Annotated in this window: 40 protein-coding genes, 1 tRNA gene and 1 pseudogene (1 of these 42 cut by a window edge); 23 read left to right on the top strand and 19 right to left on the bottom strand. The window is 43.9% G+C overall.

What is annotated here, in order from left to right:
- From BACFIN_RS06305 to BACFIN_RS06340, 8 genes are all read right to left on the bottom strand, one after another.
- Window positions 1-351 carry the start of a glucoamylase family protein gene (locus BACFIN_RS06305; RefSeq protein WP_007755610.1) on the bottom strand. 1053 nt of this gene lie to the left of the window's left edge, so the window shows 351 of its 1404 coding nt (coding positions 1-351); its start codon is at window positions 349-351; its stop codon lies beyond the left edge, outside the window.
- Window positions 352-369: 18 nt separating this feature from the next.
- Window positions 370-2679, bottom strand: coding sequence for a beta-glucosidase BglX (gene bglX, locus BACFIN_RS06310; RefSeq protein WP_007755608.1), 2310 nt, complete (start codon window positions 2677-2679; stop codon window positions 370-372).
- A 14-nt stretch (window positions 2680-2693) separates the two neighbouring features.
- Complete coding sequence (locus tag BACFIN_RS06315) at window positions 2694-4226, bottom strand: RagB/SusD family nutrient uptake outer membrane protein (protein WP_007755605.1); 1533 nt, start codon at window positions 4224-4226, stop codon at window positions 2694-2696.
- Window positions 4227-4238: 12 nt separating this feature from the next.
- Window positions 4239-7304, bottom strand: a complete 3066-nt coding sequence (locus tag BACFIN_RS06320) for a SusC/RagA family TonB-linked outer membrane protein (protein ID WP_007755602.1) — start codon at window positions 7302-7304, stop codon at window positions 4239-4241.
- A gap of 159 nt (window positions 7305-7463) precedes the next feature.
- Window positions 7464-7545 (bottom strand) — tRNA-Leu (locus BACFIN_RS06325).
- 72 nt (window positions 7546-7617) lie between these two features.
- A complete protein-coding gene (locus tag BACFIN_RS06330; RefSeq protein WP_007755599.1) occupies window positions 7618-8679 on the bottom strand; it encodes a S41 family peptidase in 1062 nt (353 codons plus the stop codon).
- A 46-nt stretch (window positions 8680-8725) separates the two neighbouring features.
- Entirely contained in the window at window positions 8726-9589 is an 864-nt protein-coding gene (locus BACFIN_RS06335) for a DUF3316 domain-containing protein (protein WP_007755596.1), read from the bottom strand.
- A complete protein-coding gene (locus BACFIN_RS06340; RefSeq protein ID WP_007755593.1) occupies window positions 9589-12234 on the bottom strand; it encodes a DNA gyrase/topoisomerase IV subunit A in 2646 nt (881 codons plus the stop codon). Before BACFIN_RS06340 ends, BACFIN_RS06335 begins: the two co-directional genes overlap by 1 nt.
- A 341-nt stretch (window positions 12235-12575) precedes the next feature.
- Between BACFIN_RS06340 and BACFIN_RS06345 the strand changes: the two genes are divergently transcribed.
- From BACFIN_RS06345 to BACFIN_RS06355, 3 genes are all read left to right on the top strand, one after another.
- The gene (locus BACFIN_RS06345) at window positions 12576-13082 is read left to right on the top strand and encodes an HU family DNA-binding protein (RefSeq protein ID WP_004314067.1); all 507 of its coding nucleotides are present in this window, start codon (window positions 12576-12578) and stop codon (window positions 13080-13082) included.
- Window positions 13083-13185: 103 nt separating this feature from the next.
- Window positions 13186-14727, top strand: a complete 1542-nt coding sequence (locus tag BACFIN_RS06350) for a glycine--tRNA ligase (protein WP_007755582.1) — start codon at window positions 13186-13188, stop codon at window positions 14725-14727.
- An 11-nt stretch (window positions 14728-14738) separates the two neighbouring features.
- Complete coding sequence (locus tag BACFIN_RS06355) at window positions 14739-15314, top strand: FKBP-type peptidyl-prolyl cis-trans isomerase (protein ID WP_007755579.1); 576 nt, start codon at window positions 14739-14741, stop codon at window positions 15312-15314.
- A gap of 36 nt (window positions 15315-15350) precedes the next feature.
- Here the strand turns inward: BACFIN_RS06355 and BACFIN_RS06360 are convergent, their stop codons facing one another.
- On the bottom strand, window positions 15351-16388 hold the full coding sequence (locus BACFIN_RS06360; RefSeq protein ID WP_032839797.1) for a LacI family DNA-binding transcriptional regulator: 1038 nt from the start codon (window positions 16386-16388) through the stop codon (window positions 15351-15353).
- 178 nt (window positions 16389-16566) lie between these two features.
- Here BACFIN_RS06360 and BACFIN_RS06365 point away from each other — a divergent pair, with 178 nt between their 5' ends.
- Genes BACFIN_RS06365 through BACFIN_RS06380 form a run of 4 tightly spaced genes read left to right on the top strand, consistent with a single transcriptional unit; the run spans window position 16567 to window position 20788 of the window.
- Window positions 16567-17499, top strand: a complete 933-nt coding sequence (locus BACFIN_RS06365; protein ID WP_007755573.1) for an aldo/keto reductase — start codon at window positions 16567-16569, stop codon at window positions 17497-17499.
- 15 nt (window positions 17500-17514) lie between these two features.
- Window positions 17515-18438: an amidohydrolase family protein gene (locus BACFIN_RS06370; protein WP_007755571.1), complete on the top strand. Its 924-nt coding sequence runs from the start codon at window positions 17515-17517 to the stop codon at window positions 18436-18438.
- A 38-nt stretch (window positions 18439-18476) separates the two neighbouring features.
- On the top strand, window positions 18477-19745 hold the full coding sequence (gene fucP, locus BACFIN_RS06375) for an L-fucose:H+ symporter permease (protein ID WP_007755568.1): 1269 nt from the start codon (window positions 18477-18479) through the stop codon (window positions 19743-19745).
- Between the two features lie 26 nt (window positions 19746-19771).
- A complete protein-coding gene (locus tag BACFIN_RS06380) occupies window positions 19772-20788 on the top strand; it encodes a zinc-binding alcohol dehydrogenase family protein (RefSeq protein ID WP_007755567.1) in 1017 nt (338 codons plus the stop codon).
- Between the two features lie 168 nt (window positions 20789-20956).
- On the opposite strand, the gene BACFIN_RS06385 is transcribed toward BACFIN_RS06380, so the two are convergent.
- The gene (locus BACFIN_RS06385; RefSeq protein WP_007755566.1) at window positions 20957-21850 is read right to left on the bottom strand and encodes a hypothetical protein; all 894 of its coding nucleotides are present in this window, start codon (window positions 21848-21850) and stop codon (window positions 20957-20959) included.
- Between the two features lie 232 nt (window positions 21851-22082).
- On the opposite strand from BACFIN_RS06385, the gene BACFIN_RS06390 reads away from it, so the two are divergent.
- From BACFIN_RS06390 to phnW, 3 genes are read left to right on the top strand one after another with little or no spacing between them, the layout of a single operon-like run.
- On the top strand, window positions 22083-23450 hold the full coding sequence (locus tag BACFIN_RS06390; protein ID WP_007755564.1) for a DUF5690 family protein: 1368 nt from the start codon (window positions 22083-22085) through the stop codon (window positions 23448-23450).
- A 44-nt stretch (window positions 23451-23494) separates the two neighbouring features.
- Window positions 23495-24286, top strand: a complete 792-nt coding sequence (gene phnX / locus BACFIN_RS06395) for a phosphonoacetaldehyde hydrolase (RefSeq protein WP_032839795.1) — start codon at window positions 23495-23497, stop codon at window positions 24284-24286.
- A gap of 52 nt (window positions 24287-24338) precedes the next feature.
- Window positions 24339-25421, top strand: coding sequence for a 2-aminoethylphosphonate--pyruvate transaminase (phnW, locus tag BACFIN_RS06400; RefSeq protein ID WP_007755557.1), 1083 nt, complete (start codon window positions 24339-24341; stop codon window positions 25419-25421).
- A 1-nt stretch (window position 25422) separates the two neighbouring features.
- Here the strand turns inward: phnW and BACFIN_RS06405 are convergent, their stop codons facing one another.
- The 6 genes from BACFIN_RS06405 to BACFIN_RS06430 all read right to left on the bottom strand — a co-directional run bounded on the left by BACFIN_RS06405 (window position 25423) and on the right by BACFIN_RS06430 (window position 33966).
- Window positions 25423-26274, bottom strand: a complete 852-nt coding sequence (locus BACFIN_RS06405) for a hypothetical protein (protein WP_007755555.1) — start codon at window positions 26272-26274, stop codon at window positions 25423-25425.
- Between the two features lie 39 nt (window positions 26275-26313).
- Entirely contained in the window at window positions 26314-27606 is a 1293-nt protein-coding gene (locus tag BACFIN_RS06410) for an MFS transporter (protein ID WP_007755553.1), read from the bottom strand.
- Between the two features lie 15 nt (window positions 27607-27621).
- Window positions 27622-28953: a SpoIID/LytB domain-containing protein gene (locus tag BACFIN_RS06415; protein ID WP_007755552.1), complete on the bottom strand. Its 1332-nt coding sequence runs from the start codon at window positions 28951-28953 to the stop codon at window positions 27622-27624.
- A complete protein-coding gene (locus BACFIN_RS06420; RefSeq protein WP_007755550.1) occupies window positions 28950-31415 on the bottom strand; it encodes a DUF4922 domain-containing protein in 2466 nt (821 codons plus the stop codon). Before BACFIN_RS06420 ends, BACFIN_RS06415 begins: the two co-directional genes overlap by 4 nt.
- 113 nt (window positions 31416-31528) lie before the next feature.
- On the bottom strand, window positions 31529-32794 hold the full coding sequence (locus BACFIN_RS06425; RefSeq protein WP_007755547.1) for a hypothetical protein: 1266 nt from the start codon (window positions 32792-32794) through the stop codon (window positions 31529-31531).
- A 164-nt stretch (window positions 32795-32958) separates the two neighbouring features.
- Window positions 32959-33966, bottom strand: coding sequence for an aspartate-semialdehyde dehydrogenase (locus BACFIN_RS06430; protein ID WP_007755540.1), 1008 nt, complete (start codon window positions 33964-33966; stop codon window positions 32959-32961).
- A gap of 200 nt (window positions 33967-34166) precedes the next feature.
- Here BACFIN_RS06430 and BACFIN_RS06435 point away from each other — a divergent pair, with 200 nt between their 5' ends.
- Genes BACFIN_RS06435 through BACFIN_RS06445 form a run of 3 tightly spaced genes read left to right on the top strand, consistent with a single transcriptional unit; the run spans window position 34167 to window position 37683 of the window.
- Window positions 34167-36302 carry a cation:proton antiporter domain-containing protein gene (locus BACFIN_RS06435; RefSeq protein ID WP_007755538.1) on the top strand — a complete coding sequence of 712 codons (2136 nt, stop codon included), beginning with the start codon at window positions 34167-34169 and terminating at the stop codon, window positions 36300-36302.
- Window positions 36284-37018 (top strand): tRNA threonylcarbamoyladenosine dehydratase, encoded by a 735-nt coding sequence (locus BACFIN_RS06440; protein ID WP_007755536.1) that lies wholly within the window; start codon window positions 36284-36286, stop codon window positions 37016-37018. The genes BACFIN_RS06435 and BACFIN_RS06440 overlap by 19 nt, the downstream gene beginning before the upstream one ends.
- An 8-nt stretch (window positions 37019-37026) precedes the next feature.
- Window positions 37027-37683, top strand: coding sequence for an ABC transporter ATP-binding protein (locus BACFIN_RS06445; RefSeq protein WP_007755534.1), 657 nt, complete (start codon window positions 37027-37029; stop codon window positions 37681-37683).
- Between the two features lie 183 nt (window positions 37684-37866).
- On the opposite strand, the gene BACFIN_RS06450 is transcribed toward BACFIN_RS06445, so the two are convergent.
- Together BACFIN_RS06450 and BACFIN_RS06455 are read right to left on the bottom strand one after the other, a co-directional pair.
- Window positions 37867-38781, bottom strand: coding sequence for a ComEA family DNA-binding protein (locus BACFIN_RS06450; protein WP_007755524.1), 915 nt, complete (start codon window positions 38779-38781; stop codon window positions 37867-37869).
- Window positions 38781-40151 carry a sodium-dependent transporter gene (locus BACFIN_RS06455; protein WP_007755522.1) on the bottom strand — a complete coding sequence of 457 codons (1371 nt, stop codon included), beginning with the start codon at window positions 40149-40151 and terminating at the stop codon, window positions 38781-38783. Before BACFIN_RS06455 ends, BACFIN_RS06450 begins: the two co-directional genes overlap by 1 nt.
- 103 nt (window positions 40152-40254) lie before the next feature.
- Between BACFIN_RS06455 and BACFIN_RS06460 the strand changes: the two genes are divergently transcribed.
- Window positions 40255-40647, top strand: a complete 393-nt coding sequence (locus BACFIN_RS06460) for a VanZ family protein (protein ID WP_007755519.1) — start codon at window positions 40255-40257, stop codon at window positions 40645-40647.
- A 6-nt stretch (window positions 40648-40653) separates the two neighbouring features.
- Here the strand turns inward: BACFIN_RS06460 and BACFIN_RS06465 are convergent, their stop codons facing one another.
- The gene (locus BACFIN_RS06465) at window positions 40654-41952 is read right to left on the bottom strand and encodes a UDP-N-acetylmuramoyl-tripeptide--D-alanyl-D-alanine ligase (RefSeq protein WP_007755512.1); all 1299 of its coding nucleotides are present in this window, start codon (window positions 41950-41952) and stop codon (window positions 40654-40656) included.
- 92 nt (window positions 41953-42044) lie between these two features.
- On the opposite strand from BACFIN_RS06465, the gene folP reads away from it, so the two are divergent.
- From folP to BACFIN_RS06505, 9 genes and pseudogenes are all read left to right on the top strand, one after another.
- Entirely contained in the window at window positions 42045-42908 is an 864-nt protein-coding gene (gene folP / locus BACFIN_RS06470) for a dihydropteroate synthase (protein WP_007755510.1), read from the top strand.
- Window positions 42898-43662 carry a diadenylate cyclase CdaA gene (gene cdaA / locus BACFIN_RS06475; RefSeq protein ID WP_007755507.1) on the top strand — a complete coding sequence of 255 codons (765 nt, stop codon included), beginning with the start codon at window positions 42898-42900 and terminating at the stop codon, window positions 43660-43662. The genes folP and cdaA overlap by 11 nt, the downstream gene beginning before the upstream one ends.
- A 137-nt stretch (window positions 43663-43799) precedes the next feature.
- Window positions 43800-46139, top strand: a complete 2340-nt coding sequence (locus BACFIN_RS06480) for a beta-galactosidase (RefSeq protein ID WP_007755505.1) — start codon at window positions 43800-43802, stop codon at window positions 46137-46139.
- 10 nt (window positions 46140-46149) lie between these two features.
- Window positions 46150-47121, top strand: coding sequence for a glycoside hydrolase family 43 protein (locus BACFIN_RS06485; RefSeq protein WP_007755502.1), 972 nt, complete (start codon window positions 46150-46152; stop codon window positions 47119-47121).
- Between the two features lie 39 nt (window positions 47122-47160).
- Window positions 47161-49626, top strand: a complete 2466-nt coding sequence (locus tag BACFIN_RS06490) for an alpha-L-arabinofuranosidase C-terminal domain-containing protein (RefSeq protein ID WP_007755500.1) — start codon at window positions 47161-47163, stop codon at window positions 49624-49626.
- Window positions 49627-49662: 36 nt separating this feature from the next.
- Window positions 49663-51612, top strand: a complete 1950-nt coding sequence (locus tag BACFIN_RS06495; protein WP_032839793.1) for a glycoside hydrolase family 97 protein — start codon at window positions 49663-49665, stop codon at window positions 51610-51612.
- Between the two features lie 1188 nt (window positions 51613-52800).
- A pseudogene (locus tag BACFIN_RS20890) lies at window positions 52801-54805 on the top strand (DUF2264 domain-containing protein).
- 295 nt (window positions 54806-55100) lie between these two features.
- A complete protein-coding gene (locus BACFIN_RS06500; RefSeq protein WP_022276528.1) occupies window positions 55101-56141 on the top strand; it encodes a glycoside hydrolase family 43 protein in 1041 nt (346 codons plus the stop codon).
- Window positions 56142-56155: 14 nt separating this feature from the next.
- Complete coding sequence (locus tag BACFIN_RS06505) at window positions 56156-57460, top strand: alpha-l-rhamnosidase (protein WP_007755471.1); 1305 nt, start codon at window positions 56156-56158, stop codon at window positions 57458-57460.
- Window positions 57461-57671: the final 211 nt, after the last annotated feature.

The raw sequence follows: 57671 nt of genomic DNA, 5'->3' as shown, positions 1-57671 counted from the left end.
TTCGCGGGTGACGTAACCGCGGTCGATTCCCGCAAGGATAGCCATGATGCCGAAGCCACTGCCGCCGGAAGTGACTACGTTGGCATCGTTTTCTGGATAAACGCCGTCCACATGATAACGTTCGGGAGCTAAGCCGCTATTCGGCTCGGCACCTTCCCAGAAATAGAGGAAAGTCCGTCGTTGGACGGTATCCATCAGGGCGTCGTCCGATAACGAGTCGGTGGCTGCGGAAAGGTTGTTGCTTTTGCTTTTCCCTTTACAGCTCTGGAAAGTCAGGGCAACGGCGGATAGAAATAGTAACATGAGCGGAAGTGCACTCATTTCTATTATTCTTTTATATTTATCGTTCATAATCAAGGTGATAAAAGTTTAGTTTAACGTGAACTTCGCGGTTTTCACATCACGGCTGTTCGTACCGATCATCACTTCAAAGTCGCCCGGTTCGGCAACCAGTTGCAAGTCATAATTATAGTATCGAAGCATTTCCGGAGCAATCTTGAAACGGACAATCTTCATTTCACCTGGTTGCAGGAATATCTTTTGGAAACCTTTCAGCTCTTTCACAGGGCGGGTACTGCTGCCTACGAGATCACGGATGTAGAGCTGTACCACTTCTGTGCCGGGCCATGTGCCGGTATTGGTAACTTCTACTGCTGCGGTCAGTGAGCCGGTCATGTCCATTGATGAATGACTCAGATCAATGTCGCTGTAAGAGAAGGTGGTGTAGGACAGTCCGTAGCCGAATGGGTAAAGCGGATCATTGTCCACATCCAGATAATTACTGCGGAACTTCTCAAACCATTTGCCTTCTTTCAACGGGCGTCCGGTATTCTTATGTGCGTAATAAAGAGGAATCTGTCCGACATTCTTCGGGAAAGTCATAGTGAGTTTACCACCCGGATTGACATAACCGAAGAGTGCGTCGCCAATGGCGTATGCAGCTTCACTGCCTCCGAACCACACGTTCAGAATAGCGGGTACATGTTCCTGTTCCCAAGTCAACGTAAGCGGACGGCCGGTGAATAATACCAGTACCACAGGCTTTCCTGTCTTTAACAGTTCCTTCAATAAGTTCTGTTGTACATCGGGGATATTCAGATCCGTACGGCTGCTGCTCTCGCCACTCATTTCCGAAGACTCTCCTAAAGCGGCAATGATTATGTCCGAATGGCGTGCTACATTGAGCGCCTCGTCCAACAGCTGTTGGTCTGTGCGGCCATCACGGTTCAGCGAACGGCCGAACATCGTTGCCCGTTCTTCGTATGCGGCGTCACTGATCAGGTTGCTCCCTTTGGCGTACATGATATTCGCTTTTCCTGCTGTCATCTCTTTCAGACCTTCCACCAATGAAGGAGAGCGGTCGAGTACGGCAGCCACACTCCATGTGCCGGGCATATTCGTCCGGCTGTTGGCGAGCGGACCGATTACGGCAATATTGCCTTTGGGGTTGAAAGGCAATAGCGGATTTCCGTTAGGGTTCCTGTCGGGGCTGTCGTTCTTTAATAAGACAAAGCTTTCTGCTGCAATCCTGCGGGCGGCTTCACGGTGGGCTTTGGTAAATATGTCACGTGCCGGACGTTTCGGGTCACAATATTTATAAGGATTATCAAATAATCCAAGTTTATATTTGGCTTCCAGAATACGGCGGCAGGCTGTATTCAGTGTCTCCATCGAAACTTTACCTTCTTGAACGGATTTTTTCAGTGTTCCCACAAAGCCCTCGCTTACCATATCCATATCGACTCCGGCATTGATGGCACGTGCCGATACTGTCTGAAGGTCACCGATTCCGTGGTCGATCATTTCGGAAATCCCCGTGTAGTCGGTTACAACAAAACCGTTGAAGCCCCATTGCCCGCGCAAAATATCGGTCATCAGCCATTTATTGGCGGTGGCAGGTATTCCGTCTACTTCGTTAAATGACGCCATCACACTGCCTACACCTGCTTCGACGGCAGCTTCGTAAGGCAACATATAGTCGTTGAACATTCGCTGGCGGCTCATGTCTACGGTGTTATAATCACGACCGGCTTCTCCTGCGCCATATAAGGCAAAGTGTTTCACGCAAGCCATGATTTCATCGTTCCGTTGCATATTCTTTCCTTGATAACCGCGTACCATCGCTTCGGCAATCATGGCTCCCAGAAACGGGTCTTCACCGCTACCTTCGGATACACGTCCCCAACGAGGGTCGCGTGAGACGTCCACCATCGGACTAAACGTCCATGAAATGCCGTCGGCACTGGCTTCTACAGCTGCAATACGGGCGGATTCTTCAATAGCGGACATATCCCAAGTGCAGGATAGGCCGAGCGGGATGGGAAACATGGTTTCATAACCATGAATAACGTCCATGCCGAACAACAATGGGATACCCAAGCGGGAACCTTCCACTGCCTGTTTCTGTACATCGCGTATTTTCTCTACTCCTTTTAGGTTGAACAGTCCTCCCACTTCGCCTTTTTTGATTTTGGCGGCAATATCACTGCTTTTGGCTTGACCGGTGGTAATCTCTCCGGTGACGGGAAGATTCAACTGCCCAATTTTTTCTTCCAAAGTCATTTTGTTCATCAGTACGTCGATGAAGCGATCCATATCCTGTGGAGACTTTTGTGCCGATACAGTCAGAAGACCTGTGGCAAACAATAGGATGAGTAAACTTAACTTTTTGTATATCATGTTATTATATTTATTTATAGATAATCCGGATTTTGTACCAATACTCCTTTTGATTTATCAATTTCCGTCTGCGGAAGTGGAAGCAAGGCGTTCTTATCCTGGTAATTTAATTTTCCTGCCGCGTGCAACACATCTTTGGCAATCCCCCAACGGACAAGGTCATAGAAACGGTCGAATTCCATTCCCAGTTCCACACGGCGTTCGTGACGGATGGCCTCGCGCAACTCTCCTTGATCGGTAGTTGTCACTTTGGGCAGTATATTGGCATTAGAACCTCTGGCACGTGCACGAACTTGCTCCAGGTAGTCGATAGCTTCTCCCGGAATTCCTTTTTCGTTGGCTGATTCGGCTCCCATCAATAATACATCCGCATAACGGATCAGACGAATGTTTACCCAAAAGCCCTTATTGCTATATTCTTTACGCAAAGCCGGGTCAGTGTATGCTTTCTTGTTGAAGTAGGCGCCTATCGCCGGAGAAACAGGAGATTCGCCGTAAGGCTCGTTCGTATTCTCCGGAGTGATGGGGTCGCTGTCCGAATGGCGGAAATAAAGCAGAGTGGCATTCTTACGCGGATCGCCCGGTTCGTATGCCTCCGCCATATGTTCGGTTGCCATGTTCCATCCCCAGCCTAAATCCCACTGATCGGCTCCACGAACACCTTGTACTTCGCAGAACTGGCTACCGATAATATCGCTTTGCGGTAGGGCCGCAGTAGCGGTACATTGCAGTTCGAATATGGAGCCGCTGTTATTTTCACCTTCGTCTGTGAATATCTTATTGTACGGGGTGTTCAGGTTATAAAGGCCTTTCTTGATTACGTCGGTGGAGGCGGTGTACATATTGTCCCAATCGTTACGCATCATATAGGTACGCGCGTGTAAAGAACGTGCAGCTCCCCAAGTCAGCCGTCCTGTATAATCGGAACTCCATGTTTCAGGCAATGACTCTTCCGCTGTTTTCAGGTCGCGGTCTATTTGCTCGTATATCTTATCAGCGGTCGTTTTCGGAATATTGGCCTCCGAAGCGTCGTTGATTTTATAAGTCACCAAAGGCACTTCACCGAAGGCTCTTACTAGATTGAAGTAATAATAAGCACGGAAGAAGGAGGCTTCTCCTTTATTGATGATGTCTTCGCTTTCCGTCTGTCCCGTTGTTTCCTTTTCGGCGATAGCGTTGAGAATGTCATTACATTGATAGATGATGGCGTAATTTTTGCCCCAATAAGCACCTAGCTGACCATTGGAAGGAGTGTAGATGAAGTCGTCGTACATTTCGGCCACATCGGAACCGTCGCTGGCAAGACTTCCTTTCTCCGCATCTTCGGAGCGGAAACTGTGGATGGCGAAGGCGGGTGTACCGGAGGTTACGTCGAAGCTACGCATCATGGTGTATACATTATAGATCTTACCGTTCACTAGTGCGTTCGGATTGTCATCTTCTGTGAACTGTCCTTGCGGACTACGGTCCAGAAAGTCGCTGCAACTGCTCAGAAGCAGTGTGGTAGCGGCAATAAAGGTTGAAAATATATATTTATCCAGTTTCATACAATTATCGTTTTAAAAGGTTAAGTTGATTCCGAAGGTGTAGACTGCCGGTACGGGATAACTGCCGTTGTCCACTCCGAATGCGGTGGCGGTACCACCCAGCTCGGGAGTATAGCCGGTGTTATGTTTCCATGTCTTCAGGTTCTGAATGTTGACATAGACTTTCAGGGCTTGCAGACGTATCTTTGCGAGCAGGCTCTTGTCGAAAGAGTATGCCAACTGTACGTTACGGATACGGAAGAACTTGCCGTCTTCGATGTAGTATTCAGAATTCAACGTATTGATGGAATGTTTGGAGTTCAATAACGGTTGGCTGTTGGATGTTCCTTCTCCGTGCCAGCGGTCCATGCGTTGTGCCAGATAGTTGAACTGGGCAAAGTTATAGTTGTCCCATGTACGGAAGATCTGGTTTCCGCCTTGTCCCATCATATCGATACCAAAAGACCAGTTCTTGTAATCCACGCCGAGCGAGAAACCGTAAGTGACATTCGGTGTCGGATCACCTATCATGGTACGGTCTGCGGGAGTGATCTTTCCGTCGTTATTGACGTCGGCGAATTTCAAGTCACCGGGAGTAACTGTAGCAAGTGTATTCTCAGGAGACGATTTGATATCGGCTTCCGATTGATAGACTCCCGCTACCTTATAGCCATAGAAGTATCCGATAGGATAACCTGCCATTGTGTAACTTTGCTGTTTATCTCCGGCAATGATGGAATAACCGTCCTGAACAAGGCTTTTTACTTTATTCTTGATTGTAGTAAGGTTGGCGCTGACGGAATATCCCCATTCACCGATCTGGTCGCGCCAGGTGATTGCCATTTCCACACCTTTATTCTGAATCCGTCCCAAGTTACCGATACCGGGCATTGTTCCGGAGATTCCGGGAACTTCAGCAAGCAAATCTTTAGTGTTCTTCATATAATATACACCTTCGAAATGCAAGCGGTTGCGAAGCATATTCGTTTCAAATCCGGCTTCCCATGCCTCTACTTTTTCCCAGCGGAGGGTAGGATTAGGCAAATAGGCAAGTTGATATCCCGGATAAATGATGGACGGCTTACCGAATACGGCCGAATAGGCATTGGTCAATAGCGGTTCAGCAGGATAGGCCTTGTCCAGATTCTGATTTCCCAATGTTCCGTAAGAGGCCTTAATCTTCAACATATCCAGCCACTTGATGTCCTTCATGAATTCTTCTTCGGTCATCAGCCAACCGCCACCTAGCGAGAAGAAATTCTGCCACTCATTGCCTGTATAAGAGAATGCGGAAGAACCGTCCCGACGGAATGACCCGTTGAACAGATATTTCCCTTTATAGTTGTAGATGACCCGTGCAAGCATAGACACGGTACTGCGTTCCCATTGGGTACTTCCATTGGTTGCCGTAGCGGCATCTCCGATACTGACGAACCATTTATCCGGATCGTCCGGAATCACAAGGCCTACTCCTTGTTTGCGCGCTCCGTCCAGGCGGCTTAGTGAGTTATAATAAGTGGTAAAGCCGGCAGTGGCTGTCAGGTTATGATTGCCGTTGTCGAAACTGTTGGTATAGGTCAGCACATAGTCACTCTGTACTTTCGTCTCGTTTTCCTTGAACTGGCTGACTTCTGTTTTACCTGTTCCCAAAGTGGAAACATCTCCTTTGACGGTAGAGTCGTATACTTTTATGATAGGAGTATAGGTACGTCCGTTGTTGGAAGCGTAGTCCATAGAGAACGTCGCTTTGAAGGTAAAATGTTTCAGGAAGTCCACTTCGCCATAGACATTACCCGATGCGCGATAGTTTTCGGCTTTCGTTGTGTTCGCTTTTAAATCGACATCTACCATAGGGTTGTTGATCTGTGCTTTCTGAAAATTGGGCAAAGCGCTGTATAATCCATACTCGTCGTTATATACCGGAGCGATAGGAGTGGAGCGGAGAGCACCTAACACCTGTTTCGAGTCGGCAGGTAGAAGGCGTGCGCCGTTGAATTGGAAACCTACTTTCAGGAAGTCGGTGATTTTATAATCATTGCTGGCATTGATGGTCACCTTGCTGAATTTCTCATGTTCGATGTTGCCTTGTTCGTAAGAGTAGCCGACACCCAGATAGAAACTATGTTTGGGAGAAGCTCCTGTGATACTGATATTATTGTTCGTGATAAAGGCAGTCTGGAAGATTTCATCCTGCCAATCGGTGTTGGCGTCCCAGCCGGTGTAATCGAACGGGTCATCTTTCTGGTTGGCAAGCTGTTCGCTATACAGCTCTTTGAATTGCGGGCCATTGACTAATTTTACTTTGTCCACCACTTTCTTGAAGCCGAAAGAAGTATTTATATTGACCAAGGTCTGTCCTTCTTTTGCTTTCTTGGTGGTGATGATGATAACACCGTTTGCACCACGAACACCAAAGATGGCTAGGGACGACGGGTCTTTCAGAATCTCCATCGACTCGATATCTTCCGGATTAAGGAAGTTGATATTATCATTGAATAAACCGTCGACAATGTACAGCGGTTTATATCCATTGATGGAGTTTGTACCACGGATACGGATTTCCGGATCGGCTCCGGCTCGTCCTGAGTTTACAATCTGCACACCTGCCACTTTTCCCTGTAAGGAAGAAAGTGGGTTCATAGCCGGTTTATTGGCTATTTCTTCTCCTTTGACGTTGGTGATGGAACCTGTCAGATCTCTTTTCTTTGCACTACCGTATCCGATAACGACTGTTTCGGCTAGTACTTGCGAGTCTTCTTTTAGGGTGACGTTAATTATGCTTTGTGTTCCTACTTTGATACTCTGTGTAGTCATTCCCACGTATGAAAACACCAATACATCCTCCGGAGTGACGGAGATTGAATATTTACCGTCCATATCCGTAATGGTTCCGGTAGAAGTCCCTTGTACGAGTACCGATGCACCGATCAACGGCTCATTGGCGGCATCTGTTACCGTTCCTGTCACCGTCTTTGTTTGTGCAAAGGCAGAGATAGAACCTAGTAACAGGCAAGTGAGCATAATGAAGCCCTTTAGCCTGATGGCTTTTGTCTGAAGATGTTGTGAAAGTCTAGTCCTCATTGCATTAAATTTTTCCATTTGTTACTATTTAGGTTGAAGTATCTATTCTGTCGCCTGTCGGCGAAAGTAACAAAGGAAACAAACCAAACTCAAAAAAGATTATGAAAAAGGGAAGAATACTTGTTTTTAACAAAAAAGCCCTCAAGAAAAGTTCTTGAAGGCTGCTGTCTTTTAATGTGCGGATGATAGGACTCGAACCTACACGCCTCACGGCACCAGATCCTAAGTCTGGCGCGGCTACCAATTACGCCACATCCGCATGTGTAGCTTTTTGTTTAGCGGTGCAAAGATAGGAAGATTTTCTGATTTAACAAATAATTCGGTAATAAAGTTATTCACTTAATATTTCAAATGCCCTTTCAATCAGTGCATCCTTCTTTTGTGATTCTGCATCTCCATGCTCTATTCCCTCTTCCAGAATCTTATCCATATTTACGTATACATCTGGCTCTATTCCATTTTCCAGAGGCTTTTTATACTTGTTAAAGTGAGGACTGGCTGAGAAGCGAACACTCCAACCATTGGGTAATTCTGAAGAGAAAGGTAGCCCGGAACCTCCTCCGGTTTGGTCACCTACCTGAAATATTCTTTGCTCTTCGTTATCGTTGTTTAGACTGTGCATGGCATTCACAAAATCGTTTGTGGCACTGTAGCAACGACGATTGGTAAGTAAAACCACTTTTTTCTGCCAACGGATGCTATTAGAGGGTTCCAGGTAGATCGGCTCCATTTCAGAAAAGTCATTATGTCCCGGACCGGTTTTGTGCTGGATATATCCGGTCAATGTCTTTTCGTTGGTGAAACGGGCGGCAATACGGGTGGAATTAGTCAGGTTTCCTCCTCCGTTGTCGCGTACATCAATGATTAATCCGTTGCAGAGTTTCAAATAATCGAGTACATGGTCTAAATTACCGTCTCCAACTCCGGCACTAAAACTTTCGTAGCGGATATAACCTATATTATTATCGAATATTTTATATTTCAAACCAGCAGATGTACGATAACCGGAACTGGCACTTCCCAAATAGTAATTGTATAAGATATCCTCTCTATAGTTCCAAGGATATCCTTGATACCAGGCATCGTAATATGAGATACGACTGGAGGAGGAGAGGTTGACGTGCCCGTCTTTCAACTCATATAGCATTTGACTTAGTATATCAAACAGGTCGTCATCCGAAATTCCGGGTTTCACCAGTTTTCCATACTTGTCGTGAACAGCGTCCCAATCAATGCCTTTCTCTTCCAGAAAACAATACCGTTCATCAATAATCTTCCATAGTTGCTCGAAGTTTCCTACAGGATCATTGGCATATTCCTCTTCCCTGATACATCCGGTCACTACCGGAAGACAACAGAGCAGCCAAAGCATTTGTCTAATATTATTTCTCATTCTTAATCTTGTATTAACTCTCAACTCTCAATTTTCAACTCTCAACTTAATAAGCTCTTACCGATGACGGTAGAACACTGGCTCCTTTTTTGTTTCGGATGCGGTATAATTCTTTCACAAAGCCTACCATAAACACATGTGAGTAGGTGTGCGTCTTGATATTGTTTACATTGGACTGCTGCAAATCCGCCAGATAGCTGAAACGCATTTTAGTATATCCTATAGGAAAGTCGACGGAAAGCATTTGCCGTAGCGAAGGCTGGTTATGTAAAGAAGTGAATTTGATGACTCCTCCGGCATTTCCCAGTGAGAAAATCTCATAATAAGATTGTCCGTAATGGGGGGAAAACATGACTCCCATTACCGGCAAATTCACTTGATAGCGCAATACTACCGGATAACGTTTGATTTTCAGATGCCAGATAGCCATTCCCGATGCATCCAGATTGATATATGCTCGTGCCGAAGCCGGGTTGTTTGTGTTCCGAAGATTGTAGACAAAACCTCCGTTGGCGTCTAGCAATCCTCCTGCCAACAGTTTGAAGTTCTCTGTCAGACGGAACTGATAATGGAGCCCGTAGTTCCAGTTAACCAATCCGGAAAATGTATTGTTGTTGTCGGCTCGGTTGTGCGTATAGCCTATATCCGCCTGAAAGAAATTCTGTACAGACACATTCCCGTCAAAAAGCTTGGTCATACGGATTGTTTCGCGGGAAACACGGAAATCGATTCCTTTGTATTCCTGAGGCGAAAGATAAGTATCAAACACGTTCGTGAATCCGACACCGTACATCGTAGCACGTGTTACATAACGATGAATCAGCAGACTGTCTGCCTGCGCTTGTAATCTTGTGCAAAGGGCGAACAGGATGCATCCTGCCAGCCCTAGATATAGTATTTTTTTCTTCATCAGAATAACTTCATCTGCCCCGTGATCTCATCAATAATATCGCTCTCGCTTTTGTCGCTATCCGGATCCAAGTTTTCCGGTTCTTCTTCCGGCTCCTCCTGAGTTTCTTGTACAGGCTCGGGGAAGCGGGTAGGTTCCAGCTCGTTAATAGTTTCCACTGCGTAGGTGGTGATACGTTTGCCTTTCGCTTTGAAACCTTTGACTGCGATAAATTCTTCGGCTTCAATCTCCAGCGGATCACGGAAGCTATCGTGTCCTCCGAATATAACTTCCAGGCGCGGATAGTACTCGTCCGTCAGCAGAATAAGGCGATTGTTCTTATTCTCTCCCAGATAGTTCTGCTTGCGGTTGGAACCTTCAAAGCAGAAACGTTTCAAATATGGATAATTCTGTTGGTCTGCATCATATAGTGCGGCGGTCCATACCTTGTTGGGATCGAACTTCTCGACAATACTTACATTATCTTCGTAATGGTTGCTCAGGTCGAAGTTGCTGGTATAGAAGTCACCGTTGTTCAAGACAACCAATATGGTATCCTCGCTTTGGAATTCTCCGAGATATTCTCCCCTTCCGTCGTAGTTGAGGCGGAGTATATCTCGATCAAACCAGACTTTACGTCCTCCGAGAGTAGAACCGCCTCTCTGTTTCAAGGCGATCTTATGCACCGGAAGCCGGGTGAGGATAATGCCTCGTGCCTGTCTTCCTTTGATACCTACTTCGCTAAAGTCCTGTTCAAAGATAATACGGCGGACACGCGGGTTCGGTTTCAGTGTCACCTTGATGATTTCGGCCTCCCCGTTCGGATTGGCACTGAAATAAGTGATACGTGAGTCCGGAGTTCCTTGAGTGACATCGTATTCACGGTCGCGGACAACGGAGGTTACAGCGAAGCGTTTGACATACGTTGTCCCTTCTTTTCCGTCACGGTAGGCCACGTTGTAAATCGTGCGCTTGTCGTTCTTCTTGAATACATTGACATAGAGCACGTTTTTACCGACAAACTTCTTATCGGCGACGGGAGTAACAATATATTTACCGTCGCGGAAGAAGATGATAACGTCGTCAATATCCGAACAGCATGCCACGAATTCATCTTTCTTCAAACTTGTTCCGATGAATCCTTCTTCACGGTTGATATAAAGTTTTTCGTTCGCTTCCACTACTTTGGCAGCTTCGATGGTGTCGAAGTTCCGGAGTTCCGTGCGGCGCGGGAAATTCTTGCCGTATTTGTTCTTCAGCATTTGATACCAGTTGACGGTATAATCTACGATGTGAGCCAGATGGTTATCAATCTCGGCAATTTCCTCTTTCATCTTGGCGATCAGTTCATCCGCCTTGTCTGAATTGAATTTCAGGATACGTCCCATTTTGATTTCCATCAGCTTGAGGATATCCTCTTTGGTCACTTCACGGATAAACTGCGGATAGTAAGGTGTCAGACGCTTGTCGATATGTTCGCAGGCTGCATCCATGTCTTTGGACTGCTCGAACTCTTTGTCTTTATAGATACGCTCTTCGATGAATATTTTTTCGAGTGAGGCGAAATGCAATGCTTCCAGTATTTCGCCTTTCTTGATTTCCAGTTCCTGCTTCAGTAAATCCAACGTGTTGTCTGCCGACTTTTTCAGTACTTTACTGATGGTTAGGAAATGTGGCTTGCTGTCATCAATGACACAACAGTTGGGGGAAATGCTTACTTCGCAATCAGTGAATGCATACAGTGCATCGATAGTCCTGTCCGAAGAAGTGCCGGGCGCAAGATGTACCAGTATCTCTACGTTGGCAGCCGTGTTGTCGTCTACCTTACGGATTTTGATCTTTCCTTTATCAACAGCTTTCAAGATAGAGTCGATCACTGTCGAAGTCGTCTTTCCGTATGGAATTTCTGTGATAGCAAGTGTTTTATTATCAATCTTAGTGATCTTGGCACGTACTTTCACCGCTCCGCCGCGTTCTCCGTCGTTGTATTTGGCTACGTCGATAGAACCTCCTGTCTGGAAATCAGGATACAATTGGAATTCCTCTCCACGCAGATAACTGATGGAGGCATCGCAAAGTTCGTTGAAGTTATGCGGTAGAATTTTGGAAGAAAGTCCCACGGCGATACCTTCCACACCTTGTGCCAGCAATAACGGGAATTTCACGGGAAGAGTGACCGGTTCTTTGTTTCGTCCGTCGTAAGAAAGTTTCCATTCAGTTGTTTTAGGATTGAAGACAACGTCCAGCGCAAACTTGGACAAGCGTGCTTCTATATAACGGGGAGCAGCGGCGCCGTCTCCGGTAAGGATATTACCCCAGTTACCCTGACAATCAATCAACAGGTCTTTCTGTCCCAACTGTACCAGGGCATCTCCGATAGAAGCATCACCGTGAGGGTGGAACTGCATGGTGTGTCCCACAATGTTAGCCACTTTGTTATATCGTCCGTCGTCCAGACGTTTCATGGAATGTAGGATACGGCGTTGTACCGGCTTCAAACCATCGTTGATATGAGGCACGGCACGTTCCAAAATAACGTACGAAGCATAGTCCAGAAACCAATTCTGGTACATGCCTGTGAGCTGATGTTTTACGCTTTCGTCCCGTGCGTCCGCCGGTTTGTAATCTGAATGTCCTTCCGGTATCTCGTTGATTTCGTCACTCATAAATTCGTATATACTATAATATTTTAACGCATACGCAGGCAAAAATACAAAAATAAAAGAGATTTCGGAAAAGAAAGGGGGATATTCCGAATGTTAAAAGGGTATAAATTGACTTATTCTTTTTCTTTAGTTATTGTAGGGATGGTACAAATATATAAGAAAACTTTGATTTCCTATAATAAAGACTTAATTTTGTTGCAGCCAACACTTATCTGACACCCGGGTCTCATGAGCACTGACACCCGGGTGTTGGTATGTTTGACACCCGGGTCTCAATGGTGTTGACACCCGGGTGTCAAATAGAACGCGAGTATAAACGAAAAAAGAAAGGAGTATAAACGATGGCAGTGCCTTATGTAGTGAGAAAGAAAGCCGATTTAACATCGGGAGAAAGAAAAGAATTATGGTATGGTGTACCCAAAAAACTGATAGATCCGATTCGGAATAGAGAATTTGCCGAGTACATGGAAAAACGGAGTGGATTTCATCGCGGGCAGATAGATGGTATATTGACGGAAATGGTTGATGCTATCCGTAGTCTGTTGTCTATCGGACAGCCGGTTACTATCGAAGGACTTGGCACATTCCATACATCACTGACCAGTCCGGGATTTGAACGTCCCGAACAGGTAACTCCGGGAAAGGTGTCCGTTTCACGTGTCTATTTCGTGGCTTGTCCTGAATTTAGCCGGGAAGTGAAAAAAATGAAATGCATGCGTATTCCTTTTAATCTGTATATGCCTGAAGAGATGCTGACCAAAGAAATGAAGAAAGCGGACCGGGAGCAGGAGCGGGAAGAATATGACCGTATGGTGGCACCGGAAATCGAGGAAGAAGTTCAGGAATAAGATAAATTAATACCCTCTCTGTCTTATTTATAAGATAAATCCCTATCTTTGTGGCACTTTTTACGAAAAAAGCAAATTCAAATTAATAGATATAGAAAAGAAAATGGCACAAGAAGACGTTTTTAAGAAGCTTGTATCGCATTGTAAAGAGTACGGTTTCGTATTTCCTTCGAGCGATATCTACGACGGACTAGGCGCTGTGTATGACTACGGTCAGATGGGCGTTGAATTGAAGAACAACATTAAGAAATATTGGTGGGACAGCATGGTGCTGTTGCACGAAAACATTGTCGGTATCGACTCTGCCATCTTTATGCACCCTACTATCTGGAAGGCTTCCGGACACGTAGACGCATTCAATGACCCTTTGATTGACAATAAAGACTCTAAGAAACGTTATCGTGCCGATGTACTGATTGAAGATCAGTTGGCAAAGTATGACGATAAAATCAATAAAGAAGTAGCGAAAGCTGCCAAGAAGTTCGGTGAAGCGTTTGATGAGGCTCAGTTCCGTTCTACTAACGGACGTGTACTGGAACATCAGGCTAAGCGAGATGCACTTCATACTCGCTTTTCAAAAGCTTTGAATGATAACAATTTGGAAGAACTCCGCCAGATTATCATTGATGAAGAAATCGTATGCCCGATCTCCGGTACTAAGAACTGGACAGAAGTTCGTCAGTTCAATCTGATGTTCTCTACCGAAATGGGTTCTACGGCCGATGGCTCTATGAAAATTTATCTGCGTCCGGAAACTGCACAGGGTATTTTCGTAAACTACCTGAATGTACAGAAAACAGGTCGTATGAAAGTTCCTTTCGGTATTGCACAGATTGGTAAGGCTTTCCGTAACGAAATCGTTGCCCGTCAGTTCATCTTCCGTATGCGTGAGTTCGAACAGATGGAAATGCAGTTCTTCGTAAAACCGGGAACAGAGCTTGACTGGTTCAAGAAATGGAAAGAAATCCGTTTGAAATGGCATAAAGCTCTTGGCTTCGGTGATGCAAGCTATCGTTATCACGATCACGATAAACTAGCTCACTACGCAAATGCCGCTACTGATATCGAATTCCTGATGCCGTTCGGATTCAAAGAAGTGGAAGGTATCCACTCTCGTACTAACTTCGACTTGTCTCAACATGAGAAGTTCTCCGGCAAGAGCATCAAATATTTCGATCCGGAACTGAACGAGTCTTATACTCCGTATGTAATCGAAACTTCTATCGGTGTTGACCGTATGTTCCTTAGCATCATGAGCGCATCTTATTGCGAAGAGCAATTGGAAAATGGTGAAAGCCGTGTGGTTCTGAAATTGCCTGCTGCTCTGGCTCCGGTGAAACTGGCGGTTATGCCGTTGGTAAAGAAAGATGGTCTGCCTGAAAAAGCTCGTGAGATTATTGATAACTTGAAATTCCATTTCCATTGTCAGTATGATGAAAAAGATAGCATCGGTAAGCGTTATCGCCGTCAGGATGCTATTGGTACTCCGTACTGTGTGACGGTCGATCATCAGACATTAGAAGATAACTGTGTGACATTGCGTAACCGTGATACCATGCAGCAGGAGCGTGTCGCTATCTCTGAACTGAATAATATCATCGCAGACAGAGTAAGCATCACTTCTCTATTGAAAACTTTACAATAAACCTTTGACGAATGAGTAAAAAGATCTATTTATTCTCCTTAGTATTGTTGGCTTTGACGTTTACCGCTTGTAGCGAAACGGAAGAGACCGGACGTTATGACAATTGGCGTGCGCGTAGTGAGGCTTTTATTGATTCAATAGCCAATGTGTATGCTGGACAACAAAATGGCAGCATAACAGTCACGGATGAAAAAGAGAGACTTTATCCTTTTACGGATTTGACGAATGGGCAGACAATATATGCCAAGAAAAGAATTTCCAGAGACGGCGTGAAGGATGACGATAAACCTGTATATACTTCTAAGGTAAGTGCATATTATCGTATGTCTTATTTTAATGGTGACGTTGTTCAACAGAATTTTGCAGGAACAGAGCCTGACGAGTTTGATGTGCCTTCGGAATTCTTATTGAATGAAGTGATCTCAGGCTGGGGGTATACGCTAACTGAAATGGCAGAAGGAGAATTTTGGACTTTGTATATTCCTTACCAGAGTGGATATGGTTCCGGTACAGGTAGCGATGGTTCTTTACAGGCTTATTCGGCACTAGTCTATGATGTAAAATTGGATAAGATTGTAGAACGATAATCTTCTCAAGAATAAGGAAAATAAATAAGGTGTTGGTCATAAGGGATACAACACCTTATTTGATTTTATACTACTTTCTCTCACCTGTAAATGAGTCGGAATGACCACTTGCTTGACAGCCTTATCCCCTTTAATCTGCTCAATCAACAACCGGCAGGCAGTTTCTCCCATTTTATAAGTTTGATGAGACACAGCCGATAATTTAGGCTCTACGTAATTGGCGTGTTGTTCGTCCGTATATCCGATGATGGCAATGTCGTCCGGTATACGCAGTCCATGTTTTTTGATAACTTCCATAGCGGCAAAAGCTAAGGTATCATTCATGGCAAGTATGGCATCAGGAGGCTGAGGAAGCGACAGCAAGGTCTCTGTGGCAATTTTACCCTCCTCGTAATCAATCTTCCGGCAGACGACCAACTCTTTCTCGATGGGAATCCGGTTGTCACGTAGAGCTTCCAGATAACCATGCTTTCTTTTCTTTACGATGTCCAGATGATTCGCTCCACCTATAAACGCTACCCGTTTGCTTCCATTATCCAGAAAATGTTGTGTTGCCATTTGAGCGGATTGCACACCGTCCGCAACAACCGAAGAAAACTGTTCCGTCAGACAAACACGATCAAATAGAATAAGCGGCATATTGATATCTTTTAGTGTTGCAAAATGGGAATAGTCCGTAGTCTCCTGTGATAAGCAGGCGATGATACCTTCCACACGCATATTTACCAGGTTCTCAACGTTCCGTTTCTCATGCTCGTATGACTCATGCGATGTAGTGATAATCACAAAATATCCGTTGGCGATAGCCATATTTTCTATACCGTTCAAGATAGAGGCGAAGAAATGAGTTACGATATCCGGAACAATCACTCCGATGATACGCGGGGCATTTTTCCGTAAACTCATGGCAAAAGGATTGGGACGGTAATTCATTTCTTTTGCCAGTTCCTTAGCCTTGGCGCAGAGCTCACGGCTGATTTCCGGGCTGTCTTTCAGGGCTCTGGATACAGTGGGAATCGATACTCCCAATGCTTGAGCGAGATCTTTGAGTGAAGTATGTTTCCGGTATTTCATTTGAAGGTCTTTTACTTTGATTCTTTTACAAAGAAAGTACATTCCCGGATAAATACGCATATCTGAAACAATATTTTTTACGTAAACCATTACGTTGCTTTTTAGTGGCTTTACCGCTATACGGAAATCATTCCTGACCTATTTTTGTCGCATACAAAACTATTTAAAACCAAGAAGTATGCAATACCATGAAATCGGAAAGACAGGGATGAAAGTGTCATCCCTTAGTTTCGGAGCCTCTTCCTTAGGAGGAGTTTTCCATGATTTAAAAGAACAAGAAGGCATTCAAGCGGTATTTACCGCCGTTGAATCGGGAATGAATTTTATAGATGTCTCTCCTTATTACGGACATTATAAAGCGGAGACCGTGCTAGGAAAAGCGTTGAAAGAGCTTCCGCGCGACCGTTATTATCTTTCTACCAAAGTAGGGCGTTATGGAAAAGATGGAGTGAACACATGGGATTACTCAGCCAAACGGGTAACTGAGAGTGTTTACGAGAGTATGGAACGCTTGCATATAGAGTTTATCGATTTGATAAATGTACACGATATTGAATTTGCCGATTTGAATCAGATTGTTAATGAAACATTGCCTGCCTTAGTAGCACTGCGTGAGAAAGGGGTGGTAGGCCATGTCGGAATCACAGATTTACAGTTGGAGAATCTGAAATGGGTAATCGACCACTCGCCAATCGGCACAGTCGAGTCCATTCTCAATTTTTGCCATTATTGTCTGTGCGATGATAAGTTAGTGGATTTTCTGGACTATTTTGAATCCAAAGGAATCGGTGTGATTAATGCTTCTCCGCTTTCGATGGGACTGTTGAGCGAACGTGGTGTTCCTGCCTGGCATCCGGCTCCCCAATCGTTGGTAGAAGCCTGCCGTAAAGCAGTGGAACACTGCAAAGCCAAGAACTGTCCGATTGAAAAACTGGCTATGCAGTTCTCTGTCAGCAATCCCCGTATTGCCACCACCCTGTTCAGTACAACCAACCCGGAGAATGTGAAAAAGAATATCGCTTTCATTGAAGAACCGATTGATTGGGAGCTCGTTCGGGAAGTTCAGGAGATTATCGGAGAACAGAAACGTGTAAGCTGGGCAAACTCATAAAACGAACTTGTTGGTATGGACTACACAATCATTGATGCACATGCTCATTTATGGCTACGGCAAGATACGGTCGTAGACGGACTGCCTATTCGTACGTTGGAAAACGGACGTTCGGAATTTATGGGAGAGATTCGCCAGATGGTTCCTCCTTTTATGATAGACGGGGTGAATAGTGCGGAAGTCTTTCTTTCGAATATGGACTATGCACAAGTATCTGCCGCTGTTATCACTCAAGAATTTATTGATGGTATTCAGAATGATTATTTGTCGGAAGTCGTTTCCCGTTATCCCGGTCGTTTCTTTATTTGCGGTATGTGCGAATTTCGTAAACCGGGATTTCTGGAACAGGCAAAAGAGCTGATCGCAAAAGGTTTTAAAGCCATCAAGATTCCTGCCCATCGTCTTTTGCTGAAAGAAGGAAGGGTGATGCTGAACAGCGAAGAGATGATGGAAATGTTCCATTATATGGAAGATGAGGACATTCTGCTTTCTATTGATCTAGCCGACGGAGCCACACAGGTTCCTGAAATGGAGGAGATTGTTCAGGAATGTCCGGATTTGCGGATAGCTATCGGGCACTTCGGAATGGTGACTCGCCCCGACTGGAAAGAGCAAATCCGTCTGGCGCGTCATTCCAATGTGATGATTGAATCCGGTGGAATTACCTGGCTTTTCAATGACGAGTTCTATCCTTTTAAAGGAGCGATAAAAGCCATCCGTGAAGCGGCAGAGCTGGTGGGCATGGAAAAACTGATGTGGGGCTCGGATTATCCGCGTACCATCACAGCGATCACCTACAAAATGTCTTATGATTTTGTGGTGAAGTCTTCCGAATTGACGGAAGAGGATAAAAGACTCTTTTTAGGAGAGAATGCCCGGAATTTCTATGGATTTACAGATCTCCCCGTGCTTCCTTACATCAAGAATATGTCCGAATGATTGAGAAAACAACCTTATCGTAAAACTATATTCATGCCATGAAAAAGAATACATATACAATACCTTTAGCTTTGGTTTTCTGCCTTTTCTTCTTGTGGGCGATAAGCAGCAATCTGCTTCCTACAATGATCCGGCAATTGATGAAGACCTGCGAGCTGAATACCTTTGAGGCTTCTTTTACAGAGACAGCCTATTGGCTTGCCTACTTCATTTTTCCTATTCCGATAGCTATGTTCATGAAACGATACAGCTATAAAGCAGGAATTATATTCGGACTTATCCTGGCCGCTATCGGGGGGCTGCTCTTTTTCCCTGCTGCCATACTGAAAGAATATTGGGCTTACCTTTGCATCTTTTTTATCATTGCCACCGGAATGTGCTTTCTGGAGACGGCTGCCAATCCGTATGTAACAGTGCTGGGTGCCTCTGAAACGGCTCCCCGCCGATTAAATCTGGCGCAGTCCTTCAACGGGCTCGGAGCTTTCATTGCCGCCATGTTCCTAAGCAAACTTATCCTTAGTGGGAATCATTACACACGGGAAACGCTTCCTGTAGATTATCCGGGTGGTTGGCAAGCCTATATCCAACTGGAAACGGATGCCATGAAACTTCCTTACCTGATATTGGCGTTACTACTCATTGCCATAGCCGTTGTATTTGTCTTTTCAAAGTTGCCGAAGATTGGAGATGAAACTGCTTCTTCAGATGCAGTGACGGCTGATGGCAAGAAAGAAAAACTGATAGACTTCGGAGTATTAAAACACTCGCATCTTCGTTGGGGAGTGATTGCGCAATTCTTCTATAATGGAGGGCAGACAGCCATCAACAGCCTTTTCCTGGTCTATTGCTGCACCTATGCGGGATTGCCGGAAGATACCGCTACCACTTTCTTCGGACTCTATATGTTGGCTTTTCTTTTGGGACGTTGGATTGGTACAGGCTTGATGGTGAAATTCCGTCCTCAAGATATGCTGTTGATCTATGCCCTGATGAATATCCTCCTGTGTGGAGTGGTGATGATATGGGGAGGAATGATCGGACTATATGCGATGCTGGCTATCTCGTTCTTTATGTCTATCATGTATCCTACTCAATTCTCATTGGCTTTAAAAGGACTTGGAAATCAGACGAAGAGCGGCTCGGCCTTTCTTGTAATGGCGATCGTTGGTAATGCCTGTCTCCCGCAGTTGACGGCTTATTTCATGCATATTAACGAGAACATCTATTATATCGCGTATGGCGTGCCGATGATTTGTTTTGTTTTCTGTGCCTATTACGGATGGAAAGGTTATAAAGTAATCGATTAATAAATTTATTATCAAATACATATCAAATGAAAGCAGTTCAAATTATCAATCCCTCCGAAATGAAGGTGGTTGAACTGGAAAAACCGGTCGTTGGAGCCGGTGAAGTATTAGTAAGAATCAAGTATGTTGGTTTTTGTGGTTCCGACTTGAACACATTCCTGGGCAAAAATCCGATGGTGAAATTACCTGTGATACCGGGACACGAAGTAGGAGCAGTCATTGAGGAAATCGGTCCGGATGTTCCGGCAGGTTTTGAGAAAGGCATGAATGTGACCTTGAATCCATATACCAACTGTGGAAAATGTGCTTCTTGTCGCAATGGTCGTGTTAATGCCTGCGAACATAATGAAACATTAGGTGTGCAACGCAATGGAGTGATGTGCGAATATGCTGTATTGCCTTGGACAAAGATTATTCCAGCTGGCAATATTTCTTCTCGTGACTGTGCGTTGATTGAGCCGATGAGTGTCGGATTTCATGCCGTATCTCGTGCACAGGTGATCGACAACGAGTTTGTGATGGTGATTGGCTGTGGTATGATTGGCATCGGTGCCATTGTGCGTGCTGCTTTGAGAGGTGCAACGGTAATCGCTGTCGACTTGGACGATGAAAAGCTGGAACTGGCGAAAAAGGTAGGTGCCTCTTATGTGATTAACTCCAAGACAGAAAATGTGCACGAACGGATGCAGGAGATTACGGAAGGACTGGGTGCTGATGTCGTGATTGAAGCTGTTGGTAGTCCCGTGACTTATGTAATGGCAGTGGATGAAGTCGGTTTCACAGGACGGGTGATTTGTATCGGCTACGCTAAAAGTGAAGTTGCTTTCCAAACGAAACTCTTTGTTCAGAAAGAACTGGATATTCGTGGTTCTAGAAATGCCTTGCCGACAGACTTCCGTGCAGTCATCAATTATATGAAAGAAGGAAATTGTCCGGTAGAAGAGTTGATCTCGAAAGTTGCCAAACCTGAAGGAGCTTTAGAAGCTATGCAAGAATGGGCGGCTAACCCGGGGAAGGTATTCCGTATCTTGGTGGAATTCTGATTGTGGGTATATTGGTAAAGTTTGAAGTATAATTAGAAACTGTCTGATTATAAGATTTGTTTCTGTTCTATATCTATGTGTAACCGTTGTTTTTTAATCTGTTTCAAATATTATTCTAATTGTTACATTATTCGTGCCCTTTGTTTTAACAACTGCTGATTACCAATGTTATAGCTTACTCAGTTCCAATATTTTCTTTTCCAATGTCAGGTCGTCGGTAGTCATTTGGGGAGTGGGGATGTTACACATACGTATAACGTCTCCTTCACGACAGGTATAGCTGTAATAGAGACGCTCGATTTCACTCAGCTCATCGTAGGATTTCAGGTTCCCTTTTTGTTGAAGAAACTTGGAACGTTCGGCATTGTCGGTCTGTTTAACCAATAATATACGGCGGGCGATAGGGTTGTAATTATAATCAAAGCATTGGTAAATGCCGCGTAGGAAAGGCGGACGGTCAAACATCGGCAGTTTGAGGCAAATATTGAACATGGAAAGTTGCGGGGCATGACTCTCATTGAAAACAAGATAGAGATGACTCATGCCATTCATCAGTCCGAATCCCCAATGAGTGGTGCCATGAGCATTCGTGTGTCCCACTTCGATGTAGTTGCCATTCTCGGCCGGAGCGATGAAGTAAGGCTCGATTTTCAGGTCATTGGTGTTGGAGGAGAGACTGTAGCTGGTATATATGCCACTGAAATTTGTGATATGATTCACACTTTGCCTGGCGTTGTGTTCCAGTTCGGAAAGAAAAGGATTCATACTGTCCGGCTTTTCTTTTACTACCACCTCCATAGCGAAGAGTGCCTGTTTCATTTGCGGAAGTAGTCCGAAGAGTTTCTTTTTCGAAAGATTATTGACCCACATTAAAGCGTTGTCCAATGCTTCGTTGTCATCCATCCCTTTTTCCACATTTTTGAAGTATGCCGGGAATACTGTGGAATACATGGCGGACAATACGCTCGGGGTGAGTTGTGCTTGTTCGGCCATTTCTTTCATCTTGATACCCTTTCCACGTAGGAAAGTAATGCGGTCGTAGATTTCTTTCAGCTCATTCATATTTTTTATTGAGGAGTTCATTAGCTTGTTACAAAAATAGCTTTCTCTCTTGAATTCAACTCTCTATACGGTGACTTTTATTGTAAAAAGGTTGTTTTGTAGCCTCTTTCCAGTGTGTTACATTACAATTACATGAATATTTCTGAATTATTTCGTACTTATTATTCCTGTTTTATTCATTTTTTACCTCGTTGGGTGGCTCTACTTTTGCGATGTCAAAACGAAGAAGAATATGAATTTATCACTGAATAAACTGATAGGACAAAGACCGGACATACAATACGGTAAAACGGAAAGACATACTCCTGACTGGCTTTTCATTCTCTGGATGGGTGGTACGGCACTATTGTCTTACTCGTTGGTTTACGCTTTGCGTAAGCCCTTTACTGCTGCTGAGTTTGAAGGGTTGACGGTGGCTGGTATGGATTATAAGATTGTGGTGAGCATTATCCAACTCATCGGTTATGTATGCGCCAAGTTGTTTGGCATTAAATATATTTCCGAATTGCAGCCGCAGAATCGGTTGAAGTTCATTATCGGATCTGCTGCCTTGTCTGAAGCCTCCCTGTTGGCGTTCGGTCTGTTACCATTGCCCTATAATATAGTGGCACTTTTCTTTAACGGGCTTTCTTTGGGTTGCATGTGGGGAGTGATATTCAGCTTTCTCGAAGGTCGTCGTACTACCGATATTCTGGCAAGTATTATGGGAGTGAGTATGGCGCTGAGTTCGGGAGTGGCAAAGAGTCTCGGACTTTATGCGCTGAATCAACTTCATGTCAGTGAGTTTTGGATGCCTGCACTCGTAGGGGGATTGGCCTTTCCGTTGCTTTGCTTTATGGGATGGATGATGACCAAGTTTCCTCGTCCTACGGCAGCGGATATTGCAGCCCGTTCCGTTCGTGTCACTCTCAACGGACAGCAACGTTGGGCGCTCTTCAAACAATATATGCCCTTACTGCTTTTGCTTTTTGTCGCCAATCTGTTGCTTACTGTACAACGTGATATTAAAGAGGATTTCATTGTCTGTATCATTGATGTGGATACAATTTCTTCCTGGCTGTTTGCCCAACTTGATACCATCGCTACATTGGTATTATTGTCCACGTTTGCCGTACTCGCTTTCTCCGGCAATCATTTGAAAGTACTTTATACATTGTTGGGACTTTCTACCGCAAGTATGGGGGGCTTGGCTCTGCTAGGTAGCGGAGAGGTACAGTTGTCTACTACTTTGTGGCTCTTTTTGCAGACGCTCTGTATAGACATTGCTTACCTTAGTTTCCAAACCATTTTCTTTGAAAGGTTCATTGCTTGTTTCAAAGTGAAGGGGAATGTGGGATTCTTCATTATCACTATAGATTTTGTCGGTTATGTGGGTACGTTAGCATTACTGCTGTTTAAGGAGTTGAAAGCCTCGCATATAGACTGGGCGGTGTTCTATAATGAGATGAGTGTATTTGTAGGCATAACCTGTTGCATCGCTTTTGCCGCTGCGGCCGTCTATGTGATGAAGGCTAAGAAAATCCCTGATACGGGTAGCGCAAGAAAGGTAAATGACATGAATAGTTACAACGAATTATTAACTTCAAATCCAACGATATGATTGACATCAATTACACTAGAATGAGTAATATCAATAACTGCAATATGAAAAAAATAGAATGCGTGATTATGGATTGGGCGGGTACTTCCGTCGATTATGGATGTTTTGCACCGGTAGCGGCTTTCGTGGATAGTTTCAAGCAGATGGGACTGACTGTTACGGCTGCCGAGACACGTGCCCACATGGGGGTGACTAAGATTGAAGAGATACGTGCTTTGTTTTCCATTGAACGGGTAGGAAAGGACTTTCGTGAGAAGTACGGACGTGATTATACCGAAGAGGATGTGCAGGAATGCTATAAACGTTTCCAAAAGGTATTGTTCGATACTTTGGAAGATTATACAGAGCCTATTCCCGGTGTGGTGGAGGTGATTGCCAAACTACGTGCTCAGGGAATCAAAATCGGTTCTACTACCGGATATACTCAAAAGATGATGGATGTGGTAATTCCTGCCGCAGAAAAGAAAGGTTACAGGATTGATAATTGTGTCACTTCGGACAATCTGCCCGGTGGTCGTCCGAAGCCTTATATGATTTATCGCAATATGTGTGATCTGGACGTTGCCTCCCGTTTCTCTGTGCTGAAATATGGTGATACGATTGCAGACATACGTGAAGGTGTGAATGCCGGTGTGTGGAGTGTAGGTGTAATAATGGGAAGTAACGAATTGGGACTGACTGAAGAAGAAACCCGCACTCTTCCGATGGGGGAACTGAAATGCCGCATGGCTAAGGTGCGGGACCGTATGTATGCCGCTGGTGCTGATTATGTGGTGGACACGATTGCCGAACTGCCGATGTTGATAGAGGATATCAATGAACGTATGGCATTATAAAAGAAAGAATAATAAAAATAACAAACCGATAAATGAATAAATTTAAGATAATATGAGACCTTATTTACTTTTGACTCCCGGTCCTCTTACTACAACCGACACTGTGAAACAAGCGATGATGAGCGACTGGTGTACTTGGGATGAAGATTACAATCTTGGTATTGTAGAAGTTATCCGTAAAGAATTGGTGGAGATTGCTACTAGCGCTCCTGACGAGTATACGGCTGTGCTGATGCAAGGTAGCGGAAGTTTTTGTGTGGAAGCCACACTTGGCTCTGTAGTTCGTCCTGAGGATAAACTGTTAGTAGCAGCCAATGGTGCTTACGGTAAGCGTATGGGCATTATTTCCGAATATTACCATATTGATTGTCACGTGATGAGGTTTGAAGAAATAGAACCGGTGAATGCCAATAAAATAGATACTTATTTGAATGAACATCAGGAGGTGACGCATGTGTCTGTAGTACATTGTGAGACTACGACCGGTGTGCTCAATCCTTTGGAGGAGATTGCCGCCGTGGTGAAGCGTCACGGTAAGATATTGATAGTGGACGCTATGAGTAGCTTTGGAGGAGTACCCATCGATATGGCAAAGTTAGGTATCGATTTCTTGATCAGTAGTGCCAACAAGTGTATTCAAGGTGTACCGGGATTTGGCTTTATCATTGCCCGTCGTTCTTTGATGGAGAAATGTAAGGGAATTGCCCGTTCTCTTTCGCTCGATCTTTATGAGCAATGGGAAACAATGGAGAAAGGACATGGAAAATGGCGTTTTACCTCGCCTACTCACGTGGTACGTGCCTTCATGCAGGCTTTGACTGAATTGAAAGCCGAAGGTGGTGTAGAAGCTCGTCATGCCCGCTACTGTGAGAACCATCGCGTATTGGTGGAAGGTATGCGCGCTTTAGGCTATAAGACTCTGCTGCCCGATGAACAGCAGTCGCCTGTTATCACCTCTTTCTATTATCCTTCGGCTGACTTTAACTTTAAAGATTTCTATCTGAAACTGAAAGCTAAAGGGTTTGTCATCTATCCGGGAAAGATATCACAGGCAGATACTTTCCGTATCGGCAATATCGGTGACGTTCATCCGACTGACTTTATGAAGCTGATAGAAACGATCAAGGAAAGCTAATCTACGGCTGATGTAACGGATCGGAATGATATTGGATGAGTCCTTCCATCGGGCTTTGCAAAATCTTTCCGATTCTAATACCTGTCTCTTGTGCTGCCTCTTGAAGTATCTCTTTGTAACAATGAGCTACTGATCCTATGAAATGTGCCGGATACTGCGTGTAATCATATTGCATTACATTTCTTCGGAGAAAAGCAATGAAGCTGCCTAGCACTAATTGTCGTATTCCAGGTTCTTCCAGATGTTGTGCTATAAAAGGTGACAGGCTTGCCAGAAAACGATTCGGGAAGGGCTGACGGTAAACCCGGTCAATGATTTCGGGAACTGTCAGGTCGAATTGTTTTAGAAATACTTCTTTGATGGCGGGAGAGAGTTGATTCTTCAAGATGTCACCGACTAGTAACTTGCCTAGAACAGCTCCGCTTCCTTCGTCACCCAGGATAAAGCCTAAAGGAGAAATGTGGTTGACAATCTCTTTACCGTCATAGAAACAGGAGTTGGAACCTGTTCCCAGTATACAGGTAATGCCTGCTTCACGACCGCATAGTCCACGAGCGGCAGCCAGCATATCCGAGTAGGCTTTGATATTTCCGACAACAGGTAAACTGTCGGCTATTGCCCGCCGGAGGGTGGGAGCTTTCTCGGGTGTACAGCCTGCACCGTAAAAGTAAACAGAGTCGATTGTTCCTTCCGGCAATTGCGGCAGGAGGGAATGTGTCAGTTCTTGCTGAATTTCTTCTTCTGATTGGAAGAAGGGATTGAGTCCTTTCGTTCCAATCCTTTTGATGGGTGTATTATCGAGGATGACACACCAGTCGGTCTTGGTAGAACCGCTGTCTGCGATAAGCATCATAGTTTACTGTATATTTTCAGTTTAATATCTTAAATATAATCACGTGAATTTATTGCTTTTTCCGAAAGAATCATCCAATCGGTTGCGAATCATTAATGAAGCAATAATACCGGGTATCGTACAAATACAAACCCAGATAAAGAAATTGGTGTATCCGAGATGTTCTTGTATCCACCCTGCCGGCATACCGGGAAGCATCATTCCAAGTGCCATAAATCCGGTTCCGATAGCATAATGAGCTGTCTTGTGCCCGCCTTCGGCAATATAAATCAGATAAAGCATATAGGCTGTGAAACCGAAACCATAACCCAGTTGTTCGATAGCTACGCAGGTGGAAATCAATATCGGGTTGTTAGGAGTGGCTGCAGCCATCCATACATATAATATGTCGGGAAGGTTGATGGCTAATGCCATAGGTAATATCCATTTCTTGAATCCGTCACGTGAAACGAGAAAGCCGCTGATAATTCCACCAAGTAACAAGGCTATGACACCAATAGTTCCGTATATCATTCCAACTGTTGCCGTGGATAGTTCCAATCCGCCTTTATCGGCATGGTCGAGTAGGAAGGGGGAAGCAATCTTGGCTAGCTGTGATTCTCCCAATCGGTAGGTGAGTAAGAAAAAGAACATGAGACCCAAGTGTTTCTTTTTGAAGAAAGTGACAAAAGTCAGAAGAAAGTCTTCTAATAGCTTACCTGCTGTGAGTCCGGGACGTTTGACATCGGAATCGGGATGGGGGAGGATAAAGCGATGGTACAAAGTAAGAGCCAGGAATAATCCGGCCAGGAGGTAGAAAGTGATGCTCCATGCCAGAGGTATATTGCCTTGAGAGGTTTCCAACCATCCTGCAAGCATGACGAGAATACCTTGCCCGAAAATATTGGCGAGTCGGTAGAATGTGTTTCGGATGCCTACAAAGAAAGATTGTTCCTTGTTGTTGAGGCCGAGCATATAAAAACCGTCTGCTGCGATGTCATGGGTAGCCGAACTGAATGCCAATAACCAAAAGAAAGCAAGGGTGAATTGTACGTAATGTGCCGTTGGGATAAAAAAGGCGATGCCTGCAAATCCGGCGGCGATGAACCCTTGCATGGCGATAATCCAGGAACGTTTCGTTTTCACCAGATCGACGAATGGACTCCATAACGGTTTGATAGTCCAGGGAAGATAAAGCCAGGAAGTGTATAAGGCTATTTCCGTATTGGATAATCCCAAACGCTTGTACATGATAACAGCAATCGTCATTACCGCTACGTATGGCAGCCCTTCTGCGAAGTAGAGGGTGGGTATCCAGCTCCAGGGATTTCTTTTTGTAGTGGGTGTTGTCATGGCATTCGTTCGATTTTATTTATATTGTTTTTCAAGCGTACTACCGGGGTAATAGTGAGATAGTATTTCTTCATACTTATAACCTTGTTCTCCCATCACGGCGGCACCGATTTGGCAAAGTCCTACTCCATGCCCCCATCCGGCTCCGGTAAGGATGAATCGTGAAGGGAGTTCATCTCCGTACTCCTTGTCTATGACAAAAGCGGAGCTGTAAAGATGGGACGTTGATAGAGTGCGGCGTATCTCCAACTCTTTTCCAATGATGAGTGTCCGTAAGGTTCCTACAATCTTTAGTCGGACAAGACGTCCGGATGTTCCCCGTTCTACAGGAATTAAATCAATGATTTGTCCGAAATCAATCCCTGAACGTTGATGAATCAGTTCTGAAAGCTCTTGTTGCGAATAACTGACTTTCCAACGATAGAAGTCTGCAGTTTCCTGATCGTAATTGTTTAAGATTTGGCTTAGAATTTTCTTATCCTGCGTGTTACAGAAAGCAACAGGCGAGGTGCGTATCCATTTATCAGCTTCCGCCTCTATGGTCAAATCGGGAAGTTGTTTTTCAGTCTTGCTATCCCGTTGTCTGATTAGATAAGGATGCTTTACGTTTTCCCAACAATTTTGGAACTCTTCAAAAGCTCCGCCACAACATTTAGAGAAACGGGCATCACAAATCGCTCCTTTATACATCAGCACTTCCCCCCGCGTGGCGGAGACTGCTTCGATGGCTTGCGGTGTTGAGGCTCGTGTAATTCCCTGATAACGCTGGCAATGATCATCGGCACATACATCGAAATTTCTATGTGCTTCATGGTCATACCATTTTATAAGTTGAGAGTTGAGAATGGAGAGTTGAGAGTGGGCTGCGCTGTCCGGCTGCAGAGTAACTCTCAACTCTCCATTCTCAACTCTCAACTTATTAACTAGCCAGCTTCGGGAGATGACGGCGTGAGCCTTTAGTAGTTCTAAAGAAGCTGTTGCGCTCATTTCGGATGAAATTACACTGGTAAGATATTCTTCAATGGAAATCACATTGATGGCGGTTAGTTGTTCTCCTTCGATGATAATCTTTAATTCCCCTTTGAATTTCTGGACTTCTTTGCGTTCCCAATGGAAGTTGATTCCGATGGTCACATCTTTCAGTTCAAAGAAAGCATGTGCATTTTGTGGAGGAATGAAGGATAATTCGTCGTACTCTTTCCCTTGCCAATGAATCTTCCCATCCTGATAAATAACTTTCTGTGTCCCGGAAATTTCCGTTCTGACAGAAGAACTAAATTTCACTGGGAAAGAGAATTCAATCTCTTTCCCAGAAAGAATGCCAACTGCTATTTGAGGCTCTGTCATAAGGCGGCTTTAATGCGTTCTATTATTTCTTGTAGCTTTTCTTTAGATATCGATACTTCCCGATAGATATCATATACTTTTTCAGGAGTCAGTTTCTCCATATCCTCTTCACGTACTATAGGGAATATGCCGTTCATTTCAGCAATAGCAGGACTGATGAGAATTTGTTCGTCTCCTTTTGCGTAATAGCAGTCGGGACGATGTTTGCTGCGTAAGAAGATAATACAATTGTAAGGGTGTTCGGCCACTGACTCAAATTGATCGTCGTAGTTCTTTCCAAAATCCTCTTTGGTGCGTTCCAAACCATACCAGGCAAGAATATTCATCATTGGTTCTTTTCCGTTATTATTGGCAGCTAAGATGTCGTAAATCAGATGAAAGGTTTTCGACATTGTTTTCTTATTTTTCGCCTGAATCCTGATGAAACTGTACGGGAAATTTTCATAACTAATTTGCACCTTGTCGTTATCTATTAAATCTATGTGATCGTAATATGATCCCTGCATACTTTCCTCTTTACTGCAAGCTTGAAAATGGGCATGATCGGGAGCGGAAGCTCCACATTCCGGTCCATTATACATAAGAAAGTATTCTCTCATTATGTCGGTGAATTCTATCATATCTTTAAAACGCCCGACTATGGATTGCGACTTGTGTTCCTTATCTACAATTGTAAAGTGGTGTTTAAATATGGGATAGGGATTAACCAGTATCTGATAATTCCTATAACTGATGAACTCTTGTTCCTGCGGTCGGTTTGTTTGGCAGAGGAAGCAAGGCCGTGAGTGAATGGAGGCAATATCTGTCTGTGCGGTAGCTGAAAGAATACGTTTCGGATTAAGGAATAGGTTCGCACCTAAACCGTCATTACCAAACCATTTGGATATTTCTTTTGTTCGTGACCGATACTGTTCCAATGCTTGGTAATTCTCTTTGGCTAGTTTCCAAGAAAGAGTTTGCTTTTGGAATAACTGTTCGATTTTTTGCTGAATATTCTCTAATGTCGTTTCTTGTTGCAGGATGCGCTGTTCCAATTCCCACGTACGAAGCCGGTCTTTATATAGATTATTCTGGTTGATTTTCTCAACAGGCAGTGCAGCATCCGAGTTGCCTTCCCAACGGCGGCAAAGGTAAATCACGTCGTATATTCTGCCTATCTGATAATCGTGTGAAATTTTCAATCCAAGGGCATAATCTTCTCCATAGCTTGTGTTCGGGACTTTGATTTCCCGAAGAATGGGCGTGTAGAATGCACGGGGAGCTCCCAGGCCGTTGATACGTAATGCATTATTTCGTCCGTTGTCGGGCGTCCATTCCTTATGATCGATGATGCCGGGGGCAATTTCCTGCATATCAAAGTTAGTCATTATATAAGTGCCGATTACCATTGCACATTTCTGTTTATAGAAAGTATCAATGATGATTTGCAGGCTATGTTCGTCTTTATACACGTCATCGCTATCAAGCTGGACGGCAAACTTTCCGCATTTCTCGTGATGGATACCTATGTTCCAACATCCGCCTATACCGAGGTCATCTCTTTCGGGAATGACGTGAATCAGCCGCTTGTCCGAACTAAGTTCATGGAGAACTTCACTGGTCCCGTCTGTCGAATGATTGTCGATGACAATGACATTGAACGGAAAGGTCGTTTGCTGGTTCAGTGCCGAGCGTACGGCATCTTTGACTGTGCGAATACGGTTGCGTACGGGTATAATGACAGAAGCTTCATATTCAAAAGTGTGGGAAGAAAAGTCTACGGGACGGAAGATAGGATAAAGATATCCGCCAATTTCCTTCAAATGGTTGGTGCATGCCTGTTCCATTTCAATCTGTACCTGACGGTTTTTAGGGTCTACATAATCGAACTGCTTCTCACCGCTTTCCCGCTTGTCACTTTCTACTTCGGTATATAGATATTCGTTGATATGTACCAGTTTGCTCTTTTGGGATATTTTGAGTCTCAAATCATACAAGCCTGCATATTGATATTCCTCTTCCGTATTTTCTATAACTTCCTTGAATACGTTGGCATTGAACAGTAAAACCGAGCCGAAATTGAAGTCGTCACGCAGGCTGCCGAATTGGTAATCAATGACCGGAGCAGGTTTTTGCACACTGTCCATCTGTTGGTAATGGTCTGCATATACCATGCCAGCTTGGGTCATTCCCATTATTTGAACCATTCTTTCAAGAGCGAACATGCCTATTTTTAGTGCAGTGTGTTTGGTATAGAGCAAGGTATATGTTTTATCAGAATGTTCTGCAATAGCTCGCATCGCTTGTGTAGACTGCATTTTCTCTACAGAGATGAGTTCGCATCCGGGAATACAGACATTGGTAATTGGCGATGCCAATAAATAAATTTTGTCTACCAGCGTCGATGCACGTAACTCTTTAACTGTTTGCACAGTTTCTTCCAACTGGCTGAAAGGAAGAAAACAGTTGATTGTTGTTTTCATTATTTTACTTCTTGTTGTGTAGTATGAGTTGTGTAAGATGTTTCTTATATATTTATCATAAACTTGTTTACTTTGCTACAAATGTAGGGAATTTATCATAGATATATATACTCTTACATATTTTTTATTCCAGGAGTTCCGCCGGTCGTATGTTTAGAGGAACGCCAATTCTTGTTGAGTGAAGGTAGTTCTGGTGATTTCTTTTCGAGTGAAATGCCGATAGTTTTGGATTTGTCGGTATCGTGCATTTCGTCCCAGAAACGGCAAGTGTCAAATGTATGTCCTTTCCCAGTTTTTGGGGTGCTGGACAGTGCGAGATAGCCTCCTTCATTATCAAGTGCCGGGAATTTGGATATTTCTATTAGGTTCTCTCTATTGACATTGTGTTTTTGAATAATCTTGTCGAGATATTTAGAAAAGCAAAGATATCCTTTGGATGCAATGATCAGGGGTTGGGATGGAGATTCATTTTGTAACGTAGTGGTACTGTACACTTTGCCGTCTTCATGCATCTTATATAGAAAAAGCTGTGGCAACACAATAGTCTGTTCAGTCGGATTATAGAGCTCTATGTATTCGGCGCCGTCTGTGGCATTATCATACATTATCTCATTAAAGAGGAGCATACCTCTCACATCTTCCGGTAGCTCGGTAATATCTGGCTCTTCGGAATCCGGTTTGTCGGGAGTATTGTCGGGGTCGGTCGTTGTCTCTACACCGTTGGATAATCGTACATGATGGAATGTGAAGGCTTTACAGCGGGTTTTGGTGTAGACACAATAAATTCCCGAACAAACGGAACTCTGTATGCCGGTATCTTTCACTTGCTTTTCCAATGTATATCCGTCTTCGGATTCCAATCGTGTCCAAAAAGTCCAATACCCATTGTTATCGCATTCTACTTTTATGTATAATTGGGGGGAGTTATTACCCTTCATCACTTCCCGACCCGAAGCCAACAGCTTGGGCTGGTCTCCATTCTGACGATAAAGTGTCACATTGTCTTTTGCTCCTCCTATTTGTATAAAATACCCGTTTAGGCTACCGGAGAGGATGTTGGAAGAAGAGGTCAGATAAAAACGTGCATAGTTATTGGCGGATGGATTGAATGTAAGGTGAACTCCAAACTCCCAGCGGGTATTCTTTACTGACGTGGACGGTATGGTGACATAGGCTGTTCCACTATCTTCTGCCGGATCATTCAGATGGACTCCTTCTTTAGAATTGATAGTGAATTTATCTGTTTCTCCTTCCCAAGAAAGTTCGGAAGTGGCCGTATCTTCTCCTTCTGAATCTTCTTCATCATCGGCAGGAAGTGAACAATTGTAGAATATAGAAATGAACAGACCTAAAAGTGTAAACACTTTGTAAATTCTCATACGGTTTAATTCTTAGATGATAATTAATGTTTGAACCGTATTTGTTTGTGTATAACGCAGAGGCAATTGCGGCTTAAATTCTATTTTGTGAATGCAAAGGTATATAAAAAGTCCGGTTTCAAGGACGAAACCGGACTTTTCTTTCTTAAATCACCTTTTATGATTTAGAGATTCTTTACTTTAATCAGATATTCTGCGATCTGCACTGCGTTCAGTGCTGCACCTTTCTTGATTTGGTCACCTACAATCCAGAAAGTCAATCCGTTTTCATTCGTCAGGTCTTTGCGGATGCGTCCCACATAAACCGGATCTTTCCCAGCCAGGAATAGCGGCATCGGGTACTCTTTTTCCGCAGGATTATCCTGAAGCACCAGTCCGTCTCCCTTAGCGAATGCTTCGCGGGCTTCTTCGATAGAAATAGGGCGTTCGGTTTCTACCCAGATACTTTCAGAGTGAGCACGTAGTGCAGGAACACGTACGCAAGTCGCGCTGACTTTAATATCTGAATGCATGATTTTACGTGTTTCGTTATACATCTTCATCTCTTCTTTCGTATAACCGTTTTCTGTGAACACGTCGATCTGCGGTATGAGGTTGAAAGCCAATTGATATACAAACTTTTCTACTGTAACAGGTTCATTTGCCAATACTTGGCGATATTGCTCGTACAATTCGTCCATAGCGGCAGCACCGGCACCGCTGGCTGCCTGATAGGTAGATACGTGCACGGTTTTTATATGAGAAAGCTGTTCGATGGCTTTCAGTGCAACTACCATCTGGATAGTCGTACAATTCGGGTTGGCAATAACGCCACGCGGACGTTCCAATGCGTCTTCGGCATTTACCTCAGGCACTACCAAAGGTACATCCGCATCCATACGGAAAGCGCTGGAGTTGTCGATCATCACAGCACCATACTTGGTGATTGTTTTTTCGAACTCTTTGGATGTTCCTGCACCGGCAGAGGTGAAAGCAATGTCTATCCCTTTAAAGTCATCGTTGTGTTGTAAGAGTTTCACCTCGATCTGTTTGCCGCGGAAAGTATAAGTTGTTCCGGCACTACGTTTAGAACCGAACAAAACTAACTCGTCCAACGGGAAGTTTCTCTCATCGAGCACGCGCAGGAATTCCTGTCCCACGGCTCCGCTTACGCCAACAATAGCTACTTTCATCTTTTTCTTTTGTTAAATGTGAATACTGTATTTCCCTTTCTATACTATCTAATAGGAAAGATTAGACTGCAAAATTATAACAATTTGCCATATAAACCGCATTTTTGTCGAAAAAATATTATTTGAATCTATCTACTTATGAATTGGAGGTATGCGAACTTTTTTGTTCCTTTGTAGTTGAATTCCTAAAACCACAGTCTATGAACCTGTTTGATCTCAATTTAACGTTGCCAATTTCTGATCCGACTTGGGTGTTTTTTTTGGTACTGATTATTATTCTTTTTGCTCCGATGATTCTCGGACGGCTTCATATACCTCATATTATAGGCATGATTCTGGCGGGAGTACTGATTGGAGAGCATGGCTTTCATGTGCTCGACCGTGATAGCAGTTTTGAACTGTTCGGTAAAGTCGGGCTTTATTATATTATGTTTCTCGCCGGTCTTGAGATGGATATGGAGGATTTTAAGAAGAACCGGACGAAAAGCTTTGTGTTTGGCTGGCTCACCTTTCTGATTCCTATGGGATTGGGTATATGGAGCAGTATGAGTCTGTTGGGCTATGGTTTTCTCACTGCCGTACTGTTGGCAAGTATGTACGCTTCCCATACGTTGATTGCTTATCCTATTATCAGTCGTTACGGATTGTCACGTCTGCGCAGTGTCAATATAACTATTGGCGGTACTGCTGTTACCGTTACCCTTGCTTTGATTATTCTAGCTGTTGTAGGTGGAATGTTTAAGGGAACTGTGGATGGTTGGTTTTGGGCGTTTCTGGTTGCTAAAGTCGCTTTTCTCGGATTTTTGATTGTTTTCTTCTTCCCCCGTATCGGTCGCTGGTTCTTCCGAAAGTATGACGATAGCGTGATGCAGTTTGTGTTTGTGTTGGCAATGGTCTTTCTGGGTGGTGGATTAATGGAATTTGTCGGAATGGAGGGTATCTTGGGAGCCTTTCTTGCCGGATTGGTCTTAAATCGGCTGATTCCTCACGTTTCTCCGTTGATGAACCGTTTGGAGTTTGTAGGAAATGCGTTGTTTATACCTTATTTCCTGATTGGTGTCGGAATGATTATTGATGTAAGAAGTCTGTTCACCGGTGGGGAAGCGTTGAAGGTGGCAATTGTAATGACAGTGGTAGCTACTTTCAGCAAGTGGCTGGCAGCATGGGCTACGCAGAAGATTTATCGGATGCAGCCGAATGAACGGAGTATGATATTCGGTCTGAGTAATGCACAGGCAGCAGCCACATTGGCGGCAGTATTGATCGGACACGAAATCATTATGGAGAATGGAGAACGTTTGCTGAATGATGATGTGCTGAACGGTACCGTAGTGATGATTCTCTTTACTTGTGTCATCAGTTCTTTGGTGACGGAGCGTTCTGCCCGCCGTTTTGCTTTAGACGAAAATGTGCAGTCGGAAAAAGAAGGGGTGAAAAATAATAATGAACAGATATTGATTCCGGTTGCCAACCCGGATACGATTGAAGACCTCATCAATTTGGCATTGGTCATAAAGGATGCCAAACAGAAAAATGGGTTGATAGCATTGAATGTAATCAATGATAATAATAGCTCGGAAAAGAAAGAATTACAGGGAAAACGTAATCTGGAAAAAGCTGCGATGATTGCTGCGGCTGCCGATGTTCCTGTCACTATGGTCAGTCGTTATGATCTGAATATTGCTTCGGGAATTATACATACGATAAAAGAGTATGAGGCTACGGATGTGGTGATCGGTTTGCACCGGAAAGCTAATATCGTGGATTCTTTTTTCGGGCATTTGGCGGAAAGTCTGCTGAAAGGTACGCATCGCGAGGTGATGATCGCAAAATTCCTGATGCCGGTGAATACCTTACGCCGGATTAATATTGCCGTTCCTCCAAAGGCGGAATATGAGACCGGCTTTGCAAAGTGGGTGGAGCATTTCTGCCGTATGGGAAGCATTCTAGGATGTCGTGTACATTTCTTCTCGAATGAACGGACATTGATGAGGCTTCAGCAACTTGTGAAAAAGAAATATGTAGGTACTCCGACCGAGTTTTCTACATTAGATGAGTGGGATGATCTTTTGCTATTAACGGGACAGGTTAACTATGACCATTTGTTGGTTGTTATTTCCGCCCGTCGGGGATCTATCTCTTATGATCCTTCTTTTGATCGTTTGCCGTCACAGTTGGGCAAATATTTTGCAAATAATAGTTTGATTATTTTATATCCCGACCAATTCGGTGAACCGCAAGAGATCGTGTCTTTCTCCGATCCTCGCGGGCATAATGAGTCTCAGCATTATGAGAAGGTCGGTAAATGGTTCTATAAATGGTTCAAGAAAAGCTGATGGAAAGAGACGACTGGCAACAAAGAACGGAACTTCTTTTGGGAGAAGAGAAGATGAATCGTATCCGGAACTCTCACATATTGGTCGTGGGGCTGGGTGGAGTGGGAGCTTATGCGGCAGAAATGATTTGTCGTGCAGGAGTCGGACGAATGACGATTGTAGATGCCGATACGGTGCAGCCGACTAACCTGAACCGTCAGTTACCTGCATTGCATTCCACTTTGGGGATGTCGAAGGCGGAAGTGCTGGCTACCCGGTATAAAGATATAAACCCCGATATCGACCTGACCGTTTTACCTGTTTATCTGAAAGATGAAAATATACCGGAGCTATTGGATGCCGGTAAATATGATTTCATAGTGGACGCTATCGATACAATCAGTCCGAAGTGTTTCTTGATTTATGAAGCGATGAAACGGCGGATCAGGATTGTTTCCAGTATGGGAGCAGGGGCAAAAAGTGACATTACGCAGGTACGGTTTGCCGATCTTTGGGATACTTATCATTGCGGATTGAGCAAAGCGGTGCGGAAACGGTTACAGAAAATGGGGATGAAACGTACACTCCCGGTTGTGTTCAGTACCGAACAGGCTGATGCAAAGGCGGTGTTGCTCACAGATGACGAACAGAACAAGAAATCGACTTGCGGAACGGTCAGTTATATGCCTGCTGTGTTTGGATGTTATCTGGCGGAATATGTCATTAAAAGATTATAAAAGCTATTATGATAAAATTAGAAGGAATAACGAAGAACTTCGGTTCATTACAAGTACTGAAAGGCATTGATCTTGAAATCAATAAGAGTGAGGTTGTCAGCATTGTAGGTCCTAGTGGAGCGGGTAAGACAACGCTGCTGCAAATTATGGGTACTTTGGATGAACCGGATACTGGTCTGGTACAAATCGACGGAACTGTGGTCAGCCGGATGAAGGAGAAAGAGTTGTCTGCATTCCGTAACAAGAATATTGGTTTTGTTTTCCAGTTCCACCAACTTCTTCCGGAGTTTACGGCATTAGAGAATGTGATGATTCCTGCATTCATTGCAGGGGTATCCTTAAAGGAGGCAAACGATCGTGCCATGAAGATTCTGGATTTTATGGGGCTGGCAGACCGTGCCTCCCATAAACCGAATGAATTGTCGGGAGGAGAGAAACAACGGGTGGCTGTGGCGAGAGCCTTAATCAACGATCCTGCCGTAATTCTGGCGGACGAGCCTTCCGGAAGTCTAGATACTCAAAATAAAGAAGATTTACACCGTCTGTTCTTTGATTTGCGAGATCGGCTGGGTCAGACTTTCGTGATTGTTACCCATGATGAGGGACTTGCTAAAATAACTGACCGAACGGTTCATATGGTAGATGGTATGATTAAAAAAGATTAATAAAGGAACCTAACTTCTAGAAATGTATACCAAAAAGGTGGAATCTTGCAAGGATTCTATCTTTTAGTTATATATTTATAGTCGCTTCTCTACAGAAGTCTGTGAAGATGATAGTAGAGTGTTTGTTTTGTTTGTGTGTGATGCATTCTTGTCTGGTGTGATAGGAATGCATCTTTCTTTTAATTAATCATAACAGATATAGGGCTCTATCCGTTCAAGGTCGGCAGAAGTGAATTCTTCATAGAGTGATAATTGTTTCAAACTCTTTAATCTTCCTTTCTTTTTCCGGTGCTCTACAATCACTCTTGCTTGATAATAATTGATATACGGATGATGCATCATTCGTTCCACGCTTGCCTTGTTCAAATTGATACGGCGTATCTCATCGGGGGCGATTGAAAACCATGGACGAAGCTTTTCTACCTTTAGATGAATCTCTTGCAATTGTTCTATTCTATAAAAAGCTCCCAGCTTCTTACGGTAATTTACAATCATCCGGGCGATACTACTCCCGATTCCCGGAATCTTTTTAAGTTCGGTTGTGTCTGCTTGGTTGAGGCTGATAACAGTACCGGGCTGATACTTGAATACCGTGTCTTTTCGTATGTTTTGTATGGTGAGCAGTCGCACTGTATCTTTGGAGCGGAGCTTTTCTGCAATCCGGATGTAGGGAAGAAGAGTCTGATATTGTTCTTCCTTCAGCCCATATATTTTCCGGAAATCCTCCGGATGTCGGAATATCCCCTGTCTTCTTCGATAGTTCAGAATATTCTTTGCCATCCATGCCGGTAGGCCGAGAGAGAGGAAAGTCATGGAATCAGCAGTGTTCGGATCGAATGCGAAAGGAGTGATTTCTTTCCTTACGGATGGTCGGGAAGTCGGATTCTTCGACTTTTTGTGAGATTCCACTTCTTCGAGAGAAGCGATGAACTCATTATATTCTTTCTGAAATATCTCTTGTTTCAAGGTGTCTACCTCTTTCGGACGATTGAAAAGAGGGAAGAGATTGGGGAGTAAGAGTACTCCTAAAATAAGGACGACAAGGACGATAATGCCTTGTCGTTCGGTTTTAGTGAAATAAAAAAAGTCTTTCCACATTATAGTTTGATGAATCCTAGCTCATTGATGAATATTAATGTAATAGCGATTGGTGCGATATATTTTAATATAAAGACAATCAGCCGATATACGGGAATTCTAAGTGTGCCGTTGTTGGTAATTTCCGACCATACCACTTTCTTGTCGAGATACCATCCGGTAAAGAGAGAAATGCACAGTCCGCCGAGGGGAAGCATGAGTTTGGCTGTTACAAAGTCGAATAGGTCGAACATCCCCAAGCCAAAAACAGTGAATTCTTTTGTTACTCCCAATGATAATGAACAGAATACTCCGAAGAATATGCATCCGCCGGTCACAAGTTTTGCCGCTTTCCCACGGGAGAATTTGAATTCTTCATGCAGATAGGCTGTCACCACTTCGTGTAGGGAAATAGTGGAAGTCAATGCTGCCATTGCCAGCAATGCGTAGAACATTACAGAGAATATATATGCCAATATAGGTACCCCGCTAAATGCTTGTTGGAATACGTTCGGTAGCGTAATGAAAATAAGGCTGGGACCGGACCCCGGTTGGATTCCGACGGAAAAGGCGGCTGGGAAAATGATAAATCCGGCTAGTATTGCCACGAAGGTATCGATAATACCCACGCTGAAAGCCGTTTTAGTCAGGTTTGTCTCTTTACTGAAGTAGGAAGCGTATGTACAAAGGCAACCCATTCCCAGACTAAGGGAAAAGAAGGCTTGTCCCATAGCACTCAGAAATACATTGCCGTCCACTTTGCTGAAGTCCGGTTTCAAAAGAAACTCGATACCGGCACCGGCGCCCGGCAATGAAACAGAGCAGCCTACCAATATAAGAATAATGATGAAAAGTGTGGGCATCATTATCTTGGAAGACTTTTCAATCCCTTTTTCCACCCCTTTTACAATGATGAAGTGGGTAATTAACAAGAAGGAAACCAACCAGACCACCGGTCGCCAGGGATTGCTGGAAAACTGTTGGAAAGAAGTGATGAACTCTTCGGGAGTTTTTCCCGCAAAACCATTTGAAGCTGCTTCAAATATATATTCAAGTGTCCATCCGGCTACTACCGAATAATAACTGAGGATCAGAAAACCTGCCAATACACCCATACGGCCTACCCAACGCCAATGTGTACCGGGTGCTAATTTCTGATAAGCTCCTGCTGTGTTGGCTCTTGAACGACGGCCTATCAGGAATTCGGCAATCATAATGGGAAGCCCCAAAAGCAAGACACAGCCTAAGTAGATCAATATAAAGGCGGCTCCCCCATGATTTCCTGTCTCGTAAGGGAATCTCCATATATTCCCCAGCCCTACTGCCGAGCCTGCAGAGGCAAGTATAACGCCTAATTTACTACCGAAGTTCGCTCTATCATTTTTTGTCATAAATCTTGTTTTATCTTACAAATCGTTATAAAATATACGTATTAAAGTGCAAATATAGAAAATGATACTTATATTTGTGCTGAAACTGTAATTTTATTTAGATATGCTATCTTATATTAAGAAATATCCTATCTCGCTTTTTATTATTCTGACAGTGATTTACCTGTCATTCTTTAAACCGCCTAAGACGGATTTGAATGAAATACCTAACTTGGACAAATTAGTGCATATTTGTATGTATTTCGGTATGTCGGGGATGTTATGGCTGGAGTTCTTGCGTGCACATCGTAGGGATAATACTCCGATGTGGCACGCGTGGTTAGGTGCATTTCTCTGTCCCGTCCTCTTTAGTGGCTCGGTGGAACTGATGCAAGAATACTGTACCACCTATCGTGGAGGAGACTGGCTGGACTTTGCAGCCAATAGTACAGGAGCTATTCTGGCCAGCCTGGTAGCCTATTATGGGGTAAGGCCGAGAATGAAAAATAGGAAATGAAGAATTTTACAAATGTTCTACCGTTGAACTTAGTTTGATTCCGTTGGAACCTTTGATGAGAATCGTATAGCCTTTGGGCTTTTGGGTTTCCAGTTCCTTGATAACTTCCTGTACGTTTGCGTAGGTCTTGAAGTTATGCTGTGTTGCTGCAAACTGTTCTCCAACGAGCCATACTTGCTCGAAGTTACTATCTTTAATGTAATTCACAATTTTCTGGTGTTCGATGTTGCTTTCAGCACCTAGTTCGCGCATATCTCCCAGTAGTAGCATTTTGTGGGGAACTGCCATATTGCGGAAGTTCTGCAGGGCAGCCATCATACTAGTCGGATTGGCATTGTATGCATCGATAATCAACGTATTGTCTGTTGTCTGTTTGAGCTGCGAACGGTTGTTTTGTGGAGTATATCCGGCTAGGGCCTCATCGATCTTTTGCATTTCTACTCCAAAAAAATGTCCGATAGTTATGGCGGCTAAAGCATTGGGGAAATTATATTCTCCGATTAGCTGTGTCTGTATCCGGTGGATTTCGTTCCCGTTTCCCGCTTTCCATTCGAAAGCCAGATAAGGTGAATTATCGGTGATACGTCCATTGATATACAGGCCATCTTGGGTTCCGTAATAAATCCGGTCTAGCTCTTCGGACATATTCATCAGATAGGGATTATCGTGGTGGATGAAGATGGTAGAATTTTCTTTCTTGCGAAGGAAATCGTATAGCTCTCCTTTGGTTTTGATGACTCCTTCAAACGAGCCGAAGCCTTCCAGATGGGCTTTGCCCACATTCGTTATGATGCCGTAATCAGGTTCTGCTATTTCGCAGAGAAACTTGATTTCTCCCGGATGATTGGCTCCCATCTCAATCACAGCGAGGTCGTGCTCCGGTTTTAGACGGAGCAGAGTAGTCGGCACGCCGATATGATTGTTCAGATTTCCTAGCGTATAGAGTACGTTATGTGCCTGACTAAGTACGGTAGATATCAATTCCTTTGTAGTCGTTTTTCCGTTTGTTCCGGTAATACCGATTACTTTGGTACCGAGTTGGCGACGATGGTAGTTGGCAAGTTGCTGCATTGTTTGCAGACAATTGTCCACAAGTATATAGCGTTGGTCGCCTTCTACGGCATATTCGCCTTCATCAATAATTGCATACGCGCATCCGGAGTTCAATGCAAACTTGGCAAATGCATTACCGTTGAACGACTCACCTTTCAAGGCGATAAACAAAGAACCGTCCGGGCAGTTCCGGCTATCAGTAGTTACTGATTGGCATTCCAGGAAAATCTGGTAAAGAGCAGAAAGTTTCATAACCTGATCTTTTATTTAAAAACGCTGCAAAGATAGGTTATTCTTTCGGATTATTTCTCTACATTTGCAACAATCTAAAAGGAATACGATCAATGATAAAGCCAATGTCTCCTATTTATATAAATGTAAAAGGGCGGTTGCTTGACCTCGCTACGCCGCAAGTAATGGGGATTCTGAATGTAACTCCCGATTCTTTTTATTCCGGTAGCCGGATGCAGACTGAAGAAGAAATAGCCGCCCGTGCCCGGCAGATTCTGGATGAGGGCGCTTCTATTATTGATATAGGCGCTTATTCTTCGCGTCCGAATGCCGAACATATCTCTGCTGAAGAAGAGATGCGCCGACTTCGTACCGGGTTGGAAATCCTGAACCGGAATCATCCGGAGGCTATCATTTCCGTAGATACATTTCGGGCGGAGGTGGCAGAACGCTGTGTGAAGGAATACGGAGTTGCTATTATCAATGATATAGCAGCCGGTGAGATGGATGACAGGATGTTTGCAACAGTAGCCGAATTGGGAGTACCTTATATTATGATGCATATGCAGGGAACTCCGCAAAGTATGCAGAAAGAACCTCATTATGAGAATCTGATAAAGGAAGTTTTCTTGTATTTTGCCCGTAAAGTGCAGCAACTTCGTGATTTGGGAGTGAAGGATATCATCCTCGATCCGGGATTCGGGTTCGGTAAGACACTGGAGCATAATTATGAACTGATGGCACATCTGGAGGAGTTCCACATCTTTGAACTTCCGGTACTAGTGGGAGTTTCCCGCAAATCTATGATTTATAAACTGTTAGGAGGAACTCCGCAAGACTCATTGAACGGGACAACCATATTGGATACTGTGGCGTTAATGAAAGGAGTGCATATTTTGCGTGTACATGATGTGCGTGAAGCTGTGGAAACAGTTCGGATCGTTGAAAAAATAAAAAAGGAGAGCCATGTTTTTTGATATTGGAATAAAAGATTTTATAGATGTCCTGCTGGTCGCATTTCTGTTGTATTACACGTACAAACTGATGAAAGCTTCCGGTTCCATTAAGGTTTTTACCGGTATTCTTGTTTTTATCTTGATTTGGCTGGTGGTGACCCAGGTGTTGGAGATGAAACTGCTTGGCTCTATCTTTGACACGTTGATGAGTGTCGGTGTGATAGCTTTGATTGTTCTTTTTCAGGATGAGATACGTCGCTTCTTGTTGACTTTAGGCTCTCATCGCCATGTCAGTGCATTGTCACGGTTGTTTAACGGCTCGAAGAAGGAATCGTTGAAGCATGATGATATTATGCCTGTTGTAATGGCTTGTCTGAGTATGGGCAAACAGAAAGTCGGCGCATTGATTGTGATTGAGCATAATACTCCTTTAGATGAGATAGTCCGTACAGGGGAGGTGATTGATGCGGCAATCAACCAACGGCTGATTGAAAATATCTTCTTCAAGAATAGTCCATTGCATGACGGGGCGATGGTTATCAGTAAAAAGCGTATTGAAGCGGCGGGATGTATTCTGCCGGTTTCCCATGATTTGAATATTCCGAAAGAACTTGGTTTGCGTCACCGTGCGGCTATGGGAATCTCCCAGCAGTCGGATGCCCATGCTATCATTGTTTCCGAAGAGACCGGAGCTATCTCCGTAGCTTATCGCGGACAGTTCTATCTTCGCTTGAATGCGGAGGAACTGGAAAGTCTGTTGACGAAAGAAAATTGAATTTGATTGCTAGTAGGCTGCTAGTAGGCTATTTTTGCTTTATTTCCACCCCTTTTTGAATGATAATTATGCCTTTTCTTTTAGGTGAATCGCCTACCTTTGCCGTATACTATTAAAATTCTATTTTTGAATAAACCATGAAAAACAGATTAATTGCGTTACTGGTACTTTTTACAGTTACTTTTTTCGTTAGTAGTGCACAGGCACAAACTACTGCCCGTAAGTTTGAGGCAGGCAAGAACACTTTTCTGCTGGACGGAAAACCATTTGTAGTGAAGGCTGCCGAGTTGCATTATACCCGTATCCCGCAAGCTTATTGGGAACACCGTATAGAGATGTGCAAAGCGTTGGGAATGAATACGATTTGTATTTATATTTTCTGGAATATCCATGAACAGGAAGAAGGTAAATTCGACTTTACCGGGCAGAATGACATTGCTGCTTTCTGTCGTGCGGCACAGAAACATGGTATGTATGTCATTGTCCGTCCCGGTCCGTATGTCTGTGCGGAATGGGAGATGGGAGGGCTTCCCTGGTGGTTGCTGAAGAAGAGGGATATAGCTTTGCGTACACTCGATCCTTATTATATGGAACGGGTCGGTATCTTTATGAAAGAAGTGGGCAAGCAGCTGGCTCCGTTGCAGGTAAATAAAGGTGGAAATATCATAATGGTTCAGGTAGAGAATGAATATGGTTCTTATGGAATCAACAAACCATATGTATCTGCCGTCCGTGATTTAGTGCGTGAGTCTGGCTTTACCGATGTGCCTTTGTTCCAATGTGACTGGAGCAGTAACTTCACGAATAATGCACTCGACGATTTGATCTGGACTGTGAATTTCGGTACGGGAGCCAATATCGACCAGCAATTTAAGAAATTGAAAGAGCTTCGCCCCGAAACTCCGTTGATGTGTAGTGAATTTTGGAGCGGATGGTTCGACCATTGGGGACGGAAACATGAGACACGTCCTGCGAAAGATATGGTGCAGGGCATTAAGGATATGCTCGACCGGAACATCTCTTTCAGTCTGTATATGACTCACGGAGGAACGACTTTCGGACATTGGGGAGGTGCGAACAACCCGGCTTATTCCGCCATGTGCAGCTCATACGATTATGATGCTCCTATCAGTGAGGCGGGATGGACTACCGAGAAGTATTTCTTGCTTCGTGATTTATTGAAGAACTATCTTCCTGCAGGTGCTGCATTGCCGGAAGTTCCTGCCGCTCTGCCCGTAATAGAGATTCCTGAATTCCATTTTACGAAAGTGGCTCCGCTCTTCTCTAATTTGCCGGAAGCGAAACATTCAACGGATATCCAACCGATGGAACAGTTTAATCAGGGATGGGGAACGATTCTGTATCGTACAACCTTGCCGGAGGCTGTTGCTGTCGGTACGGTCCTCAAGATTACGGAGGTACATGACTGGGCGCAGGTTTATGCCGATGGTAAGCTGTTGGCGCGTCTGGATCGTCGTAAGGGAGAGTTCACAACAACGCTGCCTATATTAAAGAAAGGTACGCAACTGGATATTCTCATAGAAGCGATGGGGCGTGTCAACTTTGACAAATCCATTCACGACCGCAAAGGAATCACAGAAAAGGTGGAACTTATTTCAGGAAATCAGACAAAGGAATTGAAAAACTGGACAGTGTATAACTTCCCGGTAGATTATTCCTTTATTAAAGATAAGAAATATAATGAAACCAAACAGTTGCCAACTATGCCAGCCTATTATAAAGGTACTTTTAAATTGGACAAAGTAGGAGATACTTTCCTGGATATGAGTACATGGGGTAAAGGTATGGTTTGGGTGAACGGTCATGCGATGGGACGTTTTTGGGAAATCGGTCCGCAACAAACACTCTTTATGCCGGGTTGCTGGCTGAAAAAAGGAGAGAATGAGATTCTCGTCCTTGATTTGAAAGGTCCTGCCAAAGCTTCTATCAAGGGTTTGAAGAAGCCAATTCTCGATGTGCTTCGTGAAAAAGCACCCGAAACACACCGTAAGGATGGCGAGAAGCTGAAACTTACAGGTGAGAAAGCAGTATGCGAAGGAGCTTTCACTCCAGGTAACGGCTGGCAGGAAGTACGATTTGATACTCCGGTGAAAGGACGCTATTTCTGTCTGGAAGCACTTTCTCCGCAAGCGAACGATAATATCGCAGCGGTGGCGGAGTTTGATGTATTGGGAGCCGACGGTAAACCTGTGCCCCGCGAGCACTGGAAGATCCGTTATGCCGACAGTGAGGAAACACGTAGCGGTAACCGTACGGCCGACAAGATATTCGACCTGCAGGAGTCGACTTTCTGGATGACAGTAGACAATGTTGCCTATCCTCATCATTTAGTGATCGACTTGAGTAAAGTGGAAACGGTAACCGGTTTCCGCTATCTGCCCCGTGCCGAAAAGAACTATCCGGGTATGATTCGTGAATATCGTGTATATGTAAGACCTGTGGATTTCAACTATTAGAGAATATCAAATGAATATGAAGAAATATATCACCCTCTTGGCACTCCTTTTCATAGGAGTGCTGACCGGCTACAGCCAGCAATCCGCTTATCTGTTTGTTTATTTTACAGGCAATCGTATGAGTGAAGAAGCCGTCCGGATGGCTGTCAGCCTTGACGGATACAATTATAAAGCCTTGAACGGGAATCAGCCGGTACTTGATTCCCGTGTGATTAGTTCAACAGGTGGAGTACGTGATCCTCACATCCTTCGTTCTGAAGATGGAAAGACTTTCTATATGGTCGTTACCGATATGGTATGTGGAAACGGATGGGATTCTAACCGTGCCATGGTGTTGTTGAAATCGAAGGACTTGGTTCACTGGACTTCTAATGTTGTAAACATCCAAAAGAAGTATCCCAATCAAGAGAATCTGAAACGGGTATGGGCACCGCAGACGGTTTATGATAAAGAAGCCGGGAAATATATGATATATTGGTCAATGAAACATGGCAACGGTGCGGATATCATTTATTATGCGTATGCCAACAAGGATTTTACGGATATAGAAGGTGAACCGAAACCTCTGTTTCTACCGGCAAACGGAAAGTCATGTATCGACGGGGATATTATTTATAAAAACGGACTTTACCATCTGTTCTATAAAACGGAAGGCAATGGAAATGGAATCAAAAAGGCGACCACTCCTTCTTTGACTTCCGGACAGTGGAAGGAATCGGATGATTATAAACAACAGACCAAAGAAGCCGTAGAAGGTTCGGGTATTTTCCCTTTGATAGGGACGGACAAATATATCCTGATGTACGATGTATATATGAAAGGTAAATACCAGTTTACGGAAAGTATCGACCTCGAAAACTTTAAAGTAATAGACCATGCTGTGAGTATGGACTTCCATCCGCGTCACGGTACTGTGATACCCATTACCGGAAAAGAGCTGAAACGCTTGTTCAAAGCGTATGGTAAGCCGGAAGGTCTTTAAGCTTCGGTAGGTTGATAATCTTAATGAAATGTATATACCATGAGAAAATTATTCCTGTTTTTAGTTGTCTTGTTTTTGTCATTTCAGCAAGTCACTTTAGCTGCAATCAAAGAAATGACGAGTACCCCCGATTCGGTTTATCTCTTTTCCTTTGCTACTTCCGAAGACGACGGACGTAGCGGGCTTCGTTTTGCCTGGAGCATGGATAAGGAAAACTGGTTTGAAGTCGGCCGGAACTACGGATATCTCCGGTGTGATTATAGCCGTTGGGGATCACAGAAGAAAATGCTCAACCCTTATTTGAAACAGTCGCCCGCTGGCGAATGGGTTTGTACCTGGAAATTGAATGATCGTGATGGATACGGTCAGGCCACTTCTAAGGACTTGATAAACTGGACCAGCCAGAAATATCCCCGTACTACTTCCGATTTTGACGGAACAAGAGTGAAAGCCGTTGTTGCCGGAGAGGAACAGAAAGGAACTATCAACCGGGTAGCGTGGACTTTGGTAGATGGATTAAATAAGAATTATGGCTGGAATCAATATCGGAACTCATTGCATGAAGAACGTCCGGTGCAGGATGGAGAACGTTTTGCTGGTTTGAAGCCTGTAAATGCAACGGTCACCGTACAGCCCGAACGTGCCAAAGCCATCAGCGATGTTTTGTTGGGCGCTTTCTTTGAAGATATTAATTATTCGGCAGACGGAGGACTCTATGCAGAGCTGATCCAGAACCGTGATTTCGAATACGACCCTTCAGACAGGGAAGGGGATGAGAACTGGAATAGTACTCATTCCTGGACATTGAAAGGAGATAAAACCACTTTCACTATTGCTACTACCGATCCTATTCATGCCAATAATCCGCACTATGCCGTATTGAATGTAGAACGACCGGGAGCCGCGTTAGAAAATACAGGCTTTGATGGTATCGCGCTGAATGTCGGAGAGAAATATGACTTTTCCATATTTGCGAGGGTTCCGCAGGGGCAATCAAACAAATTACAGGTTCGTTTGGTAGATGGAGAAGGAAATATATGTGGAGAGACTTCTCTGACTGTATTTTCCCGCCAATGGAAAACGTATAAAGCAGTGATTACTGCCAAAGCCACCGCAGATACTCGCCTCGAAATCATTCCCCAATCTGCTGGAGAATTGAATCTGGATATGATTTCCCTGTTTCCGCAGCATACATTTAAAGGACGCAAGAACGGACTCCGCAAGGATCTGGCTCAAGTGTTGGCTGACATTCATCCCCGTTTCATCCGTTTTCCCGGTGGCTGTGTGGCTCATGGTGATGGTCTGAAGAATATCTATCAATGGAAAAACACAGTCGGTCCGTTAGAAGCAAGAAAGGCACAACGTAACCTTTGGGGATATCATCAAAGCATGGGACTGGGATATTTTGAATATTTCCAATTCTGCGAAGATATTGGCGCAGAACCGCTTCCGGTATTGGCTGCCGGTGTTCCTTGCCAGAACTCTGCCTGTCACGGTGACTTGAGAGGCGGGCAGCAAGGCGGTATCCCAATGAGCGAAATGGGTGCTTATATTCAGGATATTCTTGATCTGATAGAATGGGCAAACGGTGACGCTAAGAAGACAAAGTGGGGAAAGGTACGTGCTGAAGCAGGCCATCCGAAACCTTTCAACTTGAAATACATCGGTATCGGAAATGAAGATCTCATCACCGATATCTTCGAAGAACGTTTTACAATGATATTTAATGCCATCAAGGAAAAATATCCGGAAATGATCGTTGTAGGTACAGTAGGACCGTTCAATGAAGGTACAGACTACGTAGAAGGATGGAAACTGGCCGACAAACTGGGTGTGCCGATGGTGGACGAACATTATTATCAGACTCCGGGATGGTTCCTGAACAATCAGGACTTTTATGATAAATACGACCGTTCGAAAAAGACAGAAGTATATCTGGGCGAATATGCGACTCATATCCCGGGACGAAAAGCGAATATCGAAACGGCACTGACGGAAGCTCTTTATCTTGCTGCCTTGGAACGCAATGGAGACGTTGTACACATGACTTCCTATGCTCCTCTTCTCGCCAAAGAAGGACATACCCAATGGAATCCGGATTTGATTTACTTCAATAACCGGGAAGTGAAACCGACCACCGGATATTATGTGCAGAAACTCTACGGACAGAATGCCGGAAACGAATATTTGCCGTCGAAGATCACTTTGGATAATAAAGACGATAAAGTGCAGAAACGTTTTGCTTCTTCCATTGTCCGCGATTCGGCAAGTGGAGATGTAATAGTGAAGTTGGTCAACTTACTTCCTGTAGAGGTGAATACCCATGTCGACCTTTCCGGAATCGGTGTGATACAGCCTTCTGCAAAGAGAACCGTACTGACCGGCAAACCGGCAGATACTCCGCTACCTGTTGAAGATACAGTGGAAGTGGCAGAAAAGTTTGATTGCCAATTGCCTGCCTACTCTTTTACGGTGATCCGGATAAAAAAGGCAAATGAGAAATAACAGGAAATAAATGAAGGACATAATAACATGAATAATATGAAGAAGATAATAAGCACTCTACTGGTGGCTGGTTGCTGTCTGACTTCGCTGATGGCACAAGACGTAGTCGTGAAAGGACCGGATGAAAAACTGCAATTGGTTGTCTTTACTTCCCCTGCCGAAAAGCCAAGTTATTCCATTACCTATAATGGGAAGACCATGCTGGAGAAATCCCCTTTGGGTATGAACACGAATATCGGTGATTTTGCTAAAGGAATGAAACTGACAGGGCATACGGTCACCCCCATCGATACTGTCTACCATCAGGATCGTATTAAAACCTCACAAGTGCTTTATCAGGCAAACGAACTAAACTGTCATTTTGAGAATCCGAAAGGGCAGAAAATAGATGTTGTCTTTCGTGTCAGCAACAATGATGTAGCTTTTCGTTATGCCCTGCCGCGTCAGGATGGAAAAGGAAGTGTAACGGTGACTGCCGAAGAAACCGGTTTTCGTTTCCCGCAACAGACTACTACTTTCTTGTGTCCGCAAAGCGATGCTATGATAGGATGGAAGCGTACAAAACCCAGTTATGAGGAAGAATACAAGGCAGATGCCCCGATGAGTGACCGTTCACAGTACGGGCATGGTTACACATTTCCTTGTCTGTTCCGTATCGGTGACGATGGTTGGGTGCTGGTCAGCGAGACAGGAGTGGACAGTCGATATTGCGGCTCACGCCTGAGTGATGTGAGCGAAGGTAATCTGTATACAGTTGCTTTCCCGATGGCAGAAGAAAATAACGGTAACGGAACTTCTGCTCCGGCGTTCGCTCTTCCAGGTGCTACTCCCTGGCGTACCATAACTGTTGGCGAAACTTTGAAACCGATTGTGGAAACAACTGTTGCGTGGGATGTCGTGCGTCCTCTTTATGAAACAAAATATGACTACCGCTTCGGACGCGGCACATGGAGTTGGATTCTCTGGCAGGATGGTAGTATCAACTATGACGATCAGGTGCGATATATTGATTTTGCTGCCGCAATGGGATATGAGTATGCGTTGATTGATAACTGGTGGGATACGAACATCGGTCGCGATCGCATGAAGTCTTTGGTAGAATACGCACGTAGTAAAGGTGTGGAACTCTTCTTATGGTATAGCTCTTCCGGTTATTGGAATGATATTGAGCAAGGGCCGGTTAATCACATGGACAATGCCATTATCCGCAAGCGTGAGATGAAATGGTTGCAGAGTCTCGGAGTAAAAGGTATCAAAGTTGATTTCTTTGGTGGCGACAAGCAAGAGACGATGCGCTTGTATGAAGATATATTGAGTGATGCCGACGATCACGGCCTGATGGTGATCTTCCACGGTTGTACGATTCCTCGCGGATGGGAACGCATGTATCCGAATTATGTAGGTAGTGAAGCCGTACTGGCATCCGAGAATATGGTATTCAACCAGCATTTCTGCGATAAAGAGGCTTTTAATGCTTGTCTGCATCCGTTTATTCGCAATGCAGTGGGCAGCATGGAATTTGGCGGTTGTTTCCTGAACAAACGGCTGAACCGCAACAATGACGGAGGAACTACGCGTCGCACTACTGATATATTTCAATTAGCCACTACCGTGTTATTCCAGAATCCGGTACAGAACTTTGCACTTGCCCCCAACAACCTGAAAGATGTTTCCCCTGTTTGCATGGACTATATGAAAAAGATTCCTACCACGTGGGATGAGGCGTGTTTCATTGACGGATATCCGGGGAAATATGTAGTCTTGGCACGTCGTCACGGTGGCATTTGGTATGTGGCGGCCATTAATGCAGGAAAAGAAACATTGAAGTTGAAACTGGATTTAGAAATGTTTGCCGGAAAAACAGTTTCCCTGTATAAGGATGATAAGAAAGGAGAACCGCAGCTTGTGCCGTTAAAAGTGAAAGAGAACGGTAAAGTGCAGTTGGAGATTCTTCCGCAGGGAGGTGCTGTATTGGTAAACAAATAGATGATATCTCTACCGTTTGTTGTGGGATCATGTGGCAATGATTGTTCGGTAAAAGTTTGATAGAATCAATATTTATAGCATAATTTATTTAGCACTTTTTATGCTACACAAATTGTGCTATGAATAATTGCTTGAATACGAACAATATAGACTGATTTCTTTATTCTTTGAATGAAACCATATTTGAGAAATGTTTCGTGGATATAGTTCATTCAGTTGTGGTTGCAGACATTGCCTTACGCTGGTATACTAAAATAATCATATTCAAGAAAAGACCCTTCACCTTTCACAATGCCCTGTTCATCGGCATTAGCGGGTGAAGGGCTGGTTTTCACCTTCCTTTCACCTTTCTACCTTGGCTTTTACAGCTTGTCTAGTCTGCTAAATCTTTTATCTATAGCTGGCAGGAGAAGTATTAATAGATGGCTTCCAGACTATTATAAGAAAACTTCTTTTCTATAAGGGATAAACTTCCTTTGTATAGGACCTAAACTTTCTTTGCATTATAAGAAAACTATAAATGCAAGTTCCATTTATATAATTGCAAGTTCTGTTTTTATAAACGCAACTTTCATTTATAGATTGCATTTAATGAAAAGTAAGTTTGCATACTGGTAATAGGAAGTTTACCTATAATCAAAAGAGAGTTTGTTATTAATGAAAGAGAGGGTAGTTAGTAATGGATAAGGAAGCAGGTCAGGTATGTCTTCAGAAGCATAGATAGAGAAGTGCCATATAGGATTAGGAAACCGATGGGTGAAAGACGGGTGAAAGTACAGCCTTCACCCGCTAATGCCGATGAACAGGGCATTGTGAAAGGTGAAGGCTGTATCTGTAAAATTGAAAAATAGGTGTTGGGTGAAATCTATCGATTAACTATTTTCTGTACTTTTTGTATTTTGTGCTATCACTTGTATTGCCCCGATGAGGCATAAACTGAATAGGAAGAGTTTGAAATGCAAATGTTTCATGTTTGAGGTATTGGTTTAATTGTTGTATTGCAAAGATAAATGGTCTTTCCTGGAAAAAAGGATGTATATCCGTCAAAGGGGGCTGATTATCGTTCAATTGATGCTAGAAACGATATTTTGACTTAAAATTGGATTTAAATGAACGGTTATTGGACGGAGTTCTGTTTATAAAGCTTTACTTTTGCGATGAGTCTAACATTATAAACATATAGCTGCCATGAAAGCAAAACTCGCGTTACTATTATCGTTCTTAATTTTGTCAGCAGGAATTTCTGTCGTTATTGCACAAGAGAATATATTCACTGTCCGGCAACCGGACTATCAAAAAAGCCCTTATACGGGTATGACACGCCGACACTGGATTCAAGCGGGCGAATATCTGTTAAAAGGCGCATTCGATTATATACATACACTGGACGACCAGATGTATTTCCCGAAACAGCTGGAAAAGACATATCCGCGAAATGAAGAGCAGATTCCGGTAGCAAAACTGGAAGGACTTGCACGTACCTTGTTCGTTGCTGCCCCCCTTTTGAAAGATAATCCCGAACTGGAAATGAACGGGATAAAGGTGGCGGATTATTATCGCCATCAACTGATAAATATATCTAATCCGGAAAGCCGGAGCTTTATTCCGCATCGTAAGGGGGGACCCAGTCAGACATTACTGGAACTGGGCTCGTTGGCAATCTCTATGAAAGCGGCACAGGAAGTGTTATGGAATCCTCTGACAAAAGAACAGAAAGATGCGTTGGCTGCTACCATGTTGAGTTATGGAGAAGGACCTACTATCGGTTCCAACTGGATGTTTTTCAATGTATTTATCTTGAGTTTTCTGAAAGACCAGGGATATGTTGTGAATGACAGCTATCTGGAGTCGAATCTGGAGAAACTTCTGGCTCGATACCGGGGGGAAGGTTGGTACAATGATGCTCCGGCATACGATTATTATAGTGCATGGGCTTATCAGACTTACGGACCTGTCTGGGCGGAAATGTTCGGAAAGAAACAATATCCTCAATACGCAGCACAGTTCTTGAAAAACCAGCATGATATGGTTGGCAATTATCCATTCATGTTTAGTCGTGACGGGCGAATGAATATGTGGGGGAGAAGCATTTGCTATCGTTTTGCTGCAACCGCTCCTTTATCCTTATATGAATATGACGCGACCGGTGATGTAGATTACGGATGGATGAGAAGAATTGCCTCTGCTACGTTGATGCAGTTTTTGGAAAGTCCTGAATTTCTGGAAGAGGGTATTCCGACTATGGGCTTTTACGGTCCTTTTGCTCCTGCTGTTCAGATTTATAGTTGTCGGGGAAGTGTGTATTGGTGCGGAAAGGCTTTCCTTAGTCTGTTGTTGCCGGAAAGTTCCAAATATTGGTCGGCTACAGAAAACAACGGTCCTTGGGAGAAAGAACTGGAAAAAGGAAAGGTGTATAATAAGTTCCAACCGGCAACAAACTTGTTGATAACCAATTATCCGAATTGCGGTGGCTCTGAAATGCGCTCATGGTGTCATGAGACGGTGGCAAAAGACTGGCAGAAGTTCCGTAGTACGGAGAACTATAACAAATTGGCTTATCATACGGAATTCCCCCTGGATGGCAGACGGAAAGAACGGAGAAATTTCCATGAATTATGGAACAAAGAATAAGAAAGGAGAATGGGAAGTGTTGCGGCTGTATACTTTCAAAAGCTTCGAGAATGGTATTTATCGTCGTGATGCTGTGCTCGAAACGGATAGTTGCGTGAAATATCAGTTGGCGGATATTCCTCTACCGGATGGAATTCTGCGGGTGGATAAAGTATCCGTTTCGGAACCGACAGAGATTTGTCTGGGGCATTACTCATTGCCTCGCTTGAACACGGAACTGAAGGAAACACATTGCAAGGTGAATAAGAAGGAGATTCCGGTGATTTCTAATGGAGAGTATGAATTGGTGATGATACCATTGGCAGGTTGGGAGAAAGTATATACGGTATATCCGGAGGGATTACATCCTGTCAGTACTAAATGTGCATTGAATATGGTTTCCGATCGATTGTCCGGTGAGAAGATATATGTGACGCTTCAATTGTGGAAAAAGGGTGACGGGAAGAGAAGTTTTACTTCAAAAGAACTGAATCCGGTGAAGTCTGTCAATGTATCGGAGGATAAAAAACAAGTGACCGTTCGTCTGGCAAGCGGAGAAATAAAAAATATCGTGTTTGAGTAATGGAATATCAGAAAAGCATTTTATGTGTATATATAAATGACCTGCTCGACCAGAAAATCGTTTTGCGTTGAAATCGGGTAAGTTCTTTTTATAGAGTGAACTGATAGGTGGAATCACTATTCCTATCGTATTATATGATAAATGAGAGCTGAAATCGAAGTGCAAATGCTCTGTAATATCGTGCATTTAGCGGAGAATGATTGTTTTTTAGTCCTTTTTTGACACATAAGTGTACCTTTATATTTAATGTATCATCTATCTTTGTAAACAAGAAATCTTATTTAATATCATGAATATGAATAGACATTGCAGAATAATCAAGTGTATATTATCAGGAGTCGTTTGCGCGTTGTTATTGCCTGTATCAATGCAGGCACAGAAGAACACGGCATTTATCCCCGGACAAGTGTGGAATGATACGGATGGAAATCCAATCAATGCCCATGGTGGCGGACTTCTTTATCACAATGGTACTTACTATTGGTATGGTGAATACAAGAAAGGGAAAACGATTTTGCCGGACTGGGCTACGTGGGAATGTTATCGTACAGACGTGACCGGAGTAGGTTGTTACTCCTCTAAAGACTTGCTGAATTGGAAATTTGAAGGAATTGTGCTTCCGGCAGTCAAAGACGATCCGAATCATGACCTGCATCCCTCCAAGGTGTTGGAACGTCCGAAAGTTATCTTTAATAAGAAGACCGGTAAGTTTGTAATGTGGGCACATGTGGAAAGTGCTGATTACAGTAAGGCTTGTGCTGGAGTGGCAGTTGCCGATTCTCCTGTCGGGCCGTTCGTCTATCAGGGAAGTTTCCGTCCGAACAATGCGATGAGCCGTGACCAGACTGTTTTTGTGGACGATGACGGTCGTGCTTATCAATTCTATTCTTCCGAGAATAATGAAACCATGTATATCAGCCTGCTGACTGACGACTATCTGAAACCGAGCGGACGCTTTACACGTAATTTCGTGAAAGAATCCCGTGAAGCTCCAGCAGTGTTTAAATATAATGGTAAATACTATATGTTAAGCTCCGGTTGCACAGGCTGGGATCCGAATGTGGCCGAAATAGCAGTGGCCGATTCTATTATGGGAACGTGGAAAACGATCGGTAATCCTTGTACGGGACCGGATGCAGATAAAACGTTTTACGCACAGAGCACTTACGTTCAGCCTGTTATCGGAAAGAAGGACGCATATATTGCTATGTTCGACCGCTGGAAAAAGAAAGACTTGGAAGACTCCCGCTATGTATGGCTGCCTGTACTTGTAAAAGACGGAAAGATAACAATTCCCTGGCATGAAAAATGGACTCTTTCCATCTTTGACAAATAAAAAAGAAGATAAGCATGAAACGGATATTACTACTACTTTGCGGAATAATACTTGTTCCTACTCTGGCTTGTTCCCAGCGTTTGGTGGAAGTAGGAAAGGGATATAGTTGTACTTCGGTCAATACTGCGGTCTTTCGCAATAACTCGCTGGTGACGCATGGTGATGAACAATATATCAGTTATTACGATAACGACGGCTATCTGATACTTGGAAAACGGAAACTGGATTCGAAACAATGGACTTTACACCGCACTCAATATCAGGGAAATGTTAAGGATGCTCATAATGTAATCAGTATGATGGTGGACGGAGAGGGTTACATACACGTGTCTTTCGATCATCATGGACATAAACTGAATTATTGCCGGAGTATTGCTCCCGGTTCTCTGAAACTGGGAGATAAAATACCGATGACCGGAGTTGACGAAGGAAATATAACCTATCCGGAGTTTTATTCTTTATCCGGAGGAGATCTACTGTTTGTTTATCGTTCCGGTTCTTCCGGTCGTGGTAACTTGGTGATGAACCGTTATTCGTTGAAAGATCGTAAATGGACTCGTATTCAGGATATACTGATTGACGGAGAAAATAAACGGAATGCTTATTGGCAAATGTATGTCGATGAGAAAGGAACCATCCATCTTTCGTGGGTGTGGCGCGAAAGCTGGCATGTGGAAACAAACCATGATATATGTTATGCCCGTTCGTTTGATAATGGAGTAACTTGGTATAAATCAAGTGGAGAGCAATATGAACTTCCTATCAAATTGTCTAATGCAGAGTATGCCTGTCGTTTGCCTCAAAACTGTGAGTTGATTAATCAGACAAGTATGAGTGCCGATGCAGAAGGAAATCCGTATATAGCTACTTATTGGCGGGATCCCGACAGTGACGTGCCCCAATACCGTATCGTCTGGAATGACGGGAAAGTATGGCATCAACGGCAGATCACAGATCGCAAAACACCTTTTACCTTGAAGGGTGGCGGTACGAAAATGATACCTATTGCCCGTCCGCGTATTGTGGTAGAGGGTGGGGAAGTTTTTTATATTTTCCGCGACGAAGAACGGGGAAGCCGTGTATCAATGGCGCATGCGTCCGATGTCGGCATTAGTAAATGGACGATAACGGATTTGACCGACTTTTCCGTGGATGCTTGGGAACCGTCCCATGATACGGAGCTCTGGAAGAAACAGCGGAAACTTCACCTCTTTGTGCAACACACCCGTCAGGGAGATGGTGAACGTACAGCGGAAATTGACCCTCAAATGGTATATGTATTAGAAACAGATATGAATATAAATAGGGATATTCAGTAAATGTTCCTCTTTCTAAAAAAATCAAGAGAAAAGCTTTGCTTTACGTGAGCTTTTCTCTTGATTTTTTCGTTCAACTCTCCCAGTCTTCTATCTTTTTTGTAGAATATTGTTTACATATTCTTGTTTTTTCCTTCCCACCCATGCATTATGTACATGTCTTTTTTAGGGGAAGTTAAAACCTCTCCTGTTTTTCCTGTTATTTTAGTCAGAT

The organism is Bacteroides finegoldii DSM 17565 (assembly GCF_000156195.1).
GTDB lineage: Bacteria > Bacteroidota > Bacteroidia > Bacteroidales > Bacteroidaceae > Bacteroides > Bacteroides finegoldii.
This window is presented reverse-complemented; position numbering and strand designations above follow the sequence as displayed.

Bases quoted from the DNA above. Each gene is read 5' to 3' on its own strand.
- BACFIN_RS06450 (WP_007755524.1), bottom strand. From the start codon at position 38,781: ATGTGGAAAGACTTTTTTTATTTCACTAAAACCGAACGACAAGGCATT.
- BACFIN_RS06410 (WP_007755553.1), bottom strand. From the start codon at position 27,606: ATGACAACACCCACTACAAAAAGAAATCCCTGGAGCTGGATACCCACC.
- fucP (WP_007755568.1), top strand. From the start codon at position 18,477: ATGAAAAAGAATACATATACAATACCTTTAGCTTTGGTTTTCTGCCTT.
- BACFIN_RS06385 (WP_007755566.1), bottom strand. From the start codon at position 21,850: ATGAATGAGCTGAAAGAAATCTACGACCGCATTACTTTCCTACGTGGA.
- BACFIN_RS06420 (WP_007755550.1), bottom strand. From the start codon at position 31,415: ATGAAAACAACAATCAACTGTTTTCTTCCTTTCAGCCAGTTGGAAGAA.
- BACFIN_RS06480 (WP_007755505.1), top strand. From the start codon at position 43,800: ATGAAAAACAGATTAATTGCGTTACTGGTACTTTTTACAGTTACTTTT.
- folP (WP_007755510.1), top strand. From the start codon at position 42,045: ATGATAAAGCCAATGTCTCCTATTTATATAAATGTAAAAGGGCGGTTG.
- BACFIN_RS06370 (WP_007755571.1), top strand. From the start codon at position 17,515: ATGGACTACACAATCATTGATGCACATGCTCATTTATGGCTACGGCAA.
- BACFIN_RS06380 (WP_007755567.1), top strand. From the start codon at position 19,772: ATGAAAGCAGTTCAAATTATCAATCCCTCCGAAATGAAGGTGGTTGAA.
- BACFIN_RS06505 (WP_007755471.1), top strand. From the start codon at position 56,156: ATGAAACGGATATTACTACTACTTTGCGGAATAATACTTGTTCCTACT.
- phnW (WP_007755557.1), top strand. From the start codon at position 24,339: ATGAGACCTTATTTACTTTTGACTCCCGGTCCTCTTACTACAACCGAC.
- BACFIN_RS06340 (WP_007755593.1), bottom strand. From the start codon at position 12,234: ATGAGTGACGAAATCAACGAGATACCGGAAGGACATTCAGATTACAAA.
- BACFIN_RS06485 (WP_007755502.1), top strand. From the start codon at position 46,150: ATGAATATGAAGAAATATATCACCCTCTTGGCACTCCTTTTCATAGGA.
- BACFIN_RS06435 (WP_007755538.1), top strand. From the start codon at position 34,167: ATGAACCTGTTTGATCTCAATTTAACGTTGCCAATTTCTGATCCGACT.
- BACFIN_RS06330 (WP_007755599.1), bottom strand. From the start codon at position 8,679: ATGAGAAATAATATTAGACAAATGCTTTGGCTGCTCTGTTGTCTTCCG.
- BACFIN_RS06490 (WP_007755500.1), top strand. From the start codon at position 47,161: ATGAGAAAATTATTCCTGTTTTTAGTTGTCTTGTTTTTGTCATTTCAG.
- BACFIN_RS06495 (WP_032839793.1), top strand. From the start codon at position 49,663: ATGAAGAAGATAATAAGCACTCTACTGGTGGCTGGTTGCTGTCTGACT.
- BACFIN_RS06415 (WP_007755552.1), bottom strand. From the start codon at position 28,953: ATGACAGAGCCTCAAATAGCAGTTGGCATTCTTTCTGGGAAAGAGATT.
- bglX (WP_007755608.1), bottom strand. From the start codon at position 2,679: ATGATATACAAAAAGTTAAGTTTACTCATCCTATTGTTTGCCACAGGT.
- BACFIN_RS06465 (WP_007755512.1), bottom strand. From the start codon at position 41,952: ATGAAACTTTCTGCTCTTTACCAGATTTTCCTGGAATGCCAATCAGTA.
- BACFIN_RS06390 (WP_007755564.1), top strand. From the start codon at position 22,083: ATGAATTTATCACTGAATAAACTGATAGGACAAAGACCGGACATACAA.
- phnX (WP_032839795.1), top strand. From the start codon at position 23,495: ATGAAAAAAATAGAATGCGTGATTATGGATTGGGCGGGTACTTCCGTC.
- BACFIN_RS06345 (WP_004314067.1), top strand. From the start codon at position 12,576: ATGGCAGTGCCTTATGTAGTGAGAAAGAAAGCCGATTTAACATCGGGA.
- BACFIN_RS06355 (WP_007755579.1), top strand. From the start codon at position 14,739: ATGAGTAAAAAGATCTATTTATTCTCCTTAGTATTGTTGGCTTTGACG.
- BACFIN_RS06365 (WP_007755573.1), top strand. From the start codon at position 16,567: ATGCAATACCATGAAATCGGAAAGACAGGGATGAAAGTGTCATCCCTT.
- BACFIN_RS06430 (WP_007755540.1), bottom strand. From the start codon at position 33,966: ATGAAAGTAGCTATTGTTGGCGTAAGCGGAGCCGTGGGACAGGAATTC.
- BACFIN_RS06445 (WP_007755534.1), top strand. From the start codon at position 37,027: ATGATAAAATTAGAAGGAATAACGAAGAACTTCGGTTCATTACAAGTA.
- BACFIN_RS06440 (WP_007755536.1), top strand. From the start codon at position 36,284: ATGGTTCAAGAAAAGCTGATGGAAAGAGACGACTGGCAACAAAGAACG.
- cdaA (WP_007755507.1), top strand. From the start codon at position 42,898: ATGTTTTTTGATATTGGAATAAAAGATTTTATAGATGTCCTGCTGGTC.
- BACFIN_RS06335 (WP_007755596.1), bottom strand. From the start codon at position 9,589: ATGAAGAAAAAAATACTATATCTAGGGCTGGCAGGATGCATCCTGTTC.
- BACFIN_RS06350 (WP_007755582.1), top strand. From the start codon at position 13,186: ATGGCACAAGAAGACGTTTTTAAGAAGCTTGTATCGCATTGTAAAGAG.
- BACFIN_RS06320 (WP_007755602.1), bottom strand. From the start codon at position 7,304: ATGGAAAAATTTAATGCAATGAGGACTAGACTTTCACAACATCTTCAG.
- BACFIN_RS06460 (WP_007755519.1), top strand. From the start codon at position 40,255: ATGCTATCTTATATTAAGAAATATCCTATCTCGCTTTTTATTATTCTG.
- BACFIN_RS06360 (WP_032839797.1), bottom strand. From the start codon at position 16,388: ATGAAATACCGGAAACATACTTCACTCAAAGATCTCGCTCAAGCATTG.
- BACFIN_RS06315 (WP_007755605.1), bottom strand. From the start codon at position 4,226: ATGAAACTGGATAAATATATATTTTCAACCTTTATTGCCGCTACCACA.
- BACFIN_RS06455 (WP_007755522.1), bottom strand. From the start codon at position 40,151: ATGACAAAAAATGATAGAGCGAACTTCGGTAGTAAATTAGGCGTTATA.
- BACFIN_RS06500 (WP_022276528.1), top strand. From the start codon at position 55,101: ATGAATAGACATTGCAGAATAATCAAGTGTATATTATCAGGAGTCGTT.
- BACFIN_RS06405 (WP_007755555.1), bottom strand. From the start codon at position 26,274: ATGATGCTTATCGCAGACAGCGGTTCTACCAAGACCGACTGGTGTGTC.
- BACFIN_RS06425 (WP_007755547.1), bottom strand. From the start codon at position 32,794: ATGAGAATTTACAAAGTGTTTACACTTTTAGGTCTGTTCATTTCTATA.